This window comes from Finegoldia sp. (assembly GCF_046991905.1).
Taxonomy (GTDB): Bacteria; Bacillota; Clostridia; order Tissierellales; family Peptoniphilaceae; genus Finegoldia.
In genome coordinates, this window is the sequence record NZ_JBKWZF010000009.1 from 1 (window position 1) to 57,671 (window position 57,671).

Annotated in this window: 54 protein-coding genes (1 of these 54 running past the window's edge); 7 read left to right on the forward strand and 47 right to left on the reverse strand. The window is 30.8% G+C overall.

Annotation, left to right across the window (positions count from 1 at the left end; translation table 11 throughout):
• Nucleotides 1-87: 87 nt before the first annotated feature.
• The 22 genes from ACLUJM_RS05220 to ACLUJM_RS05325 all read right to left on the reverse strand — a co-directional run bounded on the left by ACLUJM_RS05220 (nt 88) and on the right by ACLUJM_RS05325 (nt 25,446).
• Nucleotides 88-1,464, reverse strand: a complete 1,377-nt coding sequence (locus ACLUJM_RS05220) for an ABC transporter permease (RefSeq protein ID WP_412412377.1) — start codon at nt 1,462-1,464, stop codon at nt 88-90.
• Between the two features lie 10 nt (nt 1,465-1,474).
• Nucleotides 1,475-2,119 carry an ABC transporter ATP-binding protein gene (locus ACLUJM_RS05225; protein WP_412412378.1) on the reverse strand — a complete coding sequence of 215 codons (645 nt, stop codon included), beginning with the start codon at nt 2,117-2,119 and terminating at the stop codon, nt 1,475-1,477.
• A gap of 10 nt (nt 2,120-2,129) precedes the next feature.
• Nucleotides 2,130-3,407: an ABC transporter permease gene (locus ACLUJM_RS05230; protein WP_412412379.1), complete on the reverse strand. Its 1,278-nt coding sequence runs from the start codon at nt 3,405-3,407 to the stop codon at nt 2,130-2,132.
• Between the two features lie 122 nt (nt 3,408-3,529).
• A complete protein-coding gene (lysS, locus tag ACLUJM_RS05235; RefSeq protein ID WP_412412380.1) occupies nt 3,530-5,422 on the reverse strand; it encodes a lysine--tRNA ligase in 1,893 nt (630 codons plus the stop codon).
• Nucleotides 5,423-5,424: 2 nt separating this feature from the next.
• Nucleotides 5,425-5,904 (reverse strand): transcription elongation factor GreA, encoded by a 480-nt coding sequence (gene greA, locus ACLUJM_RS05240; RefSeq protein WP_094205876.1) that lies wholly within the window; start codon nt 5,902-5,904, stop codon nt 5,425-5,427.
• A gap of 83 nt (nt 5,905-5,987) precedes the next feature.
• On the reverse strand, nt 5,988-6,920 hold the full coding sequence (gene dusB / locus ACLUJM_RS05245; protein ID WP_412412381.1) for a tRNA dihydrouridine synthase DusB: 933 nt from the start codon (nt 6,918-6,920) through the stop codon (nt 5,988-5,990).
• Nucleotides 6,913-7,701 carry a type III pantothenate kinase gene (locus tag ACLUJM_RS05250; protein ID WP_094208761.1) on the reverse strand — a complete coding sequence of 263 codons (789 nt, stop codon included), beginning with the start codon at nt 7,699-7,701 and terminating at the stop codon, nt 6,913-6,915. The genes dusB and ACLUJM_RS05250 overlap by 8 nt, the downstream gene beginning before the upstream one ends.
• Nucleotides 7,702-7,706: 5 nt before the next feature.
• The gene (locus ACLUJM_RS05255; protein WP_412412382.1) at nt 7,707-9,305 is read right to left on the reverse strand and encodes a CTP synthase; all 1,599 of its coding nucleotides are present in this window, start codon (nt 9,303-9,305) and stop codon (nt 7,707-7,709) included.
• 14 nt (nt 9,306-9,319) lie between these two features.
• Entirely contained in the window at nt 9,320-11,374 is a 2,055-nt protein-coding gene (locus ACLUJM_RS05260; RefSeq protein WP_412412383.1) for a glutamine synthetase III, read from the reverse strand.
• Between the two features lie 115 nt (nt 11,375-11,489).
• A complete protein-coding gene (locus ACLUJM_RS05265) occupies nt 11,490-11,954 on the reverse strand; it encodes a DUF5673 domain-containing protein (protein ID WP_094207269.1) in 465 nt (154 codons plus the stop codon).
• Nucleotides 11,954-13,867, reverse strand: a complete 1,914-nt coding sequence (gene ftsH, locus ACLUJM_RS05270; protein WP_412412384.1) for an ATP-dependent zinc metalloprotease FtsH — start codon at nt 13,865-13,867, stop codon at nt 11,954-11,956. The genes ACLUJM_RS05265 and ftsH overlap by 1 nt, the downstream gene beginning before the upstream one ends.
• Nucleotides 13,867-14,427, reverse strand: a complete 561-nt coding sequence (gene hpt, locus ACLUJM_RS05275; protein ID WP_094208766.1) for a hypoxanthine phosphoribosyltransferase — start codon at nt 14,425-14,427, stop codon at nt 13,867-13,869. Before hpt ends, ftsH begins: the two co-directional genes overlap by 1 nt.
• Nucleotides 14,417-15,772, reverse strand: a complete 1,356-nt coding sequence (tilS, locus tag ACLUJM_RS05280; protein WP_412412385.1) for a tRNA lysidine(34) synthetase TilS — start codon at nt 15,770-15,772, stop codon at nt 14,417-14,419. The genes hpt and tilS overlap by 11 nt, the downstream gene beginning before the upstream one ends.
• Before the next feature lie 37 nt (nt 15,773-15,809).
• A complete protein-coding gene (locus ACLUJM_RS05285) occupies nt 15,810-16,229 on the reverse strand; it encodes a S1 RNA-binding domain-containing protein (protein ID WP_412412386.1) in 420 nt (139 codons plus the stop codon).
• 68 nt (nt 16,230-16,297) lie between these two features.
• Nucleotides 16,298-16,672 carry an FtsB family cell division protein gene (locus ACLUJM_RS05290; RefSeq protein ID WP_412412387.1) on the reverse strand — a complete coding sequence of 125 codons (375 nt, stop codon included), beginning with the start codon at nt 16,670-16,672 and terminating at the stop codon, nt 16,298-16,300.
• Nucleotide 16,673: 1 nt separating this feature from the next.
• Entirely contained in the window at nt 16,674-16,919 is a 246-nt protein-coding gene (locus ACLUJM_RS05295) for an RNA-binding S4 domain-containing protein (protein ID WP_094203802.1), read from the reverse strand.
• Entirely contained in the window at nt 16,906-17,796 is an 891-nt protein-coding gene (locus ACLUJM_RS05300) for an HAD family hydrolase (protein ID WP_412412388.1), read from the reverse strand. Before ACLUJM_RS05300 ends, ACLUJM_RS05295 begins: the two co-directional genes overlap by 14 nt.
• Before the next feature lie 34 nt (nt 17,797-17,830).
• Complete coding sequence (gene pyk / locus ACLUJM_RS05305; protein ID WP_304064617.1) at nt 17,831-19,588, reverse strand: pyruvate kinase; 1,758 nt, start codon at nt 19,586-19,588, stop codon at nt 17,831-17,833.
• A 12-nt stretch (nt 19,589-19,600) separates the two neighbouring features.
• Nucleotides 19,601-20,560 carry a 6-phosphofructokinase gene (gene pfkA, locus ACLUJM_RS05310; protein ID WP_412412389.1) on the reverse strand — a complete coding sequence of 320 codons (960 nt, stop codon included), beginning with the start codon at nt 20,558-20,560 and terminating at the stop codon, nt 19,601-19,603.
• Nucleotides 20,561-20,569: 9 nt separating this feature from the next.
• A complete protein-coding gene (locus tag ACLUJM_RS05315) occupies nt 20,570-24,055 on the reverse strand; it encodes a DNA polymerase III subunit alpha (RefSeq protein WP_412412390.1) in 3,486 nt (1,161 codons plus the stop codon).
• 64 nt (nt 24,056-24,119) lie between these two features.
• On the reverse strand, nt 24,120-25,037 hold the full coding sequence (gene whiA / locus ACLUJM_RS05320; RefSeq protein WP_294684589.1) for a DNA-binding protein WhiA: 918 nt from the start codon (nt 25,035-25,037) through the stop codon (nt 24,120-24,122).
• A gap of 4 nt (nt 25,038-25,041) precedes the next feature.
• Complete coding sequence (locus ACLUJM_RS05325) at nt 25,042-25,446, reverse strand: NUDIX hydrolase (protein ID WP_294684588.1); 405 nt, start codon at nt 25,444-25,446, stop codon at nt 25,042-25,044.
• 142 nt (nt 25,447-25,588) lie between these two features.
• Here ACLUJM_RS05325 and ACLUJM_RS05330 point away from each other — a divergent pair, with 142 nt between their 5' ends.
• From ACLUJM_RS05330 to ACLUJM_RS05345, 4 genes are all read left to right on the forward strand, one after another.
• On the forward strand, nt 25,589-26,668 hold the full coding sequence (locus ACLUJM_RS05330) for a 5-bromo-4-chloroindolyl phosphate hydrolysis family protein (RefSeq protein WP_412412391.1): 1,080 nt from the start codon (nt 25,589-25,591) through the stop codon (nt 26,666-26,668).
• Nucleotides 26,668-27,786, forward strand: a complete 1,119-nt coding sequence (locus tag ACLUJM_RS05335; RefSeq protein WP_412412392.1) for a toxic anion resistance protein — start codon at nt 26,668-26,670, stop codon at nt 27,784-27,786. The genes ACLUJM_RS05330 and ACLUJM_RS05335 overlap by 1 nt, the downstream gene beginning before the upstream one ends.
• Before the next feature lie 92 nt (nt 27,787-27,878).
• The gene (locus ACLUJM_RS05340; protein WP_294684586.1) at nt 27,879-29,153 is read left to right on the forward strand and encodes a DUF1576 domain-containing protein; all 1,275 of its coding nucleotides are present in this window, start codon (nt 27,879-27,881) and stop codon (nt 29,151-29,153) included.
• Nucleotides 29,146-29,490, forward strand: coding sequence for a hypothetical protein (locus ACLUJM_RS05345; RefSeq protein ID WP_294684585.1), 345 nt, complete (start codon nt 29,146-29,148; stop codon nt 29,488-29,490). The genes ACLUJM_RS05340 and ACLUJM_RS05345 overlap by 8 nt, the downstream gene beginning before the upstream one ends.
• A gap of 55 nt (nt 29,491-29,545) precedes the next feature.
• Here ACLUJM_RS05345 and ACLUJM_RS05350 read toward each other — a convergent pair whose 3' ends face one another.
• The 4 genes from ACLUJM_RS05350 to ACLUJM_RS05365 all read right to left on the reverse strand — a co-directional run bounded on the left by ACLUJM_RS05350 (nt 29,546) and on the right by ACLUJM_RS05365 (nt 34,245).
• On the reverse strand, nt 29,546-30,481 hold the full coding sequence (locus ACLUJM_RS05350; protein ID WP_294685585.1) for an ABC transporter permease: 936 nt from the start codon (nt 30,479-30,481) through the stop codon (nt 29,546-29,548).
• On the reverse strand, nt 30,481-31,581 hold the full coding sequence (locus tag ACLUJM_RS05355) for an ABC transporter permease (RefSeq protein WP_308577696.1): 1,101 nt from the start codon (nt 31,579-31,581) through the stop codon (nt 30,481-30,483). Before ACLUJM_RS05355 ends, ACLUJM_RS05350 begins: the two co-directional genes overlap by 1 nt.
• The gene (locus ACLUJM_RS05360; protein ID WP_316535534.1) at nt 31,571-33,103 is read right to left on the reverse strand and encodes an ABC transporter ATP-binding protein; all 1,533 of its coding nucleotides are present in this window, start codon (nt 33,101-33,103) and stop codon (nt 31,571-31,573) included. The genes ACLUJM_RS05355 and ACLUJM_RS05360 overlap by 11 nt, the downstream gene beginning before the upstream one ends.
• Nucleotides 33,104-33,168: 65 nt before the next feature.
• Nucleotides 33,169-34,245: a BMP family lipoprotein gene (locus ACLUJM_RS05365; RefSeq protein ID WP_412412393.1), complete on the reverse strand. Its 1,077-nt coding sequence runs from the start codon at nt 34,243-34,245 to the stop codon at nt 33,169-33,171.
• A 239-nt stretch (nt 34,246-34,484) separates the two neighbouring features.
• Between ACLUJM_RS05365 and ACLUJM_RS05370 the strand changes: the two genes are divergently transcribed.
• Nucleotides 34,485-35,510 (forward strand): NAD(P)/FAD-dependent oxidoreductase, encoded by a 1,026-nt coding sequence (locus tag ACLUJM_RS05370; RefSeq protein ID WP_316535529.1) that lies wholly within the window; start codon nt 34,485-34,487, stop codon nt 35,508-35,510.
• Between the two features lie 24 nt (nt 35,511-35,534).
• Here ACLUJM_RS05370 and ACLUJM_RS05375 read toward each other — a convergent pair whose 3' ends face one another.
• From ACLUJM_RS05375 to ACLUJM_RS05430, 12 genes are all read right to left on the reverse strand, one after another.
• Nucleotides 35,535-36,884 carry a uracil-xanthine permease family protein gene (locus ACLUJM_RS05375; RefSeq protein ID WP_294685773.1) on the reverse strand — a complete coding sequence of 450 codons (1,350 nt, stop codon included), beginning with the start codon at nt 36,882-36,884 and terminating at the stop codon, nt 35,535-35,537.
• A gap of 127 nt (nt 36,885-37,011) precedes the next feature.
• Complete coding sequence (arcC, locus tag ACLUJM_RS05380) at nt 37,012-37,944, reverse strand: carbamate kinase (protein WP_316535528.1); 933 nt, start codon at nt 37,942-37,944, stop codon at nt 37,012-37,014.
• Between the two features lie 128 nt (nt 37,945-38,072).
• Complete coding sequence (locus ACLUJM_RS05385; protein WP_294685777.1) at nt 38,073-38,411, reverse strand: winged helix-turn-helix domain-containing protein; 339 nt, start codon at nt 38,409-38,411, stop codon at nt 38,073-38,075.
• A complete protein-coding gene (locus ACLUJM_RS05390) occupies nt 38,395-39,276 on the reverse strand; it encodes a hypothetical protein (RefSeq protein WP_294685779.1) in 882 nt (293 codons plus the stop codon). The genes ACLUJM_RS05385 and ACLUJM_RS05390 overlap by 17 nt, the downstream gene beginning before the upstream one ends.
• 53 nt (nt 39,277-39,329) lie before the next feature.
• Nucleotides 39,330-41,024, reverse strand: a complete 1,695-nt coding sequence (ptsP, locus tag ACLUJM_RS05395) for a phosphoenolpyruvate--protein phosphotransferase (protein WP_294685780.1) — start codon at nt 41,022-41,024, stop codon at nt 39,330-39,332.
• A 59-nt stretch (nt 41,025-41,083) separates the two neighbouring features.
• Nucleotides 41,084-41,344 (reverse strand): HPr family phosphocarrier protein, encoded by a 261-nt coding sequence (locus tag ACLUJM_RS05400; RefSeq protein WP_002836732.1) that lies wholly within the window; start codon nt 41,342-41,344, stop codon nt 41,084-41,086.
• A gap of 67 nt (nt 41,345-41,411) precedes the next feature.
• Nucleotides 41,412-42,419: a LacI family DNA-binding transcriptional regulator gene (locus tag ACLUJM_RS05405; protein ID WP_294685782.1), complete on the reverse strand. Its 1,008-nt coding sequence runs from the start codon at nt 42,417-42,419 to the stop codon at nt 41,412-41,414.
• Nucleotides 42,420-43,325 (reverse strand): diacylglycerol/lipid kinase family protein, encoded by a 906-nt coding sequence (locus tag ACLUJM_RS05410; protein ID WP_294685783.1) that lies wholly within the window; start codon nt 43,323-43,325, stop codon nt 42,420-42,422. It abuts the gene before it with no gap.
• A gap of 158 nt (nt 43,326-43,483) precedes the next feature.
• A complete protein-coding gene (locus ACLUJM_RS05415) occupies nt 43,484-43,924 on the reverse strand; it encodes a hypothetical protein (RefSeq protein ID WP_294685784.1) in 441 nt (146 codons plus the stop codon).
• Nucleotides 43,925-43,931: 7 nt separating this feature from the next.
• A complete protein-coding gene (locus ACLUJM_RS05420; protein WP_294685786.1) occupies nt 43,932-44,555 on the reverse strand; it encodes a YtxH domain-containing protein in 624 nt (207 codons plus the stop codon).
• Nucleotides 44,556-44,646: 91 nt separating this feature from the next.
• Complete coding sequence (locus ACLUJM_RS05425) at nt 44,647-45,897, reverse strand: zinc ribbon domain-containing protein (protein WP_294685787.1); 1,251 nt, start codon at nt 45,895-45,897, stop codon at nt 44,647-44,649.
• A 346-nt stretch (nt 45,898-46,243) separates the two neighbouring features.
• The gene (locus ACLUJM_RS05430; RefSeq protein WP_294685788.1) at nt 46,244-47,065 is read right to left on the reverse strand and encodes an RluA family pseudouridine synthase; all 822 of its coding nucleotides are present in this window, start codon (nt 47,063-47,065) and stop codon (nt 46,244-46,246) included.
• Between the two features lie 64 nt (nt 47,066-47,129).
• Here ACLUJM_RS05430 and ACLUJM_RS05435 point away from each other — a divergent pair, with 64 nt between their 5' ends.
• Both ACLUJM_RS05435 and ACLUJM_RS05440 read left to right on the forward strand, forming a co-directional pair.
• Nucleotides 47,130-47,951, forward strand: a complete 822-nt coding sequence (locus ACLUJM_RS05435; RefSeq protein ID WP_294685790.1) for an NAD(+)/NADH kinase — start codon at nt 47,130-47,132, stop codon at nt 47,949-47,951.
• 75 nt (nt 47,952-48,026) lie between these two features.
• Nucleotides 48,027-49,441, forward strand: a protein-coding gene (locus ACLUJM_RS05440) for an IS3 family transposase (RefSeq protein WP_412412394.1) whose coding sequence is annotated in 2 segments (ribosomal slippage) — nt 48,027-48,551 and nt 48,554-49,441 — 1,413 coding nt in all. Because the reading frame shifts where the segments join, the coding sequence is not laid out codon by codon here.
• A gap of 157 nt (nt 49,442-49,598) precedes the next feature.
• Here the strand turns inward: ACLUJM_RS05440 and groL are convergent.
• From groL to nadE, 9 genes are all read right to left on the reverse strand, one after another.
• The gene (groL, locus tag ACLUJM_RS05445; protein ID WP_412412395.1) at nt 49,599-51,218 is read right to left on the reverse strand and encodes a chaperonin GroEL; all 1,620 of its coding nucleotides are present in this window, start codon (nt 51,216-51,218) and stop codon (nt 49,599-49,601) included.
• 13 nt (nt 51,219-51,231) lie between these two features.
• Nucleotides 51,232-51,516: a co-chaperone GroES gene (locus ACLUJM_RS05450; protein WP_002839153.1), complete on the reverse strand. Its 285-nt coding sequence runs from the start codon at nt 51,514-51,516 to the stop codon at nt 51,232-51,234.
• 178 nt (nt 51,517-51,694) lie between these two features.
• On the reverse strand, nt 51,695-52,579 hold the full coding sequence (locus tag ACLUJM_RS05455) for a DNA-3-methyladenine glycosylase family protein (RefSeq protein ID WP_412412396.1): 885 nt from the start codon (nt 52,577-52,579) through the stop codon (nt 51,695-51,697).
• Entirely contained in the window at nt 52,579-53,844 is a 1,266-nt protein-coding gene (locus ACLUJM_RS05460; RefSeq protein WP_412412397.1) for a Glu/Leu/Phe/Val family dehydrogenase, read from the reverse strand. The genes ACLUJM_RS05455 and ACLUJM_RS05460 overlap by 1 nt, the downstream gene beginning before the upstream one ends.
• 4 nt (nt 53,845-53,848) lie before the next feature.
• Complete coding sequence (locus ACLUJM_RS05465; protein WP_094208699.1) at nt 53,849-55,246, reverse strand: glycine--tRNA ligase; 1,398 nt, start codon at nt 55,244-55,246, stop codon at nt 53,849-53,851.
• Between the two features lie 228 nt (nt 55,247-55,474).
• Complete coding sequence (locus ACLUJM_RS05470; protein ID WP_412412398.1) at nt 55,475-56,068, reverse strand: SOS response-associated peptidase; 594 nt, start codon at nt 56,066-56,068, stop codon at nt 55,475-55,477.
• 30 nt (nt 56,069-56,098) lie between these two features.
• Nucleotides 56,099-56,845, reverse strand: a complete 747-nt coding sequence (gene lgt / locus ACLUJM_RS05475; protein WP_412412399.1) for a prolipoprotein diacylglyceryl transferase — start codon at nt 56,843-56,845, stop codon at nt 56,099-56,101.
• Between the two features lie 2 nt (nt 56,846-56,847).
• Nucleotides 56,848-57,573 (reverse strand): YebC/PmpR family DNA-binding transcriptional regulator, encoded by a 726-nt coding sequence (locus ACLUJM_RS05480; protein WP_094208702.1) that lies wholly within the window; start codon nt 57,571-57,573, stop codon nt 56,848-56,850.
• Between the two features lie 12 nt (nt 57,574-57,585).
• Nucleotides 57,586-57,671: the 3' portion of an NAD(+) synthase gene (nadE, locus tag ACLUJM_RS05485; RefSeq protein WP_412412400.1), read on the reverse strand. 640 nt of this gene lie beyond the right edge of the window; the window shows 86 of its 726 coding nt (coding positions 641-726); its start codon lies off the right edge, out of view — the gene reads right to left on this strand; its stop codon occupies nt 57,586-57,588.

The window sequence follows — 57,671 nt, forward strand, 5'->3', positions numbered from 1 at the left end:
GGGTAGTTTATTGTTTCGTTCGCAAGCGAACTCAACTGACTAAAGTCATCAAATTACAAAATTATCGGAGCATATGCCCCGATAATTTTACTTAGTATCTATTAATAAATCTTTTGGATTTTTCCTTAGTATATTTGTTGATGAAATAATTAAAGAAATCAACAACACAACCGTCATAAATATTACTACGTATACCAAAGCTTTTGAAGAAATATTGATGTCTAAGCTTGTAAGAGTTTTGTTGAATCCATCTACTTCTGCCCCACTTCCAAGACCAGTTGAAGCTGATTGCTTAGCGATTTTTTCTGCAATATTTCCTGTAACTTTTTGTAGTATATTATTACCAATTTTATCTCCAGCAAATCTTGCCAAGAAAAATGATCCAATGTATGCAGGAATTGCTACTAACAATAATTCTGTGACAAATTGTCCGAATATCTTTGCCTTGGACATTCCTATAGATAATAATACTGCAATTTCTTTTTTTCTAGCGTTCATCCATAAGAATAATAATAAAGCGACAACCAATCCTGCAAATGCCATTGAACCTATAAACAATTTGTCAGCAATTGCGTATATGCCATTGATAGATTCTTGTAAAGCTGGATAATTAGACGAACTTTTTATTAAATTATATTCTTGCCAATTAATATCTAATTTTAATAGATTTTTCATGACATCTTCTAGCTTTTTGTTTCCTTTTACAAAAAATGTCGCATCTTGATAAACTGCTGTATCTTCTGTGTTACCATATACTTTTGCTGCTGTGTGTAAGTCTGTAATTAAAGTATTTTCGTATAATTCTTGTGCAGCACTCACTCCACCGTTATTGTGTCCATCAAACAAACCTTTAATTGTAACTTCTACTGTTTCATTGGCTTGTTTTTCATTATCTGCATCAAATAAATTGGACTTTAATTTTAATTTGTCACCTATTTTCAAATTGTTTTTGGCTGCCAAATCTTTGTGCATAAGAATTTTATTCTTATCATCATTTTTCAAATGTTGACCTTCTACCAATTTGTATGCTCCAGATACAAATTTTGTTTCCTTGGATGATTCATTAACTCCAGTCAACATTACAGTGCCTTTAAAATTTTTAGCACGTTCTGGGGATTGGTTTGCCAAAGTTTCTTGTGTTTCAATTATATCTAATCCATCCAGATCAGCCACGCTATTTATTCTTTTTACATAGCTTTCAATATCAGGTGAATCTGTGATTTTTTTGATGTCTTGTCCTTTGACATTTCCACCGCCTCTTGGTGTTCCTGGATTTACTTGTCTGTTAATTTCCATTGAAAAACTGTTGGTAATATTTCCAAATGTTTTTTCTGAAGCTTTATCAGTGGCATCTTTGATGGATAAACTAATCAAACTTAAAGCTGACATCAGCATTATTACGATTAATATAATTATCGATTTGAGACTTTTTCTAGTTACATAAGCAAATGCGTTTTTTATCATAATTTCCTCCCTAAATATTGTCAACTACTTCTTGTAGTTTTCTATCTTTTAATTCAAGAACAATATCTGCCGCTTTTGCTACTTCTTTACTATGAGTAACAACTACTACGCATTTGTTTCTTTCCATTGCAAGTTTCTTCAATATATCTATAATTTCACCAGCAGTCACATCATCCAAGTTTCCAGTAGGCTCATCTGCCAATATGATTGGAGCTTCTGAAACTAAAGCTCTCGCAATCGCAACTCTTTGTTGTTGTCCACCAGAAAGTTTCATAACATTTCTTCTTGTTTGACTTTTATCCAATCCTAATTCCAATAAAATATCTTCTGATGCATTTTTATTTACTAATCTTATGTTTTCAAGAGGAGTCAGATAATCTATTAAGTTATAGTTTTGAAAAACTAACGATATATTGTTTTTTCTATGATAACTGTGTCCTTTTTCTTCGATGTTGTTGTTTTTGAATAAGATTTGACCTGTATCTGGTGAATCTAATCCAGCCAATAAAGATAAAAGTGTTGATTTACCAGTACCTGATTTACCAATTATTGCGTAGAATTTTCCTTGTTCAAATCCTATGTTAACTAATGACAAAACTTCTTCGTTTGAACTTGAGTAACTATATGATACGTTTTTGATTTCTAAAATATTCATTTTATATCTCCTAACTTATTTGTGATAATATTTGTTTTGGTTTTTTGATTAATATCATTGTGGATGCGATAATCACAGAAACTGTGATTATTAATAAAAGCAATCCGTAGCTTTTGATAAATACTTCTAATTTATCGGATATTTTAGTAATTAATAGGCTACCTGTAAATGATGCATTTTCCGATTCTGTAATTCCTGATGCAATTAGTTTGATAATAAAATCCCCACTAATGAATGATAAAACTGCCGCAGGAACGGATACAAATACTAACTCCATTAAAAACTGTCCGATAATTTCCAGTTTGCTTACTCCTATTGATAAAAGTATCCCTATTTCATAAATTCTTTCCCTTAGCCACAATATTAAAATCAATGATAAAACTATAAGTCCTGCCAACATAATTGAATATGTCATCAATTGAATAATATGTTTTACTCCATCTAGTGAATCAATCGCATCTTTAAATGCATTATCGTCTTTTTCAATTATATACTGAGATAAGTTGTTGGTTTGATTTTTAATTTGATTTATTACATTGTTCATTGAATCTGAATTTTGAGTATATACGGAAATTTTGTTGACAATTTTATCTTGATTTTTTAAATTCAATGAATTTCGAGCTGAATTATAATTTACAAACATAGAATTTTCACTAAAATCAGATGATAACCCTGTATATTTTTCTTGTTTTTTACCCGAAAATATTCCAACTATTTCATACTGTGTTTCTTTATTATTATCACCATTTCCATTCATATTCATGAATTTAAGACCAATCTTATCGTTAAGTTTGAGTTTGTTTTTCTTAGCAAATTCTTCATGGACAAGAATTTTATTCATATCATCTAGATTAAGATTTCTACCTTTTTTGATACTTAATACGTTACTTGTGAACAAATTATTACGCTTTTGATTTGTCATAGCATCTATTGAAACCAAGTTCTTCATATTATCAGACAAATCTTCTCTCATAACTTTTTGTTGACTCTCTACGACATTACTATTAGTAAGATTAGCAAATCCCTCATAGTGATATGAAATTTCTTTAATTCCTTTGATGTTTTGAATTTTTTCGAAGTCTTTTATTTTAAAATAACCATTTTTATCCTTTTTGGTTATTGAAATAGATGAATTTGAATTATCATATAGTGATTTCTCAAAACTTTTCTGCGATTTGGATATACTTAAACAGGCATACAAGCAAGATAGAACAAGTGTTAGTATAATCAACATTATCATCGTTCTATTTCTTTTTCTGGTTATATAAGCTATTGCATTTTTTATCATATATTTCTCCCTTGTTTTCATTATATTTATATATTACAAAAGTTTTATGAAACGTATATGAAATTGATAGCAATAAAAAAAGACGACAGAATATACTTCTATCGTCTAAAAATTTTATTTAATTAATAAATTTTTGATCCTGCTGGAATATTTTCATCTAACATTATAAGATTCAACACTTCTTCTCCATCATATTCGCAGATTGCAGATAAAAGCATTCCACAAGATTCTTCACCCATCATTTTTCTTGGTGGTAAGTTTGTGATTGCAAGTAATGTCTTACCTACTAAGTCTTCTGCGCTGTAGTAGTTTTTAATTCCTGATAATATGATTCTGTCTTTTCCAGATCCATCATTCAATGTGAATTTTAATAATTTCTTGGATTTTGGAACTTCTTCACAAGATTTTACTTTTACTACTCTGAAATCAGATTCTGAGAATTTTTCAAAATCTACAAAATCTTCAAATAATGGTTCAACTTTCACTTTTGATAAGTCCAATTTCTTAGCTTTTGTATTATCTTCGCCATCTTTTGAATTGCTAGAAGAATTATTTCCAACTGGCTTCATTGTTGGGAACAACATTATATCTCTGATTGATTCATTGTTAGTTAACATCATTATAAGTCTATCAACACCAATTCCCAAACCGCCTGTTGGTGGAAGTCCTACTTCTAATGCATTCAAGAAATCGTAATCCATCATTTGCGCTTCGTCGTCGCCATTCTCTCTCGCTTCAACTTGCTTTAAGAATCTTTCTTTTTGGTCGATTGGGTTGTTCAATTCACTAAACGCATTTGCGATTTCTTTTGTACATACAAACGCTTCAAATCTGTGAGTATATCTTTCATCATCAGGATTTCTTTTAGCTAATGGACTTACTTCAACCGGATGACCCAATACGAATGTTGGTTGAACTAATTTTTCTTCACAGAAATGTTCAAAACATTCATTGATTACTTCACCACGTGACATATTGTCCCTAATTTCTACATTGTTTGCTTTGGCAACTTCACGAGCTTGTTCATCTGTTTCGATTTCGTCAAAATTAATGTCAGCATATTCTTTAATTGCATCAACCATTGTGATTCTTCTCCATGGTGGTGTAAAGTCAATTTCTGTTTCACCAAATTGAGCTTTAGTAGAACCATTTACTTTTTCACAAACAAATGCAACTAATTGTTCTGTGATATTCATCATATCATTGTAGTCAGCGTATGCTTGGTATAATTCTATTGCCGTGTATTCTGGGTTATGTGTATGGTCCATTCCTTCATTTCGGAACATTCTACCCATTTCATAAACTTTGTCAAATCCACCGACAATTAATCTTTTTAGATACAATTCATTAGCGATACGCAAATACATATCGATATCCAAAGTATTGTGATGAGTAATGAATGGTCTAGCATTTGCTCCACCAGCTATTGTATTCAAAATTGGAGTATCAACTTCAAGGAATCCTCTTGTATCCAAAAATTCTCTGATTGCTGAAATAATTTTAGATCTTTTTATGAATGTATCTTTGATTTCAGGATTCATAATTAAATCTACATATCTTTGTCTATATCTCAAATCAGGATCTTTTAATCCGTGCCATTTTTCAGGTAATATTTGTAATGATTTAGATAATAAAACTACTGATTTTGTTCTAATAGATATTTCCCCACTTTGAGTCTTGAAAATAGTTCCTTCAACACCAACAATGTCCCCAATATCCATATTTTTAACTTTTGCGTAGTTTTCTTCGCCTAATTCATTTACTTTATTAAATAATTGTATTCTGCCAATAGAATCTTGTAAGTCCATGAAATTAACTTTTCCATGGCCTCTTTTGCTCATTATTCTACCAGCTATTTTAACTTCTTTTTCATCAAATTCATCAAAATTATCCAAGATTTCTTTGGTATTATTAGCATTGTCAAATTTTTCATGAACGTATGGATTTTCATTTGCGTCTAATAATTCTTGTAACTTTTGTCTACGAATTTGAAGCATTTCGTTTAAGTTTTCCATTATTATCCTTTCTTTACAGTTAATACCTTTAATTCTACGATTCCACCTGGTGTTTCAACTGTAGTAGTGTCACCAACTTTTAAATTTAACAGAGCTTTTCCTGTTGGTGATTCATTTGAAATTCTACCTTCAAAAGGATCAGCTTCTGCTGTTCCCACTATTTTATAAGTCATTTCTTTGTTTGACTTTAAGTTTTTGTAAGTTACTGTTGATCCAACTGTCACAACATCTTTTTGATTTTCGTCATCTTGAATTACTTTTGCATATAGTAGCAAGTTTTCAAGATAGTTGATTCTTTCTTCTACTTGCGCTTGTTCATTCTTAGCTTCATCATATTCTGCATTTTCAGAAAGGTCGCCAAATCCTCTGGCAACTTTGATTTTCTCAGCTATTTCTGTTCTACGAGTAGTCTTTAAAAACTCAAGTTCTTCTTTGTGTTGATCTAAGCCTTCTTGAGTTAATAAAAATTCTTTATCTGCCATAATCTATTCTCCTTATTTTAACCATATATTTTAAAATTATATAACAAAAGGCATAATTGTCAAGTTTTTAGTATATGATTAAACTATTCATTTTTAAATTCATCTAGTATTTTATATATTTGATCAATATCTGTTAATTGATTGATTTCATTTTTAACTCTATTAGAATTTTTAAAGCCTTTTAGATACCATTGAATGTGTTTTCTCATTTCTAAAATAGCACGTCTTTCTTCATAAAATTCTAATTTTAATTGCATGTGTTTTTTTATTGTATCTATTACTTCTTCTTTTGTTTTAGTCTCATCATCACTGAAAATAAATGGGTTTTGCATTGCTCCTCTTGCCAACAAAACTCCATCGCAATTTGAGTATTCCATGTTTCGTTTTATGTCTGCTTTTGTAAAACAATCTCCATTTCCAAGAACAGGAATATTCACAGCTTCAACTAATCGTTTAATATGATACCAATCAGCTTCTCCTGAATAAAACATTTTTCTGGTTCTTGCGTGAAGTGTAACGTAATCCACTTTCAATCTCTCACAAATTTGTGCAAGTTGAAGATAATTCATTGAATTTTCATCAATACCTAGTCTAAATTTTACAGATACTGGTAAATCAGTATTGTTCTTACAAGCTCTGATAACATCTTCCGCAAGGTTTAAATCCCCCATCAATGCTGAGCCATCTCCATTTTTGAATATTTTAGGAGCTGGACATCCCATATTGATATCGATAGATTTAAAATTATAATTTTCAGTCAGAAATCTAGTTGCATAAGCCATGATTTCTGGTTCATGCCCAAATATTTGTACAGATGTGCTATTTTCTCTTGGATCTGTGTCTAAAAGTTTCTTTGTTTTTTTGTCATCATAGTAAAGTGCTTTGGCGCTTATCATTTCTGTAAAGCACAAACCAGCTCCCAATTCTCCACAAATTATTCGAAAAGGAATGTCTGTTACTCCAGCTAACGGCGCCAAAAACAAATTACTATTCAAGTTTAATTTTTCTTTAATCATTTCTATTTAAATCGTTAATAATTTTTAAGCCATCCAAAGTTATGAGTTTGTCAATAATTGTGATGTACTTGGATCGTTTTGCGATCAAATACGAAAAACCGCCTGTTGCAATTATTGTAACTTCATCTTTTGTTTTATGTCTTTCTTCTAGGATTTTTTCGATAATATAATCTATTAATCCTATAAATCCGAACACAACCCCTGATTGCATACTACTTACAGTGCTGTCTCCAATAACTTTATCCGGCATTTCTATTTCAATCTTAGGTAGCTTAGCTGTCCTCATAAAAAGTGCTTCAGACGATATTGCTATCCCTGGGGCAATCGCTCCTCCCAAGTATTCTTTATTTTCTGAAATATAATCAAAAGTAATCGCCGTTCCAATATCAACTATTATTATTGGTGTTGAATATTTTTGACAGGCGCTTACTGCGTTAATTATTCTGTCAACTCCAACTTCTTTAGGACTGGCATATTTATTAATTATTCCTGTTCTTATTTTTTCATCTACTATTAAAGGTTCAATTCCCAAACATTTTTTGACTGCTTTTGGAATAGTAGGCATCAAGTTCGGTACTACAGAGCCTATTATAGCTTCTTTTACTTCTGATTTTTTTATATTTGAATAATCCAAAGCTTGTCTGAGTGTTAGTGCGTACTCATCACTGGTTTTACGCAAATCTGTGGATATTCTCCATTCAAAAATCAATTCATCTTCCTTGAAAAAACCAAATACAATATTTGTATTTCCAATATCAATTACAAGTAAAATATCTTCCACCTTCTTTATTTGTTTTCAATAGATGCTTTGATAAATCCATTGAATAAAGGATGAATTTTGTTAGGTCTTGATTTGAATTCTGGATGGAATTGGCAACCTAAGAAGAATTTATTTTGTGGTATTTCAAGCATTTCTACCAAGTTATATTGGTCATTAATTCCTGAGAATACGACATTGTTTTGTTCAAATTGTTCTCTGTAGTCGTTGTTGAATTCGTATCTGTGTCTGTGTCTTTCTTGTATGAATTCTTCACAGTACAATTCTTTTGCCAAAGATTTATCTTTCAAGTGACACTCATAGTTACCAAGTCTTAATGTTCCACCTATATCTTCAATATCTCTTTGTTCTTTCATTAAACTTATTACCGGATTTTTGCAATCAGCAACAACTTCTGCCGTATTAGCATCAGCTAAACCAAGTATATTTCTAGCGATATCTATTGCTGCGATTTGCATTCCTAAACAAATTCCGAAATATGGCATATTGTTTTCACGACAGTATTTTGAAGTTTCAACCATTCCTTCCATGCCTCTGCCACCAAATCCTCCTGGAACGATAATACCGTTCAATCCTTCAAATGATTCTTTGATATTGTCTTTGTTTAATTCTTCGGAATTAATCCAACGAATGTTTACTTTGTGATTGTTTGCATATCCAGCATCTATCAATGCTTGTTCTACAGAAAGATAAGCATCGTGAAGTTCTGTGTATTTTCCAACTAAACCTATGTTTACAGTTTCAGTTGCTTTTCTGTAGTTTTCAATCATTTTTCTCCATTTTCCATCTTCTTCGCCTTTGGATTTTAGTTTCATTTTTCTCATTATATATTTATCCAAATTTTGTTCTTGGAATTTCAATGGAACTTCATAAATAAAATCAACATTGAATGATTGAATGATGGCTTCAACTGGGACATCGCAGAACAACGAGATTTTTTCTTTTAATTCATCTGTAACTATTCCTTCACTTCTTAGTATAATTACATTTGTTTTAATTCCTAAACTCATCAATTCTTTGTAAGAATGTTGTGTTGGTTTAGTTTTTAATTCATTACTTCCAGGAATTGTAGGAACTAATGTTGTGTGAATAAACAATACATCCTCTTTTTCATTTTCTGCGTGGATTTGTCTGATTGCTTCCAAAAATGGCAATGATTCAATATCCCCAACAGTTCCACCAATTTCTGTAATTACGATATCTGCTTGAGATTCTTCAGATGCTTTATAAACCGCTTTTTTTATTTCATCAGTAATATGTGGAATAACTTGAACAGTTTTACCATTATAATCTCCACGTCTTTCTTTTTTGATAACATCATTATAGACTTTTCCTGTAGTGATGTTAGATCTTTGAGTTAATTCTTCATTAATAAATCTTTCATAATGGCCTAAATCAAGGTCAGTTTCTGCACCATCTTTTGTAACAAAAACTTCTCCATGTTGATAAGGGCTCATAGTACCTGGGTCAATATTTAAATACGGATCAAATTTTTGCATAAATACAGAAATACCTCTGTCTTTTAGCATTCTACCAATACTTGCTCCACTAATTCCCTTACCAATACCAGAGACAACTCCTCCAGTAATAAAAATAAATTTACTCATTACTCCTCCTATATTTATATTAATGATGAATATATATCTTGAATATCACACAAACTATAATTTTCTTTGTAGATATATTTTTCAAGGCTATCGTGTATTTCTCTGATTTCTTCGATTAATGGACTAATTTCATATTGAAAATACTTAGCTTTTTCATATTTTGATTCAAAATCAGATTTGTGTAGCATCTCTTCTAAATTATTTCTCTTATTGATGATTTCATTTAAACCATTTTTTAATTTTTCTTGAGTGGAAATTAAACTGTCTATACTGCATTTTTCAATTAAACTTGTGTTTTGAAGAAGTTGTTTTGAGAATGCATTAATGACAAATTTATCTAACATGTAAATCAAAGTTTTCGCTTCAATTTCATGAGTAGTTATTACATCTTCTAATCCTACATCGTAGATTGCGTGTAATTCTTCCTCACTTAGTATACCACAAAAATCCCTTATAGATTCTTCTGAAATTAATGAATACAATGAATCAAAATAATGAACTAAATCCAACAAACCTCTTTTCTTTGCTTCTTCTCTCCATAGTTCTGTATAATTATCTTGTCTGTATAGTATATGTTTGTGGTTTTTCAAAATATTTACTACTTCTGATTTGATAAATTTTTCGATATTTTCATTTTGAGATTTGAACTTTTCGTAAACTCTTTTGATTGCATTAGCATACATTGTGTTTAAAACTATATTTACATCACTTGCACTGTTCGATGAACCCAACATTCTAAACTCAAATTTGTTTCCGCTAAATGCAAATGGACTTGTTCTATTTCTGTCTGTCATATTTGGTGGTATATAGTCAAATCTATTTATTGAAAACTCTGGATAATTTATGACGATTTCTTCTTCATTCATAAGTGAATTGAATGTTTCTTCAATATCTTGTCCCAAGTCCATGGAAATAATTGATGGTGGAGCTTCATCTCCTCCTAATCTATAATCATTAGATGTTGTTGAGGATGCTGATCTTAATAATGCTTGAGATTTGTCCACTGCTTCAATTAAACATGCTATAAATATCAAAAATACCAAATCATTTTCCATGTCTGCTTTTGGTGAGAATACATTTCTACCATGATTTGTAACTAATGAATAATTGTTATGCTTACCAGAACCATTTACGCCTTTGAATGGTTTTTCATGCAATAAACATACCAAATGATGCTTTCTAGCTGTAGTTTTAAGTATTTCCATTACCAAGTGGTTATCATCTACAGAAATATTTGCGTTTTCAAAAAGAATTGCTACTTCGAATTGATTAGGAGCAACTTCATTGTGTTCTGTTTTAGCATATATCCCTAATCTGAATAATTTCTCGTCTATATCTCTATAAAATGCTTCTACTCTTTGAGGAATTGAACCAAAATAATGATCAGTAAGCTCTTGTGATTTAGGCGCTTGTGCCCCTAACAATGTTCTTCCTGTATTTATTAAATCTATTCTTTCTTTGTACACATTTTCATCTATAAGAAAGAATTCTTGCTCCAAACCTATTTTGACTTTCATTCTGTAACAATGTTCATCAGAAATTTCATTGTATAGTTTTGTCGCATAGTCAGATAAATAATCCAAACTTTTTAAAAGGGGAAGTTTTTTATCTAATGTTGTCCCATCATAAGATACAAATACCGATGGTATATACATAATATTGTCTACTATGAAAGTATTAGAAGTACAATCCCAATAAGTATATCCTCTAGCTTCAAATGTAGATCTGATTGATCCTGTTGGAAAAGATGAAGCATCAGGCTCTCCTTTTATTAATTCACTAGCTGAAAATCTATTTATAGGAGTATTATCGTCTCCTCTATCCAAAAATGAATCGTGTTTTTTTGCTGTCAAACCGTTTAATGGTTGGAACCAATGACAAAAATGAGTAGCTCCTCTTTCTATTGCCCATTTTTTCATCGCATGCGCAATAATTTCTGCTGTTTCAATATCTAGTAAATCTTCTTTTCTAACTGCGTTTTTCCATTTTTGATAAACCGGAAACGGCAGAGAGTCTTTCATTTGTTTTTTGTCAAAAGTGTCAATCCCAAAAATTTTATTAGTATCCATAAATACCTCCATGTATTAAAATAAAAAAAATTGGCAATCAAAGAAAGCCAATTTATGAAAAACAAAAATAGTGTTTTTTTTATTATATTTAATCACAGTTTTGTTGTCAAGTATTTTATTGTTTTTTCTTATTCTTTTTTATGATTACTTGCATTTCAGAAGCATCACTTGGATTGATAGGAATAAGTTTGTTAGTAGCTTTGGAATTTTTCAAAGTTAATTCCAAAAATCTCTTATCTTTGGAGTATTTCCATTGTTTGATGTCTTCATATTCAGCCAAAAATCCATTGAAATAAATTCCTTTATCTGTAAATGAGATTTTTTCGAATGTTAAATAAATGAATATTACTCCAAGTAATATATAAATTAATGGGAACCATGTTTTTTGTTGGTAAAGATACAATAATCCCAATATTACAATTGAATATGATGCAACCATCATTAAAACTCTTTTTCTTTGGTTAAAGTTTTTGATGACTCTACCAATATTTTTTTTGACTTTGTATACATTGTACATTTGCTTCAATCCAAAAAGCAAAATCAATATATACATCACATTAATAATATTTTGTGCGCTCATTATTTCTCCTGATTTTCTATATTGTTTTCTATTTCTTCGTCTTTTTTTCTTACATCGACTAATTCTTTTGGTTCATTTTCGTGAATTTTAGTCTTAGTGTATTTGTCAAATATAGCTTCGAATTCTTCTTGTCCAATAGTTTCTTTTTCTAAAAGTCTGTTTGCCAATGCATGTAACAAATCGATGTTTTCATTCAAAATATTTAAAGCTTTGTTGTACGCTTCATCGATTAGTTCTCTCATTTCAGAATCAATTTCATAAGCTATCTTGTCAGAATACTGCTTGTTCTTACCAAGCTCTTCACCTAAAAATACTTCAGAGTCATCTCCACCGTACATCATAGGTCCCAATCTCTTACTCATACCGTATTTTGTTACCATTGCATGTGCGATTTTTGTTGCTCTTTCAATATCGTTACTTGCTCCAGTGGAAATATCGTCAAGCACAACTTCTTCTGCTGCACGTCCACCTAAAAGCGAAATCAATTTGTGTTGCATTTGTCTTTTAGTCATAAATTTCGCATCTTCTTGTGGAAGATATGCCGTAAATCCTCCGGCTCTTCCTCTAGGAATAATTGTAATCATGTGAACTTTGTCATTATCTTCCAAGAATCCGGATACAATCGCATGACCAGATTCGTGATAAGCTGTAAGCACACGTTCTTTTTCTATTACAACTTGTGATTTCTTTTCTGGACCAGCAACAACTTTTATAGATGCTTCTTTGAACACTTCATTTGAAATTTCTGCTTCATTATTTCTTGCTGCAAGAAGTGCTGCTTCATTGCACAAATTTTCTAAATCAGCTGGAGAAAAACCAGTAGTTGTTTTTGCAATATTCTCCAAATCCACATCTGATTTAAGTTTTTTATTTTTTGTGTGAACTTTTAATATTTCTAATCTCTCTCTCACGTCTGGAAGTCCCACATAAATAGTTCTATCAAATCTTCCAGGTCTCAACAATGCTTTATCCAAAATATCAGGTCTATTAGTAGCACTCATTACAATTACGCCTTCATTTTTTCCAAAACCATCCATTTCAACAAGTAATTGATTCAACGTTTGTTCTCTTTCGTCATGGCCTCCGCCAAGTCCTGCTCCTCTTTTTCTACCTACTGCGTCTATTTCATCGATGAAAATGATACAAGGAGCATTTTTCTTAGCTTGTTCAAACAAATCACGAACTCTCGATGCACCGACACCAACAAACATTTCGACAAAATCAGAACCAGAAATGCTGAAAAATGGAACCTTTGCTTCACCTGCGACTGCTCTCGATAAATATGTTTTACCAGTTCCTGGAGGCCCCACTAACAAAACTCCTTTAGGAATTCTTGCACCAATGTCTATATACTTAGAAGGATTTTTCAGAAAATCTACAATTTCCATCAATTCTTCTTTTTCTTCTTTTAATCCCGCTACATCAGCAAACACAACCTTTTCTTTTGAATCTTGGTTGAGTTTTGCTTTTGATTTTCCAAAATTCATAGCCTTAGAATTTCCAGAGTTTTGCGTTTGATTCATAAACATAAACCAAATTATTCCAAGCCCAACTATAATTAATATAGTTGGCATTATATCAACATACCATGGTTTGCCAGGATCTTTTTCGGTCTTCAATACGATCTTATTGTTTTCAACAGATTCCTTCAGATAATTATTGTAAAAAACTTCCCACATTTCTGGGGGCATATACATTCTAAAAGGAGTACCCTTGCTATCTTTTAGAACGCCTTTTATATCATTTCCTCTTGCAGCAATTTCTTTAACATTATCTTTCTTGACATTTACAATCATTTCGTTGACAGTAAAATATTTTGTGCTCAATGTATTGTTTTGAGTCATAGTCACGAAAAAAGCTATTAAAATAATTGGAACAAGATAAATCGCTAAACTTTTAGTTACTTTTTTCATTAAATCTCCTTTTCATAAAAAGATTTCTTCAATATGCAAATATCTTCAATATTTCTAAATTGTTGTGCAAAATCCAATCCATAACCAACTATAAACTCGTTTGGTACTGTAAAACCTTTGAATTGAACATCAACTTCGTTAGTTCTTCTTTCAGGTTTATCCAAAAGACTCGCTATCTTAACTGATTTTGCTTTTCTATCCATTAAGTTTCGAACCAAGTAACTTAATGTGCGACCACTGTCCACAATATCTTCAACTATAAGGATATTTTTGCCGGCGATGTCTTCTTCCAAATCTTTGATGATTCTTACAGTTCCACTCGATTCTGAAGAATGTCCATAACTTGATACTGCCATGAAATCTATTCCAACTTCTAAGTCGATATTTAATGTTAAATTACTCATAAACATCGCTGCGCCTCTTAGAATACCAACTACGATAAGTTCTCCCTTACCTCTGTATTCTTCAGTGATTTCTTTTCCTAATTCTTCAATTCTTTTGTCGATTTCTGATTTTGGTATTAGCACCTTTTCGACTGCATCACATAAATTACTTTTCATAAGTCACCTCTATAACTAAAACTTCTTTGCTGTTAGAATTTTTCATGTACAAATTTGATCTTTTCAACGACAAAATGGCATATATATTTTCTTCATCGCTCAAAACGGGATAATTATCGCGTTCAATTTGTAAAACTTTATTATCAATAAATACATCTTTAATTTTCTTGGTAAATCCCTTTAATTTAATTCTATCTCCATTTTCTCTTCTTCGTAAAACAAGATTATGTGATAGAATTTTAGAATCAAAAACCATTTTATTTCTTGAAGGTTTAATATTAGTATTTTTTGTTAGATAACTACTAATTTTAAAATCCCCAAAAATGATTGTCCCAAGTTCAAATTTTACACTTTGACTTTTTTTGTTGTCTACATTTTCCCTAATTATTACTTTATCATAACTTTTGAAAAAACTGTAGTCTTTAAATATATATTCCCTGCCGTTTTTTAAATCAAATAATTCTATAATATTATCTATATAAGCCATTCTAATGTTTTGGTTAGACCCATTTAATTCAATTAAAAGTTTTCTAATTATATTTCTTTGAATAGAGGTCTTTTCGATTTCAAATAATTTTACATCTATAGAATATTCACCATTTCTTTGACTAACTAATTTTTCGAATTTAAGATTAGTAATATCGTCAATTATTTCTTTTGAATCTTGTAAAATATTTATAGTTCTATATATCGATTCATTTATAGAATTATTGAAATTTTCTTGAATATATGGCAACATTTCAAGTCGAATTTTATTTCTTTTGACATCGGCTATGAAATTTGTCTCGTCAGTTACATACTCAATATTATTGCTATCTAAATAATTTAGGATTTCATTTTTTGATACATCTAAAAGTGGTCTTATTACATTTTTGTTTCGATATTGTATTCCACACAATCCATCAATTCCACTTCCCCTAAACAAATGTAAGAAAAAAGTCTCCACTTGATCGTCCAAGTGGTGTGCTACAGCAATCTTATTGAAATTCTCTGTTTCTAAAATTTTGTTGAAACAACTATATCTTAAAATCCTACCGCTATCTTCCAAGCTAATAGAATTGTCGATGGAAAATTGTTTCATATCTACTTTTTTTGAAAAAAATTGAACATTTTTTTCTTCAGATATTTCCCTTGAAAAATTTTCATCTCGATCGGCAGTAACTCTGTAAGAATGATTAATGTGGCATGTTTTTATCTCAAAATCTAAATCATCTTTTAGTTGGTATAAAACATTGAATAATAATACTGAGTCTGCCCCACCTGATAATCCTATCAAAATTTTGTCGTTTTTTTGTATTAAGTTTTCTCTTATGATAGTATTTTTTATTTTGTGTATCAAATCCATAATAATAAAAAAGCCGCATAAATCTGCGGCGTTACTCCTAATTATACTTTCTTTTCTTCGAAAACTTTTTATTCTCTCTTTGTCTAATGGAATCTAATCTCTCGTTACTTTCTTTCATAAACTTAGAAAGTAAATCATCAAAAGTTGATTCTTTGTTAGATTCTTTATCTACATTACTATCATCAGAATAAGTTTTCTTATTAAATTCTTTTTTATGTTCTTTTTTTGGAAGACATCCCTTTATTGAAAAGCTAACCTTTTTATCTTCAATGCTCATTACTTTGCATTTAACTACATCATTAACCTTTAACACATCTTCAACTTTTTCTATGTAGTCATTAGAAATTTGTGAGATATGAACTAATCCTTTAGTCCCATCTTCGCATTCTACAAATGCCCCAAACTTAGTAATTCCTGTTACTTTACCTTCAACAATATCGCCCACTGATATAGACATACGCAATATCTTCCTCCTAATATAATACTATATACAAGTATATACTACTAAAAAAACGCTGTCAATAATTATTTATCACACTTTTTGTCAAAAGTAGGAGATGGTGTGAAGTTTGCATCTTTTTTTGGTTTTTCCTTTTCATCCTTTATCAAAACTTCGTTAGGTTTTACCATACCTAATTTTTCTCTGGCATATTTTTCAATCAACTCAGGATTGTCTAAATGCTTGGAATCTTCAGATAATTTAAGTATTTCCTTTTCAAGTTCAGCTTGTTTTGTTTGTTGTTCTAATTTAACATTATTGATGTTTTTAATCTGTAGTTGTTGCTTGAAAATAGTAAATAATAACGTAATACAAGCAAAAATAGTTGCAACTGAAACTATTATCCTAAATTTATTAACGTTTTTTCTTCTTTCTTTTATCTGCTTATCCCTGGCATTCATTTTAATCTCCTAAAGTTTCAAACATTTTATCCGCATCGTCTTTCTTTGGATTATCAATTAATTCTGTAACCTTTGCCTTTAAAACTGATTGAGCAAAACTTATTTCAATTATATCTCCGACTTTTACGTTGTCTCCAGGTTTAGCGATTTTGTCGTTGATTTTCACTCTTTGCGATTCACAAGCAGTTTTTGCTACAGTTCTTCTCTTAATAATCCTTGAATTTTTTAAAAATTTATCTAATCTCATCTATTTCCTTATTTTCTATTTCTTCTAATATTAATTTGTAATCTAAATCCGATTCAACTTTCTTATATACTATATTATCATATTTTTTGATAATTGCAGACTTCATTTTATCATTTCGATATAAGCAATAAATGTCGCAATCATCCAAGTCATCATTGAAAGTTTCCTTGTCGATAAAAAACATGGCTTTTACAAATTCTTTCGATTTTCTCCTAATTTTATATACTCCATTTTTTCCTTTTTCAAATTTTTCAAGTATAAGTTTAATATCTTGTAAATTATCGACAATAAAATCAGCTTTATTTTGTTTAAAATTAAATCTATCTTCTCGTCTAGCAATTACTGTCAAACCTGCATTTTTCGCTGATTCAATCCCATAATCAGAATCTTCAATCGCAAAAGCATCTTGTGGACGCACTCCTAAAATTTCACATGTGTTCGTGTAAATTTCTGGATTTGGCTTTGATTCTACAAAATCCTCTCCACTAATAACAGCATCAAATTCATCTTCGATTTTTAATTCCTCCAAGACTAGTTTAATAGTATTTTTTGGTGATGAAGATGCCAATGCTAGTTTGAAGTTTTTCCTTTTAAGTTCTTTTAGTAACGGATAAAAACCATCCATTACCAAAGAACTATAATCTATTTTATCAGCATCGATATAGTTTTTCATCATATTATATACTTCTTCAGGTTTTCTGTGAAGTTTTGATTCCAAAAACTCATCGGTCTTTTGTTGACTTAAACCAGCAAGAGAAAATAAATCTTCTTCAGATATTTCGACGTCAAAATCTTCAAGCACTTTCTTGAAAAAATCAATATACACTACTTCACTGTCTATTATTACGCCGTCCATATCAAATATTACTGCCTTCATTTTCTACCTCTAAGTTTATTGTACCATATTACGTTTATAAAATCTTCGCTGCTCCACGATATACCAATCCGGCTATAGGATCGATAGTCAATATTTCTTCATCTTTTACTATACTTACAGCATCTTTGCAACCTACAATTGTTGGAATACCCAAGTGTAATCCGACGATTGCAGCTGGAGAAGTAAGTCCTCCTTCTTCAACAATAATTGCAGACGCTTTTTGAACATATGGAATAAATTCTCTTTCCAAGCTGTACAAAACAATTGCATTTCCATCTTCAAATTTTGAAGCTAAATCTTCAACGCCTTTTGCTATTCTTGCCTTTGCTGTTACAGATTTCTTACCAATTCCAGTTCCTTCGATTAAAATGTCTCCTATTGTATGAACTTTTAATAAGTTTGTAGTTCCAGATACTCCAACAGGAAGACCTGCTGTAATTATTATCAAATCACCTTCACGAACTAAGTCTTTTTTTATTCCAGCAGAAATTGATCTATCAATAACTTCATCTGTGTTTTCACTCAATTCGCTTAGAACTGGATGTACCCCCCAAATCAAGGATAATTTTCTCATTACTTCTTCTGATGTTGTGGCTGCAACTATTGGAGATAATGGACGATACTTTGAAACATTTCTTGCAGTTGAACCAGAAGTTGTAGCAACTACAATTGCATTAGCCCCCAATTGTTCACTAATACTTCTTGTTGCAATACTTATCGCATTAGTAGTAGTAATATCTAGCCATTTCAATCTTTTGTTCGCAGCTTCTTTAAATTCATCAGAATTTTCTGTATTAATTGCTATGTCATTCATAACTTTTACTGCGTTTATTGGATAATTTCCCGCTGCAGTTTCTCCAGAAAGCATAACCGCATCACTTCCATCTAAAATCGCATTTGCAACATCTGTAACTTCTGCTCTAGTTGGTCTTGGATTTCTAATCATGGAATCTAGCATTTGAGTTGCAGTTATAACTGGTTTTCCAGCTAATGAAGTTTTCTTAATAATTTCTTTTTGAACAATTGGCATAATTTCTGTTTGGATTTCAACACCTAAATCCCCTCTAGCAACCATTATTCCATCTGAAGTGTTGATTATCTCATCCAAATTATCGACACCTTCTTGTGATTCGATTTTAGAAATTATTTTGATATCATTTCCATTGTTTTCTTCTAAAATTTTTCTAATATCCAATACGTCTTGTGATTTTCTAATAAAAGATGCTGCAATGTAATCTATCCCATTTTCAATTCCAAATTTAATATCAGAAATATCTTTTTCGGTTATCGCAGGTAATTTTACTTTTGAATTAGGAATGTTGACACCTTTTTTGCTTTTTAAAATGCCATAGTTATTAACTTTGCAAATTACATCAGTGTCTTTAATTTCAACTACTTCTAATTCAACTAACCCATCGTCAATTAAAACTTTTTTACCAATATCCAAATCATCTGGAAGTCCTTTATAGCTTACTGAACAGATTTTTTCATCGCCAACTACATCTCTTGTTGTCAACGTGAACTCATCATCAATAGATAGTTGAACTTGGTCTACCCCAAAATCGCCTAATCTAATTTCAGGCCCTTTTGTATCTAACATTATAGCTACTGGAAGGTCAAGTTCTTCTCTCGCTTGTTTTATATTTTTTATTCTTTGCAAATGTTCTTCGTGACTTCCGTGTGAAAAGTTCAATCTGCAGACATTCATACCATTTTGCATCAATATTTTTAAAGTCTCTACAGAATCTGACGCTGGACCTATAGTGCAGACTATTTTTGTTTTCTTTAACATTTTTTCTCCCATCTAAATAGATATCTCTTTCGATATTTCATACAAATCTTCTCTAAATTTTCTCTTAGTTTTAACCGCTTCATCTATAGGAACTGTTACGATTTTGTTATCCTTCGTAGCAATTGCTAGTCCTGTTTTTTCTTCCATTATTAATTTAACTGCTAAATTCCCCATTTGTGTTGCCATTAATCTATCAAAAGTACAGGGAGTTCCTCCACGTTGCACGTGACCCAATATAGTCACTTTTGTTTCAACTCCTGTTTTTTCTTCGATCATATCTTTAATATCATAAGCTCCGCCGACACCTTCAGCAAGCATAATTAAATGATGAAGTTTTCCTCTTTTTCTTCCTCGTTCGATTTTTTCAGTTACTTCGTCAATGTCTAATTCTACTTCTGGAACTAATATGGATTCTGCTCCTGACGCAACCCCAGAATACAAAGCAATGTCACCGCAATTTCTTCCCATAACTTCAATTATATTTGCTCGTCCATGGCTTGATGATGTATCTCTTAATTTAGATATTGCATCGCTAACTGTTTCAACAGCAGTGAAAAAACCTATCGTATAATCAGTGTATCCCATATCATTGTCAATAGTGCATGGAATTCCAATTGTCGATATTCCGATTTTACTTAATGCACTTGCACCTTTAAATGAACCATCTCCACCTAAAACTACAAGTCCATCTATTCCAAAATCTTTTAAAATTTGAGCTCCTTTTTTCTGACCTTCTTCAGTTTTAAATTCAAGGCATCTCGCCGAACCCAAAATGGTTCCACCTCTGTGAATAATATCTGCAACGGATGACACATTCATTTCGTAAATATTTCCATTCATAAGACCATCGTATCCGGATCTTATTCCCATCACTCTTATTCCATTGTAAATACAAGTTCTTGCTATTGAACGAATACATGCATTCATTCCCGGTGCATCTCCACCACTTGTAAGTATAGCTATTGTTTTCATAATTTACCTCTATTTTAAAACTACATTTTCTCTTCCTAATAATGATACAAGTTCATCAATAGTATCATCTTCCACAGAAATTCTAAATTCATTTCCTAGTAAGTAGTTTTGTTTCTTTTCTTCAAAATATATATTTGATTGTGTATTTCCTTTGCTATTGAGCAATATTGGTTTAACTTTATCCAAAATATAACTTGGCATATTTTTTGTGATTCTCAAGAATAATTTTTCTTCTGTTTGCTCTTGATTTTCTACATTTGAAATTGATTTGATACTTTGAATACTATCTACTAAAATTTTAGGAACTTCACCTTCAATAATGTTCAGCCTTCCACTCACAATCAAAATCTCATCTTCTTTTAAAAAGCTTGAATATTGCTCATATTTTTGTGGAAAAACTATAAGTTCCATAGTTCCATACAAATCTTCGAATTTTACAAATTCCATGATTTTCTGATTTTTAGTAAATTTCTTATTGATTGATTCTATTATCCCTACAACTTTTACTCTTTTACCATCAAAATTCTTCTCATTGTAAACATCATCTTCCAAATCTCCAGTTGAAAAATTAGAGTACTTATCTATTATTTTCGAATAGGATCTTAAAGGATGGTCTGATAAATATATACCCAATACTTCCTTTTCCATTCTCAAAAGTTCTGATTTATCAAATTCTTCTCTTCTTGTAAATTCGTCACGCTCTTCATCATCTTGAGTTTCAAACATATCGAATAAATTAGATTGCCCAGGTACATTGTTTTTTAAACCCGATTGAACAGAATCAATTATAGATTGGTATTGTAGCATCAATGTCGCCCTTGTTTCTCCCAAAGATGTAAACGCGCCAGCTTTTATTAGAGATTCAATGGAGCGTTTATTTATCGCTGATTTGTCCTTTTCGTAAATTCTTTCAACGAAATCTCTAAATGTTTTAAATTTACCATTTTCATTTCTAGAAATAATAGTTTGTTCAATAAGATTTGCTCCGACGTTTTTAATGGCTTTTAACCCGTAAATAATGGAGTTTTCTTTAACATTGAACTTATCCAAACTATAGTTTATATCTGGTGGTAATATTTCAATGTTAAGTCTCCTAGCTTCTTCAATATACAAAGAAATCTGAGAAGTGTTTCCCATAACTGATGATATTAAAGCCGCTAAAAATTCCACTGGATAATAATATTTTAACCATGCTGTTCTCATCGCAACTAATGAATAAGCTGCTGAGTGCGATTTATTAAATGCATACTTTGCAAAGTCTATCATTAAATCATAGATTTTGTTTGCAATATCTTCCTCGACACCTCGTCTAATTGCTCCTTCAATCAAAATATTTCCGTCTTCATCTTCTTTTCCGAAGATAAATTCTTTCCTACCATCTTCCATTACCTTCATTTTCTTCTTACTCATCGCACGTCTTAAATTGTCAGCTTCTCCTAAGCTAAATCCTGCAATTTTTTGTACAATTTGCATAACTTGCTCTTGATAAACAATGGTACCGTAAGTTGGTTTCAAAATATCTTCTAGTAATGGAGATAAATATTGAACGTTTTTTTCATTGTGTTTGTTGTGAATGTAAGTTGGAATCTCATTCATTGGACCTGGTCTAAACAAAGCATTAGCCGCTATTAAATCATCAAATTTGGTTGGCTTCAATTCTTTCAAGAAGTTTCTCATTCCTTGAGACTCAAATTGGAATATCCCCAAAGTTTGTGCAACTGTAAACATGGACAAAACTTTTGGGTCATTTTCATCCATATCTTCAAAACTCACATCAATATTTTTGTTTTTCTTAATAAATTTCATACAATCGCTGATTACTGTTAAAGTTCTAAGTCCCAAAAAGTCCATCTTCAATAGACCAAGTTCCTCAAGCTCCGTCATATTAAATTGAGTGATTACAGCGTCTTTGTTAATAGCCAAAGGAACGTACTCCATAATTGGCAGCTTTGATATTACAACTCCTGCTGCATGAGTTGATGTGTGCCTTGGCATTCCTTCAACTCTTCGTGCAACATCTACTAATTTTTTAACATCTCGGCTATTGTCATAAGCTTCTCTAAATTCTGGTGAAATTTCCAGCGATTTATCTATGTTTATATTCAAAAGATTTGGGACTTTTTTTGCGGTGTCATCAACAGTTTTAAAGTCCATCGCCAAAACTCTTCCAACATCTCTGATTGCATTTCTCGCTGCCATTGTTCCGAATGTTACTATCTGAGCAACCTTGTCTTCGCCATATTTTTTTACAACGTAATCAATTACTTCTTCTCGTCTTTCGTAGCAAAAATCTATATCAATATCAGGCATTGAAACACGTTCTGGATTCAAAAATCTTTCAAATATTAAATTATAATCCAATGGATTAATATCTGTAATTTCTAAGCAATAACTTATTAAACTTCCAGCAGCAGATCCACGTCCAGGTCCTACAGGAATGTCTTGTGATTTCGCAAATCTTATAAAATCCCATACAATTAGAAAATAATCGACATATCCCATTTTTTCAATTACAGAAAGTTCGTATTCGCACCTTTCCTTTGCTTCTTGTAGTCTTTTATCATTTGCAAATCTTTTGTCTAATCCATCATACACCAGTTTTTTAAGATAAGTAGTATTTGTAAAACCATCTGGTATTGCAAAATAAGGTAAATGTAAATTTCCGAATTCTAATTCCACATTACACATTTCGGCGATTTTCTTGGTATTTTCAATTGCTTCAGGATAATCCTTAAACAAATCTTTCATTTGCTCTTCACTTCTCAAGAAAAATTCACCAGGAATGTAACTCATTTTGTTGTCTTCTTCAATAGTTTTTCCCGTTTGAAGACAAATCAAAATATTGTGTATTTTATAATCTTCTTTTTCAATATAATGAACATCATTAGTGCATACAAGTCCTATATCTAATTCTTTCGCAATTTTGGGGATATTTTCCATAACTATCATGTCTTCTCTTGAAGAATGATTTTGCAATTCTAAGTAAAAATCTTCCCCGTAAATACTTTTCAATTCCTTGGCTACATCCTTTGCCTTATCATAACCATATCTTATTAGAGATTCTTGAACTTCTCCTTTCAAACAAGCAGACAAAGCTATTATTCCTTCAGAATATTTTCTTAAGGTGTCTTTATCAACTCTTGGTTTGTAATAAAATCCCTCAACATATCCTAAAGAAACTATCTTCATCAAATTAGAATATCCTGTTTGATTTTTGGCTAAAAGAACTAAATGATTATAGAACTTATTTTCAGGATTTTTTATTTTATGATCCTTATTGGTAGTGTAAATTTCACAACCAATTATAGGTTTTATATTTCTTTTTTTGCATTCTTTATAAAACTTTACTGTTCCAAACATACTGCCATGATCAGTAATAGCGATGGCTTTCATTTGTAAATCTTGGACTTTATCTAAAAGTTTTTCGATTGGAGAAAACCCATCTAGTAAACTGTATTCTGTATGAACATGTAAATGCGTAAACGTATCTATCATTTCAAACTCCTTTAGCCTTATTTTATAATAAGTTTGGTTATTTTAAAAGAAAAATTGCTGACAATTATAAATCATCAGCAATTTTTTTAAGTTTATTAAGTCTGTAACTAACTCCAGATTTTGAAATCTTAGGAGTCATCATTTCTCCCAATTCTTTTAGTGAAACATCTGGATTTTCAATTCTAGCATACGCTAGTTCCAACAATAATGGATCTAGTGATTCCAAACCTATTGAATTTTCAATTTTTTCAATAATAAGTTTTTGCTTCAAAGCAGCATCTACAGTTTTGTTCAAATTTGCTGTTTCAAAATTAAATCTTCTATTGACATTGTTTTTGATATCTTTCAAAGCTCTTACATTTTCAAGTTTTAAAACACTATTATACGCTTTAATTAAACTCAAAAAATCAGATATAGCTTCAGCTTCTTTTATATACAAAACGTAATTGTCGCTTCTTTCGAAAATAGATGATTTGATTCCAAAAGAATTGAGAATATCTCGAACCTGATTACTAACATTTTCTTGTTTGAAAATCATCTCTAAATGATACATCTTTGATGGATCATAGCAAAAACCAGTCCCCAAAAAAGCTCCCTGCAAGAAACTTATTTTTTTGATATTTGTGTCGATAATTTCTTCATCGATTCCTGAATCAAAATCAAATGGACTAGTTGATGTGTGTGTATCATCGCAAAATTGTTTCGATATTTTCTCGTCAATTAGTATTTCGTATATATTTTTCTTTCTAAGATTGTTATTGTGAATAACTTTCATATCACATTCATAATTGTAAAGTTTTTTCAAATTAGCAAAAATTAGTCTTGCAACTGGATTGCTTTCTGTCTTTAAAGTAATCTTCACTCCCAATGAATTGTAATTCAAAGTCCCTATCGTCTTAGTAAAAGCTGAAAGCATCGCCAAAACATCATAATCGTCAAGATTTGTAATTATCTCAGTTTTAATATCAGATGAAAAGCTCATATCCTCACCTTTTTTCTATATATGATTTGGCTGTTTTAATCATGTTTTTTTCTGCGCTGTGACGCACATATCTCAAAGCTTTGTCAGGATTCATAAAATCTCCTTCTGCAAAGCCCTCTTCTCTTTGTGGGATAATATTATTATCTTTCGTTACCATATAAAAATAGTGAACTGTTTTTAGAACTTTAGTGCCATCCATATGTCTGTATTTATATTTTACATATCCAATATATTTTACAATTTCGGCTCTTAGTCCTGATTCTTCAAAAACTTCTCTAATTGCAGTTTGTTCTAAGCTTTCTCCTTTCTCTACCCTACCTTTAGGAAGAACCCATTCACCACGGAACTTTTTAAGCACAGCAACATTACCATTATTGATAACAACCCCACCTGCACTTATTTCTTCCATATATCCTCCTGTATTTTATTTTGAAAATCTAATACTATTATAAACTGAATTTAAAATATTTAAAAGTCAAAGCAAAATTTAAAAATTATTTCATTTAATTTTCACTACTATATATGATACAATAGTAGTAGGAAGGTGTGAAATGAAGAAGAACAAATTAGAAGAATATATAGATAACGCTATAAGCGACAATGATTTTTCGAAAGTTGGAGAAATCATTGAAAAATCAATCGACATGGCATTGGATTTATCCAAAAACGGTCTAAATGTAGTTATGAATACATTTAATCTAAAACCTAAAACTAAACAACAATACTTGGCAAATAATGACCCGAAGTTGGTCACTCAAAAAAAGATTAATCCCAAAAACTACTTTGCAATCAGAAACATAAGTTATGCTATAGGCGCTATGACTTTGTTTGGTTCGGTCGGATCGTTGACCCATAGTTTACCCGATCTGTTTTCTGGTATTATGATAAGTTTTGGATTTGGTGTTGTGGGTTTTTTGTCACATATACACGCATCCAAATTACAAAGGTTTTTGCGATACAAAACAGAAATAGCGGACAACAAAATTTTAAGCGTTGAAGATTTTGCATCTGCAGTCAATCTTCCTGTTGATAAATGCAGCAAGGAGCTAATTTATTTCATAAACAAAAGATACTTTCCTCAAGCACGCGTGGTCGAAAACGGTAATCTGTTTTTATTAGATAAAACAAGTTACGAAGCATATAAGGCGCACTATTTAGATGAAAGTAGAACAGAAGAAAATCAAAAAGAAATAGAATCACAACGTGATATTACTAACTATATTACAGTAACAGAAAATTTGATTACATCTATAAAAGATTTGGATTTCAAACAAGATGTCATTAAATTAAAAGATTTGTTAGTATCAATAAATAACCAAATTCAAAACGATAATTCTGATATAAACGGTCTGAATAAATTCGTAGATTATTATACGCCAACTGCAATAAATTTGGTGAAAAACTACATTCAATTTGAAAATGAAAAAAATGATATTATTAGTGTTGAAAAATCAAAGGGCGACATTAAAAATGCCATTGAGAATATTAACAAAGCTTTTTCAAAATTATTAACGGACTTGTATAGCGATGATATTCTCAATATTAACTCAGAAATAGAAGTAATGAATACTTTGTTATCTCAAGACGGATTGATTGAGAAGAATACAATGTTTAAGAGAGGTGCTAAATAATGGAAGATAAACCAATTAAATTGACATTAGATGTAGAAGAGCCTACACTAGATGAAGTCAAAGAAGATGAAGTTTTTTATCCAGAATTTGAACAAAAAGTTAATCTTACTCCTGAAGAACAAAAAACAGTTGATGAATTTGTAAAACAAATTGATTTGTCTAATTCCAATATAGTTTTACAATATGGAGTAGGAACACAAAAGAAAATTGCTAGTTTCTCTGAAAAAACACTAAATTCTGTAAAGACAAAAGATTTGGGAGAAGTTGGTAATCTATTATCTTCCGTAGTTACAGAATTAAAATCATTTGATGAAACAGAAGATAAAGGTGTATTTGGATTTTTCAAAAAAGGTGCCAATAAGATAACTGCATTAAGAGCAAACTATGAAAAAGCTGAGAAAAATGTCGATGAAATTTCAAAAATTTTGGAAAATCACCAAATTACTTTGATGAAAGATATTTCATTGTTAGATCAAATGTATAAGTTAAATGAACAATATTTCAAAGAATTAAGCATGTATATTTTGGCTGGTCAAAAAAAATTGGATCAAGTACGTAATGAAGAACTTCCTAATATGTTAAAAGAAGCTGAAAGCTCTCCTAATTCCATTACAGCACAAAAAGCAAATGATTTGAGAGATTTAGCTACGAGGTTTGAAAAGAAATTGCACGATCTTGAACTTACGAGAATGGTTAGTTTGCAAATGGCTCCCCAAATTAGAATGGTTCAATCTTCAAACGCAGTTATGGTTGAAAAAATTCAATCAACAATTGTCAATACTATCCCTATTTGGAAAAATCAAATGGTTTTATCATTAGGTGTATATCACAATTCTCAAGCTGCTGATGCTCAGAAAAAAGTTACAGATTTGACAAATGATTTGTTAAGAAAAAATGCAGACACTTTAAAGATGAGTACGATAGAAACCGCAAAAGCTACTGAACGAGGAATTGTAGATGTGGAAACTATTAGACACACTAACGAACAATTAATCAGTGCTTTGGACGAAGTTCGTAATATTCAAATTGAAGGTCATGAAAATAGAGTAAAAGCAAAGCAAGAATTAATGGCAATGGAACAAGAATTAAAAAACAGACTTTTGAATAAGCCTAATTAAATTTATGGAGTGGTATTTATAATATCGCTCCTTTTTTGTTGAAAATTCTACTTCTTTATAATAAAATATACTAAATATTTAATGGAGGTATTATGAAAGAAAAAGTTTTTCACTCAATGGGAATATACAAACTTTTTTACTTATTATCAGCTATTTTGATGTTAGTATCTTTTTTGTTCAATTCTCCCACAGAAATTTTTACTGGTTTAATAACAATAATTAAAAGTCCTTGTACTTTAATTACAGACTACATGTACTTAGCGAATATTGGTGCAGCGTTTTTTAATGCGGGGTTGATTTGTTTATTATCAACACTATTGTCGTATAGTTTTAAGGTTGTTATCTCTGGTCCAGGAGTTGCGGCTATTTTTACAATGACCGGATTTGCTTTTTTCGGAAAAAATATTTTCAATACAATTCCAATAACAATTGGTGTATTGCTTTATGCTAAAATAGAAAACACATCAAAAGCATCTGTAATACTTCCAGCATTATTTGGTAGTGCATTAGGTCCTTTGGTCAGCGAAATCGCTTTTGACTTCAGCTTATCAATTGTTCATTCAATTATAATAAGTTATCTAGTTGGAATAAGTATTGGTATTATTATGGTGCCTTTATCAGGAGCTTTTTTGAGATTCCACCAAGGTTATAATCTTTATAATATGGGATTTACAGCTGGAATAATCGGTATGCTTTATGTAGGAATTTTAAGGATGTTTAATGTGAACATAAAATCTGTAAACATGGTATACCCAGTTAATGATATTAGAATAATAATATTTTTGTATTTGCTTTTTATCTCAATATTTTTATTGGGATTTATCAAAAATAATATGTCTTTTCACGGTTACGAAAATATTATGTATAATTCAGGTAGATTAGCGACTGATTTTATATCACTTGATGGTTTGTACCAAACTATGATTAATATGGGCATAATGGGGCTTATAGCTACAACATATATCATTATTGTGGGTGGTCATATAAGTGGCCCTATTATCGGCGGAATTTTTACTGTAACTGGATTTTCAGCATTTGGTAAACATCCTAAAAACACTATTCCTATTTTAATTGGTGTATTCTTGGCATCTATTTTGAATACATTTAATCCTCTATCAACATCCAGTCTTTTGGCAGCATTATTTGGAACGACACTTGCTCCTATAGCTGGTGAATTTGGATTTTTCAGAGGTGTGTTGGCAGGATTTTTGCACATGGCAATGGTTCTAAATATAGGAGTGGTTCACGGCGGTGTTAATCTGTACAATAATGGTTTTTCAGGAGGGTTTGTAGCTGGAATTTTGGTTCCAGTATTTAGCGAAATGGATAATTTCTTAATGAGAGTGAGGTTAAAAAACGATGATTAGTAACGAAGAAAAAAAAGCTAAATTAATCGTGTCGGAAATTTTAAGTTATTTTTTCATGTACGACACAAAAAGTATAAGAATAGATTCAGAATTCAAAGACGATAAGTTAATTATAATTGCTGAAGGAATCCCCGCAAAAACTCCACAACATCTTGAAGACATGACACGACTTATCAATGTTAGTAGATCTCCTCAGATAGAAGATTACTACGCAAATTTATTGGGCTGGGAATCGGATTATAATGATATCAATTTACTTGGTTCAATGGTTGACTCTGGTATTATTTCTTATGATGGTAAAATTTTGAGTTTTTACGTTGAGCGTCATTTAATATAGTTTTTAAATAAAATACGGTAGTGTGATATTCCTCACACTACCGTTATTTTTTCTATTATATTGCTATATCGTCTTTTAAATATGGTATTCCATCTGCTGTCGGTGCTTTTGTTTTTCCTCCGAATAATATCAAAACAACTAATGTTGCTACATAAGGAATCATTGATATTAGTTCTGAAGGTATTGGAAGATTTGTTCCTCCTAATACAACAGATATTGATTGTGCAAATCCGAAAAACAAAGCTGCTAGCATAACACCTTGAGGAGTCCATTTACCGAATATTACTGTTACCAAAGCTATGAAACCTTGACCAGCTACTAATGCCGGGAAGAATGAAGATACTAATGATATTGACATTGTAGCTCCACCTAAACCTGCCATAAATCCAGAGAATAAAACTGCCATGTATCTAACAAAAAATACATTTATGTTTAATGTTTCTGCTGCTTTTGGATGTTCACCAACTGCAATCAATCTCATTCCCCATTTTGTTTTGTACATGAATATATAAATCAAGCACACCAAAACAAATACCAAGTATACTGTAACTGGAAGAGAAATTATATTCGCTAAGAATTTGTTTTCAATTCCATTAAATAAGACTGGAATCTTATATTGTGTTTCGATTGATTTAGTTTGAGTTGCTCCGTTAAAAAATATTCTTGAAACAAATAGTGCAACACCTGGTCCTAAATAGTTGATAGCTATTGCAGAAATAGTTTGATCTCCTGCAAATGAAATGGATACAATTGCGTGTATCAATGAAAATACCATTCCACTAAGTCCACCGCACAAAAATGCTAGCCAAGGGTTATGTGTATAGTATCCCACAGTCGCTGCAATCAAAGCTCCGATTGTCATCATACCTTCAAGCCCGATGTTTGTAACTCCTGATTTTTCAGAAACCATTCCACCTAGTCCAGCGTATAAAATAGGAGTCGCATTGATTAATGTATTACCTATTACTAATCCTAAAAGAACTAAGTTCATTATTTGCCTCCTTTATTTTTAAATCTCGATTTTATTATTCTAAACATCAATGGAATTGCAGTGAATAAAATTATTGTTCCCATAATTATGTTAATCATTTCAGTTGGCGCATGCAAAACTCTCTGAACATTAGCCCCACTGTATTTTAATCCACCGAAGAACAATCCAGAGAATATACATCCAATTGGATTATTGTTTGCAAGTAAACTTACTGCAAGTCCGTCAAATCCAAAATTTTCCATGCTGGATAAAGCTGAAATTGTGTATCTATATCCTAACACTTGAGTGATTCCACCAAGAGCACACACAGCTCCACTGATTGCCATAGATAATGTCAATTTATGGTTAACATCTATTCCACCGTATTTCGCTGCATCTTGGTTAAGACCCACAGCTTTTAATTCGTATCCCAAGTTTGTTTTCTTCAAAATATACCATAACAAAATTGCTGCAACTATTGCCAATATCAATCCCATGTGAATAGGTGCTTTGAAGAAGTTATCAATTGCTTTAGGAAGTCCTTTTACATTTTGCATCAATGTAATCTTCGCTGTTTCTTGAACTTCATGAGTACCCATTGAGTTAGGTGCTTTGAATTTCGGATAGTTTGCAACCATGTTGTTTAAATAAAATGCAATCCAATTCAGCATTATTGTAGAGATAACTTCGTGGATTCCAAATTTTGCTTTCAAAAATCCAGATAAAGCTCCAAACAATGCACCGGCCAACATTCCTACAATTATTACTACTGGAACGTGAATAAATGCTGGTAAATGAAGATTATATCCTAACAAAAAGGCTACCATAGTTCCTACAATGTATTGACCTTCTGCTCCAATATTAAATAACCCAGTTTTAAAAGCAAATGCAACACCCAAACCTGTAAAGATTATTGGAATAGCATTTACAATTGTCCATCCAACATTTTTGGGTCTTTTAAATATACCTTCAAGCATTAACTTATATGCTTCTAATGGATTATATCCAGCTAATATTAAAGCTAAAGCCCCTACCAATAGACCTATTAAAATAGATAAAAGCATGAAAAATAGCTTGTTATATTTTGAAAATATTGAAATTTTTTGACTATTATTGTTCATCTACAATACCTCCAGCCATTAATCTACCAAGTTCCAATTCGTTAGTTTCTTTGGAAGATTTTTCTCCTACGATTTTTCCGTCGAAAATAACCGCAATATTATCAGATAAGTCCATAATTTCGTCCAGTTCAAAAGAAACTAATAAAACTGCTTTGTTTTTGTTTCTTTGATCCACTAAATATTTATGAATAAATTCAATAGCACCTACATCCAATCCTCTCGTAGGTTGAGCTGCTATTAACAAGTCCGGATTGTTCGAAATTTCTCTAGCAATAATTACTTTTTGTTGGTTACCGCCTGATAAATTCTTTGTTTTTTGATTATAATCATTAGGTCTAATATCAAATTTTTCTATCAATTCCTTAGCATTATCATTTATAGCATTAAAATCTAATTTCAATCCTTTGCTAAAAGGTTTCTTTTTGACATTTTCTAATATCAAATTATCAGCAATAGAATAATCTAATATAAGTCCATGCTTTTGTCTATCTTCTGGAATTGTATTCATTCCCGAATCTATAATCTCTCTTGGAGAATGATTTGTAATGTCTTTTCCCTTTAATGTAACTTTTCCAGATTCTATCTTTCTAAGTCCAGTAATAGCTTCAATAAGTTCTGACTGTCCATTACCATCTACCCCTGCTACACCGACGATTTCTCCTCTTCTAACTTGAAGATTTAAATTTTTTACAACATCAATGTTTCTAGAATCTTTTACAACTAAATCCTTGATATCTAATACAACTTCGCCTGGTTCTTGGTCTTGTTTTTCAACGTTAAATCTTACATCACGACCTACCATTTTTTCAGCTAAGATATTTTCATCGATTTCTTTGACATTTAATTTATCTATAAATTTACCACGTCTAATAACAGTACAATAATCTGCCATCGCTTTGATTTCAGACAGTTTGTGTGTGATTATTATAATAGATTTTCCTAGTTCCGTAAGATTTTTTACAATTTTTATGAAATCATCTATTTCTTGTGGAGTCAAAACCGCTGTTGGTTCGTCAAATATTAGGATATCCGCTCCTCTATATAAGCATTTTAAAATTTCTACTCTTTGTTGCATACCTACCGAAATATCGGCTACTTTGACTTCTGGATCAATCATTAAACCGTATTTTTGTGATAATTCCCTAACAGCTTCGATAGACTTTTCGTTATCTAAAATTCCACCTTTGCCAGTTATTTCTTTTCCTAAAACAATATTTTGATACACTGTGAATGGTTCTATTAGCATAAAATGTTGATGAACCATTCCTATACCAGTTTGTATTGCTAGTTTAGGAGTCATTTGATCAAAAGTTTTTCCTTTTACTGTAATGCTTCCTGATGTAGGTTCATACAACCCGTAAAGTATGTTCATTAGAGTTGTTTTTCCAGCTCCGTTTTCTCCCAACAAAGCATGAACCTCTCCCTCATGGAGGCTGAAATTTACATTATCAAGTACTTTATTGCTGCCAAAAGATTTTGATATATCTTTTAAATCTACAACAATGTTTTTTTCATCGTTCATGTTTTTTCCTTTCATATTTAAAAACAGGTATAAAAACAGGGATTTCTCAATCCCTGTTCTCAACCTTATTTATCAAACCCGAATTCTGTAAATTCTTTTTCGTTTTGTGGAACTTTGATTTTTCCTTCTTTGATGTCTTTCTTTAAGCTTTCGACTTTGTCTTTAACTTCTTTTGCCACTAAATCATTTTTAGCATAAGCAATATCTACGGCATCTCCATCTTTTAATGAATATGTTACAGTGCTTCCACCTTCAAATTTACCATCTAAAATATCTTTTGATATTTTTTGAACTACAACGTTAACACCTTTTACTGTAGAAACTAACATGTTTTTAGGAGCATCTTCAGATTGGTCTCTGTCAACACCTATAACGTATTTGTTATTGTCGATTGCAGCTTGAATAACTCCATAACCTGTACCACCTGCTGCATGGAATATTACGTCTACTCCTTTTTGATACATTAAGTTAGCGATTGATTTTCCTTTATCTGGAGCAGCATAACTATCTGCATATTGTGATTGGAATTCAATTGGTTGTTTCTTTTGTCTTTCAGCTTCTTTAACTCCAGCTTTAAATCCATATTCAAATCTATCAATTACATCACTTTTCATACCACCAACAAAACCAACTTTGTTTGTCTTAGTAGTCATACCAGCAATGTAACCAACCAAGAATGAATTTTCGTTATCTGCAAATAAAACACCAATCATATTTGATCTTTTTTCAACATTTGCATTGTCAATAATAGCGTATTTTTGATCAGTGTTTGATTTAGCTGCAGCATCTGTTGCGTTAAACAAAGCGTATCCAATTGTAAATATTACATCGCTTTCATCATCTAATGCTGTTTCCATATTTGGAGCATAATCAGCTTCTTTGTGTGATTCGATATATCTGTAATCCAACCATCCTTCTTTTTTCGCATTTTCAAATCCTTCAAATGCAGATTGGTTGAATGACTTATCGTTAATACCACCTTGGTCAGTAACCATTGTTACTTTTACTTTTTCTTTCTTTTCTGATTTATCTGATGACTTTCCATTATCAGATGAATCTTTGCCAGCACCACCACATGCAGTCGCAAAAATCATGCTTAGACAAAGAAATAAAGCAATTATTTTTTTGTAAAATTTTGACATAGTGTCCTCCTTAAATTTTAATGATAACATTTGCTTATATTTAAGAAATTAAATAATAATTTATCGATTTTTATTCATTAACATAAACGTTGTTATCGTGTAAATATAGATACCTTCTATACAATATAATCTTAGCAATTATTAACATTATTGTCAAACAAAAAAATGAATTTAACATTGCATAACTTTTCTGATATGATATATATAATTATAATAAAAAATTTCAAAAAGGAGACAAAATGAAAAATTTAGTATTGTGCGGGTGTGGTCACGGTCACATTTTTGTAATAAAAAACATTAAAGAACAATATCCCGATATCAAATTAACTGTAATAACAGACAACAAATTCCAATATTATTCAGGTATGTACACAGGTTTTTTGGAAGGTGTTTACACTCATGATGAAATTTGCTTTGATGTTAAAAAAATTTGTGAAAAGTATGGAGCTGATTTGATTTTCGATAAGATTGCCAAAATTGATGATGAAAACAAAAAAGTTATAGCAAAAAATCACACTATCGACTACGATTATTTGAGTATTAACCTTGGAGCAACTCAAAAAACTATCGGTACTGGAGAAAATGTAATAAATTCAAAACCTATTAATACAATTATAGATTTAAAGAAAAAAATAAAAGATTCTGATAAGAATATCCTAATACTCGGTGCTGGTGCTAGTGGATTGGAGTTAGCTTTTGTATTAAAAACTATTTATCGTAACAAGAATGTATCCATAGTGACAAAAGGCAGTGTAAATATGGAAGGATTCAGTGAAAAAGCTAATAAAAAGGCCAGAAAATTATTAAAAGAAAAGTGTATTAAAGTTTACGAAAACAAAAAAATAACTTCGATAGATGAAATTGATATAGATTTTGATAAATTAATTATGTGTATAGGCTCAAGTGGAGTTAATGTAGATTTTGGAAATCTTAAAACAACAGACAAAAACTTCCTTATATCAGATGAATATATGAAAATTTCCGACAAAATATTTGCAGTAGGAGATTGTGTAAGTATCGACAAATACCCTAATTTACCAAAAGCTGGAGTATATGCTATTAGGCAGTCCCCTATTTTAATGAAAAACATTGCACATACTTTAAAAAATGAAAAATTGGAAGCTTATGTTCCAGATACTAATCCTATGCAAATATTATACTGTGGAAATGAAAAAGCTCTTTTGTACTACAAAGGAATTACTTTGTATTCTCATCTTTCATTTGTGTTAAAAAGATATATAGACAAAAAGTATATGAAATATTAAAAATCCCTCAAATGAGGGATTTTTTTAGTCTATTTCTTTTCTTTCTTTTTCTTCTTGCTCTAAAGTTTTTTCTGGAATTATTATATTCAAGAAAAATACAATTAAAGTCGCTACTACTACTGGAGATGCTGTGAATACCATTCTAAACCATTGCGGAAAATATCTTACAGCGTTTGGACCTACTTGTGTAATTCCCATACCTAAGGCAACACCTAATCCAACAATAGTTGTGTTTCTTACACTCATTTCACTAGATGTAATTAATTTCATACCACTCATTGCGATTTGTGCGAACACAGAAATAGTTGCCCCACCAATAACAGCTTGAGGAACTGAAAGCATCAATGCTCCAAATTTTGGTATCAATCCGCAAACAAATACCATGCTTGCTGTAATCAATAAAACTTTTCTAGCTATTACTTTTGTCATAGATACAATTCCAACATTTTGTGAATAAGTTGCAGTTGGCAAGGCGCCGATAAATGAACCAATCACACTGACGATACCATTTGCCTTAATTCCACCAGACAATTCAACATCCGTTGGCTCACGATCCATTCCACCAATTGTCGTACTTGTTAAATCCCCCACTGCTTGAACGGAGTTTACAATATACATAATTGACATAGTCAATATAGCATCCAAATGAAATTGGAATTTGAACGGATAAATTTGTGGTAACATAAACCACGAAGCATTTACCACGTTATCAAATTGAACCATGCCTAAAAACAATGATATTATGTATCCTACTATAATTCCTACCAAAATTGCGGCTAATTTGATGTAGCCTTTCATAAACATATTGCAGAATAATACAACACATAATGTAATAATGGCTACAACCCAGTTTCTTATCTCGCCTTGCATAGGTCCATTTCCACCAGACATGTAATTAACAGCTACTGAATATAGACTAAGTCCTATCGTTAAAACGACAGTTCCCGATACAATTGGAGGGAAAAATCTCCTAATCTTTCCTATAAACATTCCCGTAAAAATAGCCACTATACCGCCAATCAATTGCGAAGCATAAACCGCTCCAATTCCATATTGTTTTCCAATTGATAGTAAAACTGGGATATAAGCAAAACTAACCCCCATAATAACAGGTAATTTTGCACCAAATTTTAGTACTGGATACAATTGTAATAGTGTCGCTATCGCAGCGATGAACATTCCTGCTTGAATCAAATAAATAGCTTGTGCGTCTGTAATTGCATGCTCACTTGATTTCAATGCACTTGCCAAGACTATCGACGGCAAAGCATTCCCTACTATCATTGCCAATAAATGCTGCATAGCTATTGGAAATGATTTAAGCATGGAAGGTTTGCCATAATAATCAAATAATGAATTTGAATTACTTTCCATATACACTCTCCTCTTTAATTTCATTAAACTATATTCTATATTAAATTCGAAATAATTTAAAGAGCAATAAAAAAATACTTCCAAACTTTCAAATTAATTTTCATAATTTGTTTTGGAAGTATTCATATTATTTTACAAATCTAGTTCCTGTTAAACCGTTAATTCCTTCTTTTGCTTTTTCCAAAGAAGTTATCAAAGCTATCTTTCCTTCTCCTGATTTAACGAAATTAAGGCATGCTTTAACCTTAGGTAGCATAGAACCTTCGGCAAATTGCTTTTCTTCTATTAATTCTTCAGCTCGAGAAAAACTCAATTCATCTAAGCCTTCTTCGTTTTCTTTTCCGTAATTAATACATACTTTTTCTACTGCAGTTAAAATAATTAACAAATCAGCATCAGAAATCTCTGCCAATTTTTCAGATGTGAAATCCTTATCTATAACTGCACCTATTCCTTCTAATTGACCATCGTTTTCAATTACTGGAATTCCTCCACCGCCTCCAGCTATAACTATAAAATCTTCTTTTATCAATGTATTAATTTCTTCTTTTTCTATAATATCAATAGGTTTTGGTGATGGAACTACTCTTCTGTAACCTCTGTTAGAATCTTCTTTGAAAGTATAACCGCTTTCTTTAGCAAGTTTTTCTGACTCCTCTTTTGAATAGAATAAACCTACAGGCTTAGTTGGATTAGAAAAAGCTTCATCATCCTTATCTACTTTTACTTGAGTAATAATAGTAGATACTGCATTTTTCATGTTTCTTTTTGATAATTCGTTCTTGATAGCCTTTTGTAAATGATAACCTATGTAGCCTTGACTCATTGCAACACATTCAGCAAATGGCATGTTAGAAATTTGTGAATTGGAATTATGAGCTGTTTCCATCGCTAAATTTATCATACCAACTTGAGGTCCGTTACCATGACAAACGATAACTTCGTTACCATCTTCAACTAAATCTACTATAGAAATAGCTGTTTTTCTAACTGCTTTTATTTGTTCTGCAGGTGAATTTCCGAGAGCGTTTCCACCTAATGCTAAAACTACTTTTTTCATTTTAACTCCTTTAATAAACTAAAAATAGTATCCAAATACAAAATCCCAATGCTAAACATTGAGATTTTAATTATTAAGACACTTCAATAAATATATATTACACTGATTTTATAAAAAATACAAGAGTCTTAGAAGTTTTTTGTAATTTTTTCAGTCAAATTATTGCTAGTTCTAGTAAAATTTGACATAGCTCTCTCATATTCTCTAATTAATTTTAATCCTTCTTCAGTCAAAGTTGAACCGCCGCCATTAGCTCCACCAATTTCAGTATCCACAAATTTTTCACCATAAATTTTTTCGCTATTTTTTATGATATTAAATGCCTTGCTATAACTCATTTTCAAATTTTTGGAAGCCTTATTCAATGATTTTGTCTTGTCAATTTCTTTTAAAAGCAAGTAATTGCCTTTCCCGAAAAACTTTTTACCATTATCGTCTTCAAACCAAAATTTACAATTCACCTTCATTTTTAAGCTCCTCAATTTTATCCTCAGTTTCCTTAATCCATACAGGAATTATACAATCAAAATCATTGTAAATTGTTAATATTCTTCCGAACTCTTCTGTCAAATCTACTTCATTTTCTCCGTTTAACTTCGGCTCTAAAATATCTAAAATTGTGTAAATTGCAAGAATTCTGTAAAATAATCTAGGAATTTTGCCATTAAAATATGATTTTAGTAATGAATAATAGAAGATTCGGCTATTTTCATCAACTTCATTAATTTTTCTAAATTCAAAGAAAGAATCTCCCATATAGCTGATATTTTTAGAAACAAAATTCAAATTATCATCGGGACAAATGGATTTAAGATTATCAAACAAATAAATATTGCTCAATTTTCTTGAATCAATTAAATATCTGTTCTTTTCAATATAATCAAAAACAATATAATCCTTATCCCCTCTGAAATTCGTCATGGAATAATTGTATATAAGATTGTTGATTTTATAATTGAAAATCTTCGACCAAGTAGAATCGTCATCTATTTGGCTATCTTGATGTAATTTTCTGAGAACCTCTCCTATTTCACTTCCAAGTTGTATTTGTTTATCATAAGGTATGGGCTCTGAAAGATTTTGTATGAATTTCTTAATTATAAAAGTATGGCCATTTTCATAACCACTATCTTCAATTTTAGCAAATTTATCATTAAACTCATAGAGTAAATGACTGTTTTTACTATTAAAATTCAAAAAAGACTCCAAATCTCCTTCATATAATTCAACTATATATTTGCCTGAATCAGTAATCACAATATACTTATCATCTTGTAATTCATAGTCATTAATTTTCTTATCTTTAAAAAATTGTAAATCTTTGATTTCCATATAATCACCAATACAATTTTATCATTAAATATCAAAATTTTAAAATAAAATACTTATTCGGATATAGCTTTTTCAATTTCTGATGTTCTTTTCAATTTTAAAATTTTATCTGCATATTGCTTTGCATCTTCCATTGAAGTATTTGATATTGTATATTTGATTTTCGCAATTGATGCTGCTGGTGCTGAAAATTCATCTAATCCCATACCTAAAAGAAGCTTAGTTGCTTTTGTGTCCCCTGCAAATCCTCCACACATTCCTGTCCATTTGCCATTTTCATGGCTAACATTGATGACTTTCTTGATTGCTCTCAAAACTGCTGGATTGTATGTGTTATATAGATTTGAAATCTTTTCATTGCCTCTATCACAAGCCAAAATGTATTGAGTCAAATCATTAGTTCCAATACTAAAGAAATCAACATATTCAACCAAATCTTCAGCTACAAGTACACTTGCAGGCGTTTCAATCATAATACCTACTTCAATATTTTCATCAAATTCTACGTTTTTCTCTCTCAAGAATTTCTTATTGTTTTCAATAATATCAATAGCATTTTCAATTTCTTCAACAGAAATAACCATAGGTAGCATAATTCTAATTTTACCAAATGCAGATGCTCTTAAAATAGCTTTTATTTGTGAATCAAAAACATCTCTCATATCAAAACAAAATCTCAGCGCTCTCCAACCCAAGAAAGGATTATCTTCTTTCGGAAATGTATAATAAGGAAGTTCCTTGTCTCCACCTATATCTAACGTTCTAATAATAACAGATTTACCGTCTAGTTTTTCTACAACATTTTTGTAATATTCAAATTGTTCATCTTCTGTTGGAAAATGATCATTATACATATACAAAAACTCAGTTCTAAATAATCCTACTCCTTCGGCACCTGATTCAAGTCCTTTTTCAAGATCTTCTACATTTCCAATGTTAGTCATTACATCAATGTCTTTTCCATCAGTAGTAATTGCTTTGTTATATCTGTTTTTTTCAAGTATTGTTTTTTCTTCATCGAGTTTATTCTTTTTTATTTTGTATTCTTGAAGTATTTCTTCATCTGGATTTATTATACAAATTCCTTTAAAAGAATCAATTATTACGGTTTGTCCATCTTCTACACTTTCAGTTATATCTTTCATCCCAACAAGACAAGCAATTCCTAATGTCTGAGCTATAATTGATGTGTGAGCAGTCTTACCACCCAAATCCATCAAAAATCCAACTACATGATCTTTGTCTATTATTGATGTTTCATAAGGAGTTAATTCTTTTGATACCAAGATCGTGTTAGGATCCAACGAATCTAGTTTTTCGTTTTCAATTCCTTTAATTTTGTATAATAATTGTTGGCCAATATCTTTGTAATCAGATGCCCTTTCTCTCATGTATTCATTATCCAAAGACTGCATCATAGTGACCATTTCATCGATAGTATCCTTAAGAGCTTTATCACTAGCGTTATTTTCATTAATCTTTGTAATAACTGATTCAGACAAAAAAGGATCATCTAACATACTCAAATGAGCTTCTATTACTTGTTGTTGTGTATCATTATCAACTTCTGTATTCGATAAATTCGTTTTATATTCTTCTAAGGCTTTGTTAAATTTTTCTACATGAAGTTGAATTTCATCATCTGAAATCTTATCAATAGTTATCCTGATTTCTTGTTTTTTCATAAGTTTAACTTTTCCAATGGCTATTTGCTCACTTGCAATAATACCTTTTTTAATCAAACTCATAATACCTCCTTATAAACTAAAGCCGCCACAAAAGTGACGGCTATAAATTCTTTCTTGAATTAATCTTCTAAATTTTCTATAAATTCAACTAATTTTTTTAAGTTTTCTTCTTCGTTTTCGCCATCTAATCTAACAGTCACTTCTGTATCTTGAGAAATACCTAGTGCCATAACGTTGAAAATAGATTTTGCGTTAGCTGTTTTACCATCTTTAATAAGTTCAACTTTACCATCAAAATTCTTTACAAATTGTACTAATGATGCAGCTGGACGTGCGTGCAAACCTGTTTCATTTTTAACTATAACATTTTGTTCTACCATAATAATAATCCTCCTATGACTAATTTATTTATATCCTATTAATTGATTTTTTAAACAGGAAAATATTCTAATTTATATCTTTTACAGATTCTCTCTTCATAATTTGAGAACCTAAAATCGCTTTTTCATTTATAGTTTTATTTTCTTTTAAAACCTTTACTAAAGTTCTCATAGATACAGCACCTATATCGTAATAAGGTTCTTGAACTGTAGTAAGGGTTGGTCTGTAAATACTTGTCATTGGTATATCGCCAAATCCAGATACAGAAATATCTTCTGGAACTTTTTTATTGTTATCATAACAATAATTAATAAAACCTATTGCTTGTGCATCTTCACTAAAACTTACGCATGTTATGTTTTTAGAATCCTTCATTTCGAAAATCTTATCTCCTGCTTCATAACCATCTTTTACAGAAACACCTTCTGATGAGATTTCAAATTTTTCTAATTTTAAATCATCGCATGCTTGTCTGTATCCTTTTAGTTTTTCTTGGCCAATTTCAGTATCTTGATTTTCTTTTACAAATAAAATATTCTTGTGACCTAAATCATAGATATGATTAATCATATTTACCATTGCTTCTTTGTAATCTATTTGCACAGTGTGTATATCTTTTATATTCCAGAATTTGTCCAATTGAATATAAGGAACAGTTTGATCTTTCAATTTGAAAATAACCTCTGGTTCAATATCTTCTGAAATCAAAATTATTCCTTCTACTTGCTTTGTAAACATGAAGTCTATAATCTTTTTTTCCTGTTCCAAATCTCCATATGTAGAAGATAATAGTATATCATATTTATACATTCTTCCAATTTCTTCAGCACCTCTTACAATTTGTGCCATATATGGAATGCCGATATCCTTTACTACAACACCTATCAAGTTAGATCTTTTCATTACTAAAGATCTAGCCAATTCATTTGGTTTGAAATCAAGTTTTTCTATAGCATCCAATACTTTTCTACGTGCTTCTGGACTTACAGGCTTAGAATCGTTCATAACTCTAGATACCGTAGAAATTGAAACTCCAGCAAGTTTTGCTACGTCTTTAATTGTTGGTGATGACATTTAATCGCTCCTTACTAAAATATTTATGGGTTTATTATTTATCTCAACTTTCACTGGTAAATTACCACCATATTCTCCATCTACATCTCCTGGAACTGTTTGATTAGATTCAATGGTTAAAGTATCAGTTTGAAAATATAAAACATCTTCAGAGTAAATATGCTTTGAACTAAAAGCATCTATTAAAATCTGAGCAACCTCTTTCAGACGGGAATGTTTAATAATTAGAACATCCAACTTTTGATCGTCTATCTTTGCATTTGGGCAAATATTTTCAAAACCACCTACAGTATTGGAATTAGAAATAATCATTAATGGAGATTTTATTTCTATATAATCATCTTTAGTTTTAATCTTCAATTCCATAGGTTGATTTAATGTATTCGGAAGTTCTTTTAACCCTTCCACGATATATGCAAGCCTTCCAAAAATAGCTTTTTGAGCTTTATCAGTTACATAACTGACCGATGCAATATTTCCCACTGCAAAAACGTTGATAAAATATCTGTGTGAGTCTTCATTGCTAATTTTACCGATATCACTTTTAATAATTTTGCCCGTTTTAATCATTCTATATAATTTGTATGGTGTTGTAGGTAGATTTAAATAAGTTGCGAAATCGTTTACTGTACCAGTAGAATAAATAGTAATCGGAATATCTGATTCACTATCACAAATTCCATGAACAACCTCATTAACCGTCCCATCTCCACCTGATATAACTATCAAATCCCAATCATCTGAAGATGTGTTTAACGCTTCGTTATATGCGTCATTTTTGCCTTTTGTTTTAAAAAGTTGAACCACAAAATTATCTTCAATAAGATAATTTATCAGTTTGGTCAAATCCCTTGCGTGAGTTTGACTACCAGATGATGGATTTGAAATAATTTTTATTCTTTTCATTCTATCCCATCTTTCCATAATAGCATACCAAAAAATTAATTGTTTTTCAATAGGATTTTGACAATTTCTACAATTGTTTTCATGAAATATAAAAAAATTTAAAAATTCATAATAAGCCAATCAGAAATTTTCCGATTGGCTTATAGATTCTTATTAAATTATCTTCTTGCTAAACTCTTTACGAAATTAATAATATCCCTAGCAGAACCAACATAGTCTGTAGAATTTAAAAATCCGTATTTTATATTAGTTGCAGTATCCGTTACTGATTCAGCAACATAATCTACAGTATTAGATACGTTGCTTGAAACAGATTCTACATGTGATAAAGTGTTACTTACATTATTTGTAATATTTCTTACATCTGGAGAAACATCGCCTATTAATCTGTCGGCTTTATTAGTTATACCAGTTACATTATCTAGTATTTGTGGTACTTCGCCAATTGATCTATCGATATCCTTTTTGTTATCAGCTAAAACAGCTTTTACGCTTTTGATTAAGTCTGTAAGTTTGAAGAAAAATACGATTAAAGCAATTAAGAATCCAGATAAACAAATATATAATATTATTTTAAATATATATAAAGCATCTACCATTTCTTACCTACTTTTTGATTTCTTTTTTAACTTCTTTTGCTTCTTCTTTAGCAGTTTCGGCAGTTTTCTTTGCTTGTTTTTTTCCTTCTTCTACAGTTTTTTCTGCACCGTCTTTTGCTTCTTCTGCTACTTTTTTAGCTGAATCTCCAACTTTTTCTGCAGAATCTTTTACTTGGTCTTTAGTGTCTTTAACGTCTTCTTTGATTACTTTTCCGTCTTTTTTTACTACATCTTTAAGATCTTCACCAAGAACTCCCAAATCAGTTTTAACTTCATCAAATTGATCAGAAACTCTATTTAGTTCAGTCATTCCTCTATCTTGGAAATCTTGATATTTGTCTTTAACACTGTCTGTTACATTGTCAGCAGTTAATTTTACAGTATCTACTGCATCGTTTAAGTTATTTACTGCTGTTTTCTTAGTTTCTTCTGCAAATTTTTTGATGTCTTTTCTAGTTTCTTCACCTGATTTAGGTGCCAATAATAATCCTGCTGCTAAGCCTAATGAAGCACCAATAACTGTACCTAAAGTAATTTTAGCTTCGTCTTCATATTTACGTTTAGCAATTTCCCATTTGATTTGTCTTTCCTTTTCTCTTCTTTTATGTTCTAAATAATCCATTAAACTCATAATAACATCTCCTTAAATAAATTTTCTTATGATTATTGTATACCCTCTAATTTCATATCTCAAACATTATTAGTGAATAATTTATAAAGTTTTAATCTTTTAGATACAATCTAACCCAAGTTTCCCAGCCAACAGTCTGTTTTGGTGATTTCAATAAACCATTTTTCCCTTTGGCAACCATACGTACAAAATCTTTATCTTCAGTTAAGTTTTTCCTACCTAATTCATTAAATTTTTCAGTAGTAAGACCTGTGTTTTTATCATTTACAAATACCAAACAGTCATCATCTATAGTCTTTCTTATTTCGTAATTCTTATCACCACTTGTAACATCAAAATCAGAAATTGTTTTATTAATGTCTACTAAATCCCAATTTATTTTATCGTTTTTAGAAAAGAAAGATAAGTCATAATTTTGTCTCATGACTAAATCATTAGATTCAATCAACAGAACTTTTTTACCTGGAAATGCGTATTCTGATGCATTTTCTAAACTTAATTTTGCATTTTTGGGGTTTTCTATTTCAATCTTTATTGGATCTATTAAAATTTTGTATCCGTCATTTCCTTTTACGATTTTTAAAGGATTGTTACTTTTATAAGATTTATCTGATTTTAACTTCGCTTCATCATCTTCTAACCATTTCAAAATAGTTGATTGATATTCAGAGTTAGAATTTAATTCACTAATGAATTCATCAGCATCTTTGTTTTTAAATGGTACGGATTGATTTGAAGACTTTACAATACTTATCATTTGTTCTGAAGACTTTGATTGAACAGATTGCATGAACTTAGACTTAACAGATTCTGCTGTAATAGTTTTTTCTGCCAAATTTTCTTGAAACATAGGTTTTATATATTTAATTCCAAATACTATACCAATAAGTAAGGCTACTCCAACAATGGAGAATAAAATCTTTTTAAATAGTGAAGATTTTTCATCGTCTTCATATTCATAATATTCATTATCGTTATAATAATCATTGTTTGTTTCTTCAAATGCTTTTTTTCTTTGTTCTTTTAACAACTCTGATTCCGATTCTATATCCGAAACGCTTAATCGATCAGTTGTATCTTGATTATGATTATTTATTTTTTTATCGTAGTTTGTATTATTGTTTTCAGAGCTTTTCACATCATCAATAGTTAACTTATTTCTACGAATTTGTGATTCGCTTCTATACTTTGATGCCTCTAGCAGAAAATCTTCAAATGTTTTTCCTTCCGAAGAATAATCCTCATCCTTTGAAAAATCATGTCCACATACTCTACAAAATCTATCTTCAATGCTCACAAATGAATTACAATTTGGGCATTTTTTAAAATTAGAATCTTTCATAATATCACTCACCTTCATCTAACATATATTATACATTCTAGCACTATTTTAGTGAATAGATACAGAATTAAATGCATACGAAAAAAGCATGAGATATTGTCCCATGCTTATAAGCGAAATCGCTTTTATTTTCAAAATATCCTCAGAAGACCCTAATCAATTAATGACCTTCAGTATGTGAAGGTGGGTTGACTGTCTCAAACATCTGACATCCCTTCAAAGAGGGCTCGTCATCAATTATTGAACGTCCGTCATCCCTTATAGTGTGTGTCGGTTTAATTTTTCAGGATTCCTCTTCTGAGGTTAATTTAATTATACTACAACATAAAAGTGTTTTCAAGTAAGATTAATTATTCAAAAATTTATTAAATCTTTGTGGAATTCCTGTCGTAATAATATGCTTATTTCTTCTCATATCAACAAATTCTATTTCATTTGCATGTAGCATTTGAGAAAATCCTTCTATTTTTTCTCCGTACAAACTATCTGCGACTATTGGACAATTAATATGTTCCATGCTTACTCTTATTTGATGAGTTCTACCTGTCAAAAGCTTTAAACTAACCAATGAATAATCCCCATAATTTTTAAGATTTTGTAAAATAGTTACACTATTTTTCCCGTTTTCATCAATTTCAGTTTTAACTCCATCGCGTTTTAAATTTAATTCTATCTTTTGATTTTTAGGATTTCCTTTTACGATTGCCAAGTATTTTTTCTCAAACGAGTTTTTTTGATAATAGGCTTGAGCTATTTTATTTTTAGCAACCATTACAACACCTGATGTATCTTGATCCAATCTATTGATAAATCTAACTTTTTGATTAATATTTCTTTGCTCAAATAAATAAGACACAAAATTCGCTAAGCTTTCTTCTCCGTCTGTATTCATTGTAAGTTTGTCAGGTTTATTTAATACAAAAATATCATCATCTTCATACAAAACTTCAATGTATAAATTTATTGGTTTGTAATTATTCTCTTCATTTCTAAGATTGATGGTTACTTTGTCACCTGGTTTTAATTTAGAATTTCTCTTTGAATGTTTCCCATTTATAAAAATATCATCTTTGTAAATACTGAGAAATAAATTTTTGGAAATGTGATTTGATTTCAAAAACTCATCTAACCTAATTTTTTTATCTACATCAAAACTAATTTGTTTCATTGTTTAAAACTCCACTTTTTTGGTATAATAAAATTATATCAAATATTAGGAGCTTTTAGAATAAATGAACAAGAACAGTAAAATTATTAATATATATGTAAACGATAACCAAAAATCATTAGAAACAGCAATGATTGTAAAAGAAAAATTGGAGCAAAAAGGATTTAAACCTACTTTTGACTTTGATGAAAATGCCCTGATAAATTTATGCATCGGTGGAGATGGTGCTTTTTTAAGAGCTGTTCACAAGTATGAGTTTTCTACGATTCCTTTTGTAGGAATTAATACTGGTCATTTGGGTTTTTACCAAGAAATTCTTATTCCAAATATAGACAAATTCATTTCGGATTTAGTAAATCAAAATTATGGTGTAGAAAAGATATCACTTTTAGAATCTAAAACAGCTATTCGTAACAGTAGCAAGACATATACTCACAAAGCATTAAATGAGTTTGTTGTAAAAAGTGACGATTCATCAATTGTTTATTTAGATGTATACATTGATGACAATCACCTTGAATCATTCGCTGGAGATGGAATCATAGTATCGACTCCTTCTGGTTCAACTGCATATAATTTTTCAGCAGGAGGATCTGTGTTGTATCATGGGCTCGATGGTTTTCAAGTAACACCTCTTGCGCCTATTAATTCAAAAGCGTATCGCTCACTTTTGAATTCATTAGTCGTTCCTTCAAAAAGTAATGTAACATTTTATTTTAGAGATCACAATTTTGACAAAAAAAGCTCCATCGTCTTGGCAGATGGATTGAACAGAAGCTATGATAATGTCGATTACGTAAACTTTACTTATTCAGACCAATATATTAACAAATTAGTATTCTTAAAAGACTGGTACTGGTTAAATATTAAAGATAAATTCTTATAAAATCATGACCACCCGTAAATGAACTGACCCCAAAAAGTTGGACCTAAAACCAACTTAGAGGAGGTCAGTTTTTTCATGAAAAAATATAGTACAGAATTTAAGATGAAAATAGTACAAGAATACTTAAATGAAGAAGGAGGATATAAATATTTAACTGATAAATATGGACTCAGTGATCATTCAGTAGTCAGAAGATGGGTTAATTCATACAAAACACAAGGGTATGAAGGCCTAAAAATTTCTAGAAAAAATAATAGTTACTCTTTCGAATTTAAGAAAAATGTAGTAAAGTTGTACTTAACAGGAGAAATGTCCTATCAAGAACTTTCTAATCAATTTAAGATTAATAATCCAGCAATCATTGCTAGATGGGTAATTAATTTTAGAAATCAAGGACTTGATGGACTTAGACCTAAAAAGATAGGAAGACCTTCAAGCATGACTAAAGATAAAAATAAAAATAAAGAACAAGTAAAGAAAGAATATTCTAAGGAAGAAATAGATGAAATTGCTGAACTTAAAGATAAGCTTTACTGGGCACAAATGGAAATAGATTTTCTAAAAAAAAAGATGGAATTAGAGGACGAGGAAGATCAGAAAATGAGAGAATGGCTCGAATAATTGACTCATTAAGAGAAAAATATCTATTAAAAGATTTGCTTAGCTATTTAAAATTCCCTAAGTCAACATACATGTATTGGAAAAAAAGATTTGACAGAAAAAATAAAGATGAAGCCTTTGAGAATCAAATCAAGAAAATAAGAAAAGATAATCCAAACTATGGATACAGAAGAATACATGCAATGCTTAGAAGAATTGGTCTTGTAATAAACAAGAAAAAAGTTCAAAGACTGGTACAAAAACTAAAGCTTCAAGTTAGAAATTTTGCACGTAAATCAAGAAAATATTACTCATACAAGGGAACAGTGGGTAAAGTAGCACCAAATAGGATAAAAAGAAGATTTAACACTTCTGTAGTACATCAAAAAATCACAACAGATACAAGTGAATTCAAATACTATGAAATAGATAAATCTGGGAATATGCAAGTAAAAAAACTTTACTTAAATCCTTTCTTGGATATGTTTAATGGAGAAATCATTAGCTATTCAATAACAACTTCACCATCATTAGAGGCAATAATAACTCCTCTTGAAGAAGCGATAGAAAAGACTTCAGACTGCAAATATAAAAGAATCTTTCATTCGGATCAAGGCTGGGCGTATCAATTAAAACAATATACTAATAGGTTAGAAAGTGATGGAATTTTACAGAGTATGTCAAGAAAAGGAAATTGCTTAGATAATTCCCCTATGGAAAATTTCTTTGGGATATTAAAACAAGAAATTTACTATGGTAGAACGTTTAAATCATTTAATGAACTAAAAAAGACAATAGAAGAATATATAAAATATTACAATGAAGATAGAATAAAAGAAAAACTTGGATATTTAAGTCCAGTTGAATATAGGAAATTAAATGCAGCTTAGCTGCGATTTCCCCTAGGGGAAATATGAGGACAAAAAAACCAGAGACAAATATTTCTAAATGTCTCTGGTATAAAGTCCAACTTTTTGGGGTCACCTTACTAACTGGGGGTTTTCTTCTTACAAAAAAGATGAGGAAAAATTCCTCACCTTCGTTTTTTTACATATATGCGCCAGGGCCTGGTTGAGGCATAGCTGGTTCATCTTCTTTTATTGAAACTACTGCTGCTTCTGTTGTCAATAACAAACTTGCAACTGATGCCGCATTTTGTAATGCTGATAAAGTTACTTTAGTTGGATCTACGATACCAGCTTTTAACATATCAACATATTCACCTTTGTAAGCATCAAATCCGATGCCTTTTTCTTTATTTTTAACATTTTCAACAATAACTGATCCATCAATACCGGCATTTATTGCGATTTGTTTTACAGGTTCTTCTAATGCTTTTAAAATTATTTTAACGCCTGTTTTTTCATCTCCTTCAACGTCATCGACAAGTTTTTCAACTTCTTCAAGAATATCTAATAGAATTGTTCCACCACCAGCTACAATTCCTTCTTCAACTGCTGCTCTTGTAGCTGCAAGAGCGTCTTCTATTCTCAATTTTCTTTCTTTTAATTCTGTTTCTGTAGCTGCTCCGACTTCAATTACCGCAACACCACCAGATAATTTCGCTAATCTTTCTTGAAGTTTTTCTCTATCATATTCAGAATCAGTTTCAGGAATTCTGTTTTGAATTTGGTTAATTCTTTCTTCAATCTTAGATTGTTCACCATTTCCATCAACAATTGTTGTTTTATCTTTTGATACATTAACTTTTCTTGCTCTTCCAAGCATATCAAATGATGCATCTTTTAATTCGATTCCCAAATCTTCTGTAATTAATTGTGCTCCAGTTAAAATGCAGATATCTTCAAGCATTTCTTTTCTTCTGTCTCCGAATCCTGGCGCCTTTACAGCTACACAGTTGAAAGTTCCTCGGATTTTATTTAAAACTAATGTTGCTAGTGCTTCACCTTCAACATCTTCAGCGATTATAAATAATGGCTTACCTTGTTGAACAACTTGTTCTAATAATGGCAATATATCTTGAATATTTGTAATTTTTCTGTCAGTAACTAAAATGAATGGATCTTCCATTGCTGCAACCATTTTGTCTGAATCAGAAACCATGTAAGGAGAAACATATCCTCTATCGAATTCCATACCTTCTACAACATTTAATGTAGTTCCCATAGATTTTGATTCCTCAACAGTAATTACACCACTGTTTCCAACTTTTTCCATAGCCTCTGCAATTAGTTTGCCAATAGTTTCATCTGCAGCTGATACGCTACCAACATTAGCAATTTCTTCTTTTGTAGTAACGCTGTGACTTCTAGCTTTGATAGCTTCTACAGACTTCTCAACAGCTTTTCTAATACCTTTTTGCAAAACTATAGGATTAGCACCAGCTGCTAAGTTTTTCAATCCTTCTCTAATAATAGCTTGGGCTAAAAGTGTTGCAGTAGTTGTACCATCACCTGCTACGTCATTTGTTTTTGTCGCAACTTCTTTTACTAATTGTGCACCCATGTTTTCGTATTCATCTTCAAGTTCAATTTCTCTTGCAATTGAAACACCATCATTTGTAATCAATGGTGCGCCGTATTCTTTATCTAAAACTACATTGCGGCCTTTTGGTCCCAATGTTACTTTAACTGTATCTGATAATTTATTAATACCTTCTACCATGCTTTTACGAGCATCATCTGAAAATTTAATTTTTTTTGCCATAAAAATTATCCTCCTATTCTACAACTGCTAGAATATCTTCATATTTTACTAGAATATAATCTGTATCTTCTAGTTTTATTTCTGTTCCAGCATATTTTGAGTATATAACTTTATCTCCAACCTTAATGTTGCCTTTCATTTTTTCGTCTTCTTCTACTTCAGATCCAATAGCTAAAACTTCTGCATAAACAGGAGCTTCTTTGGCTGAAGATGGGAGAACTATTCCAGAGAATGTTTTTTCTTCTTCTTTTTCTTGTTTTTTTAATACTAATCTATCACCAATAGGTTTTAAATTCATGATATCCTCCTTCAGAATCTTTTGTTAGCACTCTAACCTGTTGAGTGTTAATCCTCTTATATAATAAACCACAGTTTTGTTTTTATCAAATATGTTTATTCTCATTTAAATAGACTTACCTCTATTTATTTTGATATTACTCGTATTAATTCTATTTTCTATGATGAAATTCTCAAAGTTATTTTCCGATAGTATTTTCTCTTCCATAGTAGAATAAATATTGCTGTGCATATCCAGCATAATCTCCAAACAAATCGTCCGCGTATTTTGCAATTAAATTTTTATTTGTTTCTTCTTTAATAAACAAATATTCCATAACTCGTTTTATCCACACATCAACTGGAAATGTGTTGTGTCTGTTGTATGAAAAAAGCATAATACAATCAGCAACTTTTGGTCCTACTCCTGGAAGTTTAATTAATTCTTTTCTTAATTCTTCGTTTGATAAGTTATCAATTTTCAAAATATCAAACTCGTTATTTGCAACCATTTTTGACACATCTACAATTCTTTTATCTCTGAATCCAACGCGGCACACTTCTCTCATTTCTTCCACTGGTACTTTTGCTAAATCTTCAGGCTTAGGAAAAGAATATAATTTTCTACCGTTAAATTCTCCCAAAAAATTTCCGTAATTTTCACAAATTATATTTACGGATTTCATAATTCTAGGTATTTGATTGTTTGCTGAGATTATGAATGAAATTATTGTAGAAAATTTATCTTGATTTAATATTCTGATTCCATCACCATATTCTAATGCGTTTTTTAAAGTTTCATTGAAAGATAATTTTTCTTTGATTTCTGAATAATCTGTTTTCAAATCAAAATAATTTTCCCATTTTTTATAGTAATCATCTTCTGTACAGTTTTTGATATAAACGTAATCTCCAACCAAACTTACATTACAGTACATGTCACCATCAACAGTTGTATAGGACATATCGTCTTCTTTGTACCATCTAAACGCCTGCCCACATTCAAAAATGTGGGTAGGGTTAAAAGATGATTGTTCAATTTTAGTAAGTTTTAATTCATCATTAAATTCTATTTGTGTTTGCATTAATACCATCCGCGTATTTTCATTGTCTCGCTAATCTTTTTGATTGAATGTACATAAGCAGCTTGTCTCAATGTTATATTAAGTTTTTCAGATAAAGCCCAAATTTCATCAAATGATTTATTAATCAATTGATATTCTTTGTCTCTGACTTCTTCTTCAGGCCAATAATATCCCGCTTTGTTTTGTACCCATTCAAAATAAGATACAGTAACTCCACCAGAGTTTGCTAAAATATCAGGAACAATAACTACATTTTTTTCATTTAAGATTTCATCTGCATCCTTTGTTATAGGTCCATTTGCACCTTCTACAATGATTTTCGCTTTAATTGAATTAACATTTTCAGTTGTAATTGCATTTTCCAAAGCAGCAGGAATCAAAACATCAACATCAGCTGCGAAAAAATCCTCATTTGAAATTACTTCGCATCCTTCAATGCTAGCAAAGTCTTTTTCTTTTGTTTGAGCAATTTCGTAGCATTCTTCAAAGTTGAATCCGTCTTCCTTGTGAATTGCAAATACTCTTCTTTGCTTATTGCATTCCATGATGTATTTGACTTTCATACCATGTTCAAGCACGTATTTTAAAGTATAAATACCAACATTACCTAATCCTTGTAATGCAACAGTCGTTTCTTCTAGTTTTTTATTCAAATTTAAAACAGCTTTTTTTGCACTTAGAGCTACTGAAAATCCTGTAGCTTCTGTTCTTCCCAATGATCCCCCAAACTCAATTGGTTTACCAGTGAAAGTTCCCATTTGATTAGTACCAGTTAATTTGTTGTACTCATCAGCCATCCAACTCATAATTTTTCCATTTGTATTAACATCTGGGGCTGGAATATCAAAATCTTCTCCTAAATATTTGTACATTCCATCAACGAATCCCCTGGATAATCTTTCCAATTCCCCTTCAGAAAGTTTAGATGGATCTACAATTATCCCACCTTTTCCTCCACCATAAGGTAGATTAGTTACTTGACATTTAAAAGTCATCCATATAGACAAAGCTTTAACTTCATCCAAGTTAACATCTTCTCTTAATCTCAAGCCACCTTTTGTAGGACCCATTGCATTATTATGTTGTGATCTATATCCTTTAAATACTTTCATTGATCCATCATCCATTTTCACTGGAATATTTATTTCAATGACTCTGTAGGGATCTTTTAATAATTCATAAACGCTATCGTCTAATTTTAAAATTTCGCAAGCTTTTTTAATTTGATATCTTGCGTTTTCCAACGGATTTAATGTTTCTGTCATATAATTAAAACTCCATTTCTTTATTAACAAATTCTATAATTTCTTCAACTGTCATTCTTTTTTGTTCCATAGTATCTCTATCTCTGATAGTAACGGTATTATCTTCTAGAGTATCAAAATCTATCGTTACACAATATGGAGTTCCTGCTTCGTCTTCTCTTCTGTATCTCTTACCAATTGAACCAGCATCATCAAAATGAGTCATGAAATTCTTAGCTAATTCGTTATAAACTTCCATTGCCTTATCATTTAATTTTTTAGTTAAAGGAAGAACTGCAACTTTATATGCCGCTAATGCAGGATGAATCTTTAAAACAGTTCTTGTAGAATTGTCTTCTAATTGCTCTTCTTCATAAGCATCACACAAGAAAGATAAAAACATTCTGTCTACACCTACAGATGGTTCTATACAATATGGAGTGTATTTTTCATTTGTAGTTGGATCCATATATTCTAGCTTTTCTCCAGAACCTTCGCTGTGTTTTGACAAATCGTAATCAGTTCTGTCTGCAATTCCCCATAATTCTCCCCATCCAAATGGGAATAGATATTCAAAGTCTGTTGTAGCTTTTGAGTAGAATGATAGTTCTTCTTGTTCGTGATCTCTAAGTCTTAAGTTTTCTTCTTTCATTCCCAAATTCAATAAGAATTCTTTACAGAAATTTCTCCAATATTCGAACCATTCCAAATCAGTTCCTGGTTCACAGAAGAATTCTAATTCCATTTGTTCAAATTCTCTTGTTCTGAAAATAAAGTTACCTGGAGTGATTTCGTTTCTGAATGATTTACCGATTTGACCAATTCCAAAAGGAATTTTCTTTCTTGAAGTTCTTTGAACATTCTTAAAATTCACAAAAATACCTTGTGCAGTTTCCGGTCTCAAATAAATTTCTGATTTGTTATCTTCAGTAACACCTTGGAAAGTTTTGAACATCAAATTGAATTTTCTGATATCTGTAAAATTGTGTTTACCACACTCTGGACATTTTATGTTTTCTTTTTCAATAATATCCAATAATTCTTGTTCTGATTTTCCATCTAATCCAGTTATTTCTTCATTTTTTTCATCCATGAAATAGTCTTCAATTAATTTATCAGCTCTAAATCTAGATTTACATTCTTTACAGTCGATTAATGGGTCTGAGAATCCACCAACATGACCAGATACTACCCAAGTTTGAGGATTCATAAGGATAGCTGCATCCAAACCAACATTGTAAGGGCTTTGTTGGATAAATTTTTTCCACCAAGCTCTTTTTATATTATTTTTGATTTCAACACCTAATGAACCGTAGTCCCAAGTATTTGATAATCCTCCATAGATTTCACTACCAGGAAATATTATTCCCCTTGATTTACATAAGCTTACTATTTTCTCCATAGTTTTTTCTTCGTTTTTCATAAAACCCTCCATTTTTTTGAATAATAAAAAATCCCCGAAGTAAAACTTCAGGGACGAAATGTATTTTCCGCGGTTCCACCCTAATTATGATAAAACATCACTCTTAGAATTATTAGCTCCAGACTGCCGTTATAACTTGTTAATTTTCACCACACATTAACTCTCTGTAATTGTTATATTATTTATCTTTCTTCGCTTTTCAATATTCATATAAATTATATCATAAATTTACAAAAATGTTAATTGACTGTCTGATAAATTTTCCATATCTAAGTTAATAAAATTATCCAACAAAAACTCGTGAATTTCTTTTGAATTTTCTCCGTGCAAATATGTTTGTTCAAAAGATTGCGGCAATATAATTGGCATTCTAGTATGAATTTCAGCTATTAATCCTTTTGCTTCTGTGGTAAGCATACTCACATGTCTTATAGTTGTTTCTTGACTTTTGTATTCTCTGAAAATACCTGCGATAGAAAATATTTGTTGATTCGCAACAGTTAATCTATACTTATCCTTGTTTTTCTGATGCCACTCAAAAAAAGCAGTTGCAGGAATCAAGCATCTTCTGCATTCGAAATCTTCCTTGAAAAACTTTGAAGTATAAATCTTTTCAATTCTAGAATTTATTATAGATTTTTTCATAAAATCAACATCTATTCCCCACCTCATATAATCAAATTCGTCACATAAAGTTAAAATTTGTTGACCAGGAAATACTTCTGTTTTCGGATTAAATTTTGTGATTTGTTTTTTATTGTATCTTTTCAATAAATCAAGTTTACTTATATTCAGTTCAAATCTAGAACACAAATATATCACCTCTTTTATATTTGTAAAAAGCCAGATGAGTTACTTTTCATCTGACTTAATAATTTGCTTTTTGTATTTAATTTGTAAAATTATTCCTGCAATTACAATTGCAATACTCACTAATTGACTCACTCTTAATGCTCCAATGTACAAGCTATCAGTTCTGAGTCCTTCTACAAAAAACCTCAATATTCCGTATAAAATCATGTACAAACTTGTTATTTGTCCATCGAATTTTTTCTTGTTTTTAAATATATACACCAATAATAAAAATATTATAAAATCTCCCAGTGATTCATATAAGAATGTAGGATGAACTTTTACACCATCTATTGTAATTGCCCAAGGAAGATTAGTTGGAGTACCATAGGCTTCTTTGTTAATAAAATTACCCCATCTACCAATTGCTTGTCCCAATGCAATCGCAGGCATAAAAATATCCAGCAACTTCAAAAATTTAAGATTTTTCTTTTTACAAATAACGTAACAAGTAATAACTGCGGCAATTATTCCTCCATAAATCGCTAATCCACCACCGCGAATATCGATGATTTCTCCTAAATTTTTAGAATAATAATCCCATTCGAATATCACATAATATGCCCTCGCTCCTACAATTGCAAGAGGAAGTGCCCAAACTAAAATGTCCAATATGGTATTTTCTGAAATATTTTCTAATTTGGCTAACTTTACAGCTACTACATAGCCCAAAATTACCCCTAAAGTAATCAATATTCCATACCACATTATATCTATTCCCAAAATAGAAAAAGCTACCCTGTCCATTTTTATTCGTTATCCCAGTTATGACTTACTTGTTGAACGTCATCACTATCTTCCAGATTATCGATTAATTTTTCCATTTTATCTACATTTGATTCGTCGTTAATTTTAACGTAATTTGATGGTTCATAAACCAAATCAGATTTTACGAATTTATATCCCTTATCTAACAAAGTATCTCTTACTTGCGCAAAATCTTCCATTGCTGTGTTGATTACAAAAATTCCATCATCAGCTTCAAAATCTTCTGCTCCAGCATCTAAACTGTCCATCATTACTTCTTCTTCATCCAAAGATTCTGCGTCAATTAATAATATACCTTTTCTTTGGAACATAAATGATACAGAACCATTTTGTCCAAGATTTCCACCAAATTTATCAAAATAATGTCTTACATCTGAAGCAGTTCTATTTCTATTGTCTGTCAAACATTCAACTATAACTGCAACTCCTTCTGGACCATATCCTTCGTATACTATGTTTTCATAGTTTGCAGAATCTCCGTCGCCACTCGCTTTTTTAATTGCTCTGTCTATGTTATCGTTAGGCATATTTTCAGCACGAGCTTTTTCTATAACAGATTTTAAGCTAGGATTGTATTCAGGATCAGCTCCACCTTCTCTAACAGCAACAGTTATCGCTCTTGCCATTTTTGTGAATACTTTACCTCTTCTAGCATCTTCACTACCCTTTTTGTTTTTTATTTTGCTCCATTTATTATGTCCTGACATAAAATCACATCCTTAATATTTATTTCTATCGAACTCAAATGATTTCGCAAATTTTCTTTTATGTTCGCTTTGTTTAATTTTTTTATCAATCAAATTTT

Bases quoted from the DNA above. Each gene is read 5' to 3' on its own strand.
- pyk (WP_304064617.1), bottom strand. From the start codon at position 19,588: ATGTTAAAGAAAACAAAAATAGTCTGCACTATAGGTCCAGCGTCAGAT.
- ACLUJM_RS05405 (WP_294685782.1), bottom strand. From the start codon at position 42,419: ATGTCATCACCAACAATTAAAGACGTAGCAAAACTTGCTGGAGTTTCA.
- ACLUJM_RS05360 (WP_316535534.1), bottom strand. From the start codon at position 33,103: ATGAACGATGAAAAAAACATTGTTGTAGATTTAAAAGATATATCAAAA.
- ACLUJM_RS05450 (WP_002839153.1), bottom strand. From the start codon at position 51,516: ATGAATTTAAAACCTATTGGTGATAGATTAGTATTAAAAAAACAAGAA.
- ACLUJM_RS05265 (WP_094207269.1), bottom strand. From the start codon at position 11,954: ATGAGCGCACAAAATATTATTAATGTGATGTATATATTGATTTTGCTT.
- ACLUJM_RS05220 (WP_412412377.1), bottom strand. From the start codon at position 1,464: ATGATAAAAAACGCATTTGCTTATGTAACTAGAAAAAGTCTCAAATCG.
- ACLUJM_RS05330 (WP_412412391.1), top strand. From the start codon at position 25,589: ATGAAGAAGAACAAATTAGAAGAATATATAGATAACGCTATAAGCGAC.
- ACLUJM_RS05315 (WP_412412390.1), bottom strand. From the start codon at position 24,055: ATGATAGATACGTTTACGCATTTACATGTTCATACAGAATACAGTTTA.
- pfkA (WP_412412389.1), bottom strand. From the start codon at position 20,560: ATGAAAACAATAGCTATACTTACAAGTGGTGGAGATGCACCGGGAATG.
- ACLUJM_RS05285 (WP_412412386.1), bottom strand. From the start codon at position 16,229: ATGTCTATATCAGTGGGCGATATTGTTGAAGGTAAAGTAACAGGAATT.
- ACLUJM_RS05465 (WP_094208699.1), bottom strand. From the start codon at position 55,246: ATGAAAAACGAAGAAAAAACTATGGAGAAAATAGTAAGCTTATGTAAA.
- ACLUJM_RS05460 (WP_412412397.1), bottom strand. From the start codon at position 53,844: ATGACAGAAACATTAAATCCGTTGGAAAACGCAAGATATCAAATTAAA.
- ACLUJM_RS05300 (WP_412412388.1), bottom strand. From the start codon at position 17,796: ATGAAGGCAGTAATATTTGATATGGACGGCGTAATAATAGACAGTGAA.
- hpt (WP_094208766.1), bottom strand. From the start codon at position 14,427: ATGAAAAGTAATTTATGTGATGCAGTCGAAAAGGTGCTAATACCAAAA.
- ftsH (WP_412412384.1), bottom strand. From the start codon at position 13,867: ATGAAAAAAGTAACTAAAAGTTTAGCGATTTATCTTGTTCCAATTATT.
- ACLUJM_RS05385 (WP_294685777.1), bottom strand. From the start codon at position 38,411: ATGAAGGTGAATTGTAAATTTTGGTTTGAAGACGATAATGGTAAAAAG.
- ACLUJM_RS05340 (WP_294684586.1), top strand. From the start codon at position 27,879: ATGAAAGAAAAAGTTTTTCACTCAATGGGAATATACAAACTTTTTTAC.
- ACLUJM_RS05455 (WP_412412396.1), bottom strand. From the start codon at position 52,579: ATGCAAACACAAATAGAATTTAATGATGAATTAAAACTTACTAAAATT.
- ACLUJM_RS05365 (WP_412412393.1), bottom strand. From the start codon at position 34,245: ATGTCAAAATTTTACAAAAAAATAATTGCTTTATTTCTTTGTCTAAGC.
- ACLUJM_RS05410 (WP_294685783.1), bottom strand. From the start codon at position 43,325: ATGAAAAGAATAAAAATTATTTCAAATCCATCATCTGGTAGTCAAACT.
- greA (WP_094205876.1), bottom strand. From the start codon at position 5,904: ATGGCAGATAAAGAATTTTTATTAACTCAAGAAGGCTTAGATCAACAC.
- ACLUJM_RS05355 (WP_308577696.1), bottom strand. From the start codon at position 31,581: ATGAACAATAATAGTCAAAAAATTTCAATATTTTCAAAATATAACAAG.
- tilS (WP_412412385.1), bottom strand. From the start codon at position 15,772: ATGGATTTGATACACAAAATAAAAAATACTATCATAAGAGAAAACTTA.
- ACLUJM_RS05390 (WP_294685779.1), bottom strand. From the start codon at position 39,276: ATGGAAATCAAAGATTTACAATTTTTTAAAGATAAGAAAATTAATGAC.
- ACLUJM_RS05430 (WP_294685788.1), bottom strand. From the start codon at position 47,065: ATGAAACAAATTAGTTTTGATGTAGATAAAAAAATTAGGTTAGATGAG.
- lysS (WP_412412380.1), bottom strand. From the start codon at position 5,422: ATGGAAAACTTAAACGAAATGCTTCAAATTCGTAGACAAAAGTTACAA.
- ACLUJM_RS05225 (WP_412412378.1), bottom strand. From the start codon at position 2,119: ATGAATATTTTAGAAATCAAAAACGTATCATATAGTTACTCAAGTTCA.
- ACLUJM_RS05425 (WP_294685787.1), bottom strand. From the start codon at position 45,897: ATGAAAGATTCTAATTTTAAAAAATGCCCAAATTGTAATTCATTTGTG.
- ACLUJM_RS05480 (WP_094208702.1), bottom strand. From the start codon at position 57,573: ATGTCAGGACATAATAAATGGAGCAAAATAAAAAACAAAAAGGGTAGT.
- ACLUJM_RS05335 (WP_412412392.1), top strand. From the start codon at position 26,668: ATGGAAGATAAACCAATTAAATTGACATTAGATGTAGAAGAGCCTACA.
- whiA (WP_294684589.1), bottom strand. From the start codon at position 25,037: ATGAGCTTTTCATCTGATATTAAAACTGAGATAATTACAAATCTTGAC.
- ACLUJM_RS05230 (WP_412412379.1), bottom strand. From the start codon at position 3,407: ATGATAAAAAATGCAATAGCTTATATAACCAGAAAAAGAAATAGAACG.
- ACLUJM_RS05375 (WP_294685773.1), bottom strand. From the start codon at position 36,884: ATGGAAAGTAATTCAAATTCATTATTTGATTATTATGGCAAACCTTCC.
- ACLUJM_RS05350 (WP_294685585.1), bottom strand. From the start codon at position 30,481: ATGAACTTAGTTCTTTTAGGATTAGTAATAGGTAATACATTAATCAAT.
- ptsP (WP_294685780.1), bottom strand. From the start codon at position 41,024: ATGAGTTTGATTAAAAAAGGTATTATTGCAAGTGAGCAAATAGCCATT.
- ACLUJM_RS05260 (WP_412412383.1), bottom strand. From the start codon at position 11,374: ATGGATACTAATAAAATTTTTGGGATTGACACTTTTGACAAAAAACAA.
- ACLUJM_RS05420 (WP_294685786.1), bottom strand. From the start codon at position 44,555: ATGAGTTTAATGGATTATTTAGAACATAAAAGAAGAGAAAAGGAAAGA.
- arcC (WP_316535528.1), bottom strand. From the start codon at position 37,944: ATGAAAAAAGTAGTTTTAGCATTAGGTGGAAACGCTCTCGGAAATTCA.
- ACLUJM_RS05325 (WP_294684588.1), bottom strand. From the start codon at position 25,446: ATGGAAGAAATAAGTGCAGGTGGGGTTGTTATCAATAATGGTAATGTT.
- ACLUJM_RS05415 (WP_294685784.1), bottom strand. From the start codon at position 43,924: ATGGTAGATGCTTTATATATATTTAAAATAATATTATATATTTGTTTA.
- ACLUJM_RS05255 (WP_412412382.1), bottom strand. From the start codon at position 9,305: ATGAGTAAATTTATTTTTATTACTGGAGGAGTTGTCTCTGGTATTGGT.
- ACLUJM_RS05290 (WP_412412387.1), bottom strand. From the start codon at position 16,672: ATGAATGCCAGGGATAAGCAGATAAAAGAAAGAAGAAAAAACGTTAAT.
- ACLUJM_RS05370 (WP_316535529.1), top strand. From the start codon at position 34,485: ATGAAAAATTTAGTATTGTGCGGGTGTGGTCACGGTCACATTTTTGTA.
- ACLUJM_RS05345 (WP_294684585.1), top strand. From the start codon at position 29,146: ATGATTAGTAACGAAGAAAAAAAAGCTAAATTAATCGTGTCGGAAATT.
- ACLUJM_RS05435 (WP_294685790.1), top strand. From the start codon at position 47,130: ATGAACAAGAACAGTAAAATTATTAATATATATGTAAACGATAACCAA.
- ACLUJM_RS05400 (WP_002836732.1), bottom strand. From the start codon at position 41,344: ATGGTAGAACAAAATGTTATAGTTAAAAATGAAACAGGTTTGCACGCA.
- ACLUJM_RS05295 (WP_094203802.1), bottom strand. From the start codon at position 16,919: ATGAGATTAGATAAATTTTTAAAAAATTCAAGGATTATTAAGAGAAGA.
- groL (WP_412412395.1), bottom strand. From the start codon at position 51,218: ATGGCAAAAAAAATTAAATTTTCAGATGATGCTCGTAAAAGCATGGTA.
- lgt (WP_412412399.1), bottom strand. From the start codon at position 56,845: ATGGACAGGGTAGCTTTTTCTATTTTGGGAATAGATATAATGTGGTAT.
- dusB (WP_412412381.1), bottom strand. From the start codon at position 6,920: ATGATTAAAGAAAAATTAAACTTGAATAGTAATTTGTTTTTGGCGCCG.